Raw genomic sequence first — 57,671 nt, 5'->3', positions numbered from 1 at the left:
TTTGAATTTTTGGTGCTTCGCTTTTACTTTTAGTTATAAAGCTTTCTAAATCTTGTTTAGTAAATTTAAACTTAGCAATATTTTCATCAAAGGTTTTAGTTTTATCAAATCGTACATCTTTATTTTTATCTATTCCAAGTACCTCAATGAAACTATCTTTTATTTTACTTGAAGCAGCAGGATCGTTTAAGGTATACAGCAAAGCTTTCAATGAGTTTGTATCGGCTTTTAATGTATTATTACGACTAGTTGCAGCAATAATTACATATTCTTTAAGCTTTTCATTTAATTCTTTTTCGTTTAATGCTCCGGTTTTACAAAATGATAATAACATTTTTGCTTTATCATTATGATTTTCAATAATTCCTTCTTGCCATTTAGAAGTATTATTTTCTTTTGACGGAATAAACATTTCTAATAATTTAGTTCCAAATGTTTTATGTAGATTTTTATTATCATAAACTTCATAAACATTTAGTAGAAATTTTTGATGGTCAAATGTTTTATCTGCTTCTTTGCCAAGGTCATGATTATTCAAATGTTCTCTAGTTTGACAATATCCTTTAATATGCAAATAATCAGAATATTTTTGTGCATCTTTGAAATCCAAAGTATCTATTCCGGCAGTATCTAAAACAACAGTGTTTAAAGCATTTTCACGTAACTGCTCATTAGTTTCTCTTAGAGTTTCGGTATATTTAAATTTTCCTCCTACTTTTGCAAGAGTCTTAAATAATACATCAGCTAAAAACTTTACGATATCACTTGGGCTTTCAAATTTTTTTGCACTATATATAGCAATATTTGCATCAGCTTCCATACCCGTACCAAAAGCCATAGCTAGAGTTCTACCTTGCTTTTTAGCTAAGGTAATCTCTTCCATATTATCAGTTACTTCTTTTGTATCAAATTCCGGTTCATTGCCTTTAAAATATTTTGTCGGTATATTGTCTCTATATCCGCCGTCGACATATTTTTTACCGTCAATTTCTACCGGTTCAAAAACAAGCGGTATAGAAGCAGAAGCACGGCAAGCTAAAGCAATTTCAATATTTGGCGTATCAAAGCTATTGAAAATAGTTAGTTCGCTTGTCTCTTGCTGAGTTGCCGTAATTACTAAATCCTTATACTGCACTGGATCGTATTTTCGCAGTAACGCTATATCCTTAAAATATATTTTACCGTCTTTTTGGTTGTATCTTTCTCTTAATTCATCAAGAGCTTTATCATCTTTAACATTTACTATATCTGATCTCTGTAAAAAATTTCCTATATTTTCTTTAATAACAAGTTCTAATAAATCATATAAAGGTTTACCGTCTTTATTTAACTGTACTATACCTGCAGAAAATCCTTTTTTTCCAAGTAATGTTTGCAGATTTGTATTTTTAGAAATTTCTTCAAATCGCTCAGGCGGTGTTCCAAGAGCTACCACTGCTGCAGTTATAGCACCGGCGGAAGAACCTGCTACCGCCTTGACATTATCTAAAATACCGGCTTTTTTTGCTGCCTCATAAGCTCCGGAATATATTGCTCCCTTAGCTCCCCCTCCACTAAAAGCTATATATTCGATAGGAGTTTCTTGAGCCTTTTTAATATCCTCTAAATTCATAGTTTTATTTTATTAAGTTATCTTCTACAAACTTCCAGTTAATCATATGCTTAATGAATATGTCAACATAATCAGGTCGTTTGTTACGATAATCAATATAATAAGCATGTTCCCATACATCACATGCAAGAAGCGGCTTCATACCGTTTGCTATAGGTGTACCGGCATTAGCGGTTTTTATAATTTGTAACCTATTATCGTGATATACAAGCCATGCCCAGCCGCTACCGAACTGCCCTACTGCCTCTTGCTTAAACTGTTCACAAAACCCTTCAAAACTACCGAAATCTTTATTAATTTGTTCTAATATTTTACCGCTTGGCTTACCTCCGCCCTGCGGCTTTATTGAATGCCAAAAAAAGGTATGATTCCATATTTGGGCTGCGTTATTAAAAATAGCCGCATTTGAGTTTTGAGATGACCATTCTATTATTTCTTCTAAATCTTTTTTTTGTAATTCTTCTTTATCTTTGAGTAAATTGTTTAGATTTTGTACATAAGTATTATGATGTTTACCATGATGATAATCAAAAGTCTCGGGAGTAAAATGTGGTTTAAAACTCTCTTTGTCATAAGGTAAATCAGGTAAGATAAAAGGATATGAGGTTTGATTAGATTTGTTGCAATAGGTCATGTTATTTTCTCCTAGGTTTGTTTTGGTATTTATCGTCATTGCGAGCGAACGTTAGGGAGCGTGGCAATCTCAGGAATTCTCCCGAGATTGCTTCGTCAATTTACTATTGTAAATTTCCTCGCAATGACGTTTAACGCAGCAACTTATAAAAATCGGAAGCTAAATAAAGCGATCCGGTTATTATAATATTTGCTTTATTATCGCCGTTTATCTTCTTTATATTACTAATCGCTTCTTCGAGGGAGTCGCTTTCGCTAAAATCAATTCCACTCTTTCTGCCTTCCAAATTTATTGTTTCTGCACTATGGCTTAGTGGTTCGGATAAAACTTTAACACCGTAACCTTTAATTGTCAAACCCTTAAAGTAGGAGCAAAACTCCTCGATATTCCTATTTTTAGTCATACCGAGTATTAAATATATCGGTGATTTTAAATTATCACGAATCCAGTTTGCCAAAACTTGAGCTCCGCTATTATTATGAGCTGCGTCAACCCAAATTTGAACATTATCACCTATTAATTTAGAATATTTTTTCGGTTCTATTTTTTCGATTCTAGCCCGCCAAATAGTATTTTGCAGTCCTTTAGAGATAATTTCGTTGCTGATATTAAATTGTTTATTTATCAAACTTATTAAAGCAATAACGCTTGCAGCATTTATTAATTGATGATCACCGAGTAGCGAAGGAGTCGGAAACTCATAACTAAAATTTCGTGATGAATAAATAAATCCGTTGTCCGTCTTTTTAATACCAAAATCATATTCGTAGCAAAATGTGGGTACATCTAGCTCTTCGGCTTTTGCAAATAATGTTTCATAAACTTCTAAAGTCTGCATACTTATAATGCAAGGAACGCAAGGCTTCATAATACCGGCTTTCTCAGCTGCTATTAAGGGGAGTGTATTACCCAGCATATTCATATGATCATATGAAATAGGTGTAATTAAGGTAATTAGAGGCTGCTTGATTATATTTGTTGCGTCTAACCGACCGCCTAGTCCCGTCTCTAAAATTAATATATCGGCTTTTGTTTCTGCAAATGCTAGAAACGCAGCAGCTGTAGTACCTTCAAAAAAGCTAGGTTCGATATTAAATTTTTCGCTTGCTACTCTAACCTCCTCACAAACCTGCCATAATTCATTATCCAAGATTTTCTCACCTGCTACTACGATTCGTTCATTAAATTCTAATAAATGAGGAGATGTATAGCAATGTACCTTATAACCGGCAAGCGTAAAGATGCTTTTAAGTATAGCACTGCTTGAACCTTTACCGTTTGTACCTGCTATATGTATGACGGGAGGAAGCCTTAAATGAGGGTTACCTAAGGCTTTTAAAAGTCTTGCTATATTTTCAAGATCATATTTAATATTATTTTTCCAGGTCGGCACCGGAAAATGCGGCATTAGCATTGTTATTGATTTTTTTCATGAATATATAGAGTTATACAAAACTATAGACGCTTAGGATAGAAAAAGATTTTAAAGAAATATTTTTTAGCGATTAATCCAAATCTTGGCAATATTTTAAGGCTTTATTCAATTCTATTATTTCGTCAAAGGATAGTTTGCCAATTTTTGTATCGATTTTATCAATTGATATAGCATTAATTTTATCAACCATAATACAAGATTGTGATTTAAGACCATTTAACTCTGTAGGAGTCAATAGCAGACGATAAATTGCAGTATTTATTAAATAGGTTGTTATAGGACAAACTAATATGCTGGCAAGAGTTTTATTTAACGAGTTAGATTGAATAACAACAGCAGGACGAGGCTTGCCGTAATCTCCACTTAATACACAAACTACAATGTCACCTTTTTTAATTTCTATTTTGTCCATTTATTAAATCCAATCTGTGTAATCTTGATTTTTTTCCCATTCTTCTTCTAATTTTTTTTGTTCCCTAGATAACAAAGATTGCCGTTTAACATCTTCTGCTTTTAATTGTTTAATACGTTCCTGTCCCTCGACAAATAAACGTACAGCTTCATTAATTAAATCGTTTGGACGACAATGTAATTCTGCAGCTATCAATGTAATTTTTTCACTTAAATTGGTTTCTAAGTATATACTAGTTGGAGTGTTTTTTGTCATTTTATACCTGCACAACAATATTGATAATATAGATTATAACATATTATATTATAATCTACACTATACTTGTATTTCACTACAGTCAAATTTTGAAGTTCATCGAGTTTTTGGTTTTACTACATTGATAAGTCCGATTAATAAGCCCGATTTAATTATTCCGGGTATTATAAAAAATAGTACACCACTATAAAATGCTTCTTTTAATCCTAAAAATTTGGATAACCATAACCAGCCTAAACTCATAATAATTATATTACCGATCAAACATAAAGATATCTGATTTAACCATTTATTAGAAATAAAAATTTTATCTTTTAAGCTAGCCATAATATATACGGCAACTATGAAACCTGCTAAATATCCACCGGTAGTACCTAATAATATTGGTAAACCGCTAGAAAATTTACCAAATATCGGCACACCTGCAGCTCCTAGCGTTACAAAAGATAATACTGCTAAAGTACCGCTGACCCTATTATAAGTAAGCCCGATAAATAGTACTGCAACAGTTTGTAATGTTATGGGAACAGGCTTAAACGGTATTAATATTTGTGAACAAATAGTAAGTAATGCCACTCCTAAAACTATTTCTATTGCTTGCCTTTTGGTTAACGGTAGTGAGATTGAATTAAGTTGCATAAAATTACCTCATAATTTATTTTTAAGTAATTACACTAAATAGAATTATATAATGTTCTTGTCAATAATATAAAAATGAAAATAAAAATTTATAATGATTTAGGAGTTTCAAAAGAAAGTATTAAGCATTGCGTGCATAACTTAAAACTTTATGCTCCAAAGTATGAGGTAGATTATATTACTGCACAAGACATTATAGGCGGAAAGTGGGTTCAAAACACCTTATTACTTATTTTACTCGGTGGAAGAGATTTATACTATGTACAAAAATTGCAAGGCAAAGGAAATGATAATATAAAAAATTATTTAAAAAATGGCGGTAATTTTCTTGGAATATGTGCCGGTAGTTATTATAGCGGCAATTATTTAGAATTTGCTAAAGGAACAAATATAGAGGTTATAGGTGAAAGAGAATTAAAGATTTTCAATGGAACGGTTAGAGGACCATTGCTTGCTCCTTACTACTATAATTCAAATAAAGGAGCAAGAGCCGCTTACCTAAAAATAAATCCAACACTTAATTTAAATATTAAGGATTGTTATGCTTTTTATAATGGTGGTGGATATTTTGTTGATGCAGAAAATACTAAAGATACTGAAATAATAGCAAGTTATGAAGATAATAAACCTGCAATAATAAAATGTACTTGCGGTGACGGGATAGCTATTTTAAGTGGAGTTCATCTTGAATATGAGCCTGCACTCATAAAAAATCAATCTCTTAATAATATTCGTAAAATACTAAAAGCTCATGATACGGAAAGAATCAAATTATTAAATTATATATTAGACTTCTTCATAAACTCGCTTATAGAGAGGAATTTGTAGGAAACACGCAGCACAGCACCGCAGCGTACATAGAAGTACGTGAGGATGCGAGCAGCGGATTGACGCACAAATTACCTCTAGAAGTAGAGTTTATGAAGAAGTCTATTCAAAAATCTAAATCCGTATAATAGCTAGGAGGGGTAAAGCCAGGGATTCTATCTTGTAATAATAACCTAAAAGCCGGTCTTGATTTAATTAGTGAATACCAATGTTTGATAAGCGTCCATTTATCCCAATAAATCTCACCGAAATAATCGAGTACCGATAAGTGACAGCTTGCGGCAATATCGGCAATAGTTAGTGAATCCGATACAAGATAACTTCTTTTTTCCAGTAAAGAAGTTATATATTCCAAATGATAATTCAAATTATTTTTTGCAGCACGTAAAAATTCGGTTCTTGGGCTGCTCATTTTAGCAATTGATCTTATAACTTTTTCATCGATAATAATCTTAGTAACTTCACGATAAAATTTATCGTTAAACCAAAAGAATAATCGTCTAATTTCGCAACAAATATCAATATCTTCATCTAAAAAATTAAAATTCGGATATTTGCTATTAAGATATTCAACAAAAGGATAAATACCTACCACAAATAAGCCGTATGATTCTTCTAAAATAGGCAATGTTCCGGCAGGATTTATTTTTAAGAAATCTTTATTGAATTGCCAATAATCTTCTTTAATCGTAGTAAATTCTATATCTAATTCTTTTAAGAAGACACGGGCTTGTCTTGAAAGAGGACAAATAGGATAATGATATAACTTTTTCATTAAATTTGTGTCATAGTAAGTTCTAGGTCATCTAATGGTTTGACAGAGGTTGTTGCATAACACATTTATGTCATTCCCGCGTGGCATTGTTGCATGGATCGGTAAATGCTCTTTTGTCATTCCTAGCTAAAAACGGAAATCCAGAAAAAGGTATAAATACAGCAAATTTTTAAAATTAAAAGCTCGATTTATCTCGCTTTATGCTGGATTCCTACTTTCGCAGGAATGACATCGGTATCCACGCAGGCAATCCCACGCGGAAATGACATAGAATGCTTTTTGAGCCATACGGACCACAGCAGCCAAGCCACGGGATAACAATAAGGTCTATAAGCCGGATTCTGTATGAATATAAATTCATTGCAGTTATTTATCTAGGATAAACGTTACCGTTTACCTCAAGCGATCTACCCGCATTACAAGCCGGCTAGAGATAACCCGGGAACTTGATAAGTTCTGTAACGCCTATTTGATCTTGCTCTTGGTGGGGTTTACCATGCGTAATTTGTTACCAACTTACCGGTACGCTCTTACCGTACCTTTTCACCCTTACCGAATATACTAAGATAGAACTTCGTATTCATATTCGGCGGTATATTTTCTGTGGTACTTTCCCTAAAGTAATAATACTCTGCCGGATGTTAACCGGCACCATACCTCTATAGAGTCCGGACTTTCCTCGTGATTATATCATCACGCAACTGCACGACCGTTTAGAATTATGATCAATTTTCTTAAGTTAGTCAATAACATTTAGAAAAAGTTCAATTAACTTATTAAGTTCTGTGAAAGTTTCTAATTGATTTGCTATTTTGAGATATTTTTTAGCAAAAATTAATAAGATTTTTTTGAAAATTTGACTTTTGTACACAGAATATAATTAAATTAATAAGTATAATAACAAATTTATTAACAAATTTAAAATTTCAACTATTTTATTAAAGATATTTTTAATTTAACATTGCTACTATTTTTTTCATACTGTATAAATATGTATTTAATGCTTCTAAACACATAAATTGTTAGCAAATTTTGATATATGATATGAAAAAATTAATTTATTATTTTGGCAGTAATGGTAGTGACGGAAACGCTAGCATGAAGAATGTACTTGGTAATAAAGGTGCCGGTCTTGCTGAAATGTCTAATCTAAAACTACCTATTCCTGATGGTTTTACAATAACTACAGAGCTATGTAATTACTTTTACACCCACAATAATAACTTTCCTAAAAATTTTCAAAACGACTTAAAAAAAGCTATCACCGAACTTGAAATAATTACCGGTAAAATTTTTGGCAGCACAAGCAATCCCCTATTATTATCGGTGCGTTCGGGTTCTACGGTTTCAATGCCTGGAATGATGGATACTATCCTTAATCTTGGAATGAATAACGAAGTGTGCAATGCTCTTGCGGATTCCTGTGGTGATAAACGATTTGCTCTTGATAGTTACAAAAGATTTCTAGAAATGTATGGTTCAACGGTATTATCTATACCTAGTGATCTATTTGAACAAATTTACGAAAAGCACAAGATTCAAGCCGATATTCATAAAGATAGCGATATTACCGTAGAATTATTAGAAAAAATTATTGAGGATTTCAAACGGTTGCATATTAAGTATACTAAGCAACTAATTAATGATCCTTATGAACAGTTAGAATCGGCAATTAAAGCGGTGCTACATTCTTGGATGAGTAATAGAGCGGTTATATATAGAAAAATCAATAATATTTCGGAAGGTTTCGGTACGGCTATTAATATCCAAGCAATGGTTTTCGGTAATTTAGGTAAAACTTCAGCTACGGGAGTTGCTTTTACTAGATCACCTTCTACAGGAGAAAAAAAGCTCTTTGGAGAGTTTTTAATAAATGCTCAAGGTGAAGACATAGTATCGGGAACTAGGACACCTATGCCTATTATTGCAAATGATTCAAATTCTATGCAAGCAATGATGCCGAAAGTGTTTAAGGAATTATCACAAATTGCGAAAAAGCTTGAAGAACATTACTTAGATATGCAGGATATAGAATTTACTATAGAAAATAATAAGCTATATATCTTACAAACACGTACCGCAAAAAGAACAGCCATCGCTGCTATTAATATTGCCGTACAAATGGTAGAAGAAAAGCTTATTTCTAAAGAACAAGCCTTAATGCGAATCGATCCGGAATCATTAAATCAATTATTACATACAAGAATTGATTACAGTAAGGGGCTTACTTCTATTGCCGAAGGGTTACCTGCTTCTCCTGGGGCTGCAACAGGTATTGCGGTATTCTCACCTTATGATGCCGAAAAATTATCTCATCATCATAAAGTAATTTTAGTACGCCATGATACTAGTCCTGAGGATATTAACGGAATGCATGTTTCTTCAGGTATTTTAACTATTAGAGGGGGAATGACTTCACATGCCGCAGTTGTGGCAAGAGGTATGGGGAAGCCTTGTGTTTGCGGTACAAGTAATTTATCTATAGATGAGAAAAAGCAAATATTAACAGCAGGCGATATAGTTATTAAACAAGGTGATATTATAACGATTGACGGAGGTAGCGGCAAAATCTTCTTAGGTGAAATGCCGTTAATTCAACCTACTTTCAGTGAGGAATCAAAATTAATTTTAGATTGGGCAGACGAGATTAGTAGCTTAAAAGTTCGTGCAAATGCCGAAACAGTTAACGATGCTTTAGTATCTATAAAATTTGGGGCTCAAGGTATAGGTTTGTGTCGTAGCGAACATATGTTTTTTGATAAAAATAAAATTCCTTTAGTAAGGGAAATGATTATTGCTCCTGATATAGAACGTAGAAAGCTTGCTGTGCAGAAATTATTACCTCTGCAAACTGAGGATTTTAAAGCTTTATTTAGAGTAATGAAAGACAAACCGGTAAATATTAGATTACTTGATCCGCCGCTACATGAGTTTTTACCTACTACTGAAGAAGATAAAAAGAATTTGGCAAATAGCTTAAATCTACCGTTATCCATGATTAATCAACGTCTTCATGCTATGCACGAAGTAAATCCTATGCTTGGTCACCGTGGATGTAGACTTGGTATATGTTCACCGGAAATTTACCAAATGCAAATTGAAGCAATTTTTACGGCTATTTTTGAGCTACATAAAAAAGAATATATAGAATGTAATTTAGAACTAATGATTCCTTTAATTAGCAATGTAGGTGAAATAAAAAAGCTTAAAATGGATATTTATGAGGTAATAGAGGAATTAGAGCAACGTTATAGATATAAATTTTCTTTTACACTTGGTACTATGATAGAACTACCAAGGGCAGCACTCGGCAGTAAGAAAATAGCTAAGGAAGTTGACTATTTTAGTTTTGGGACTAATGATTTAACCCAAACTACATATGGAATTTCTAGAGATGATATTGCATCTTTCCTCCCATATTACTTAGAAGAAAAGATTTTTGAATCCGATCCGTTTACTACTCTCGATGAAGAAGGAGTGGGAGAATTAATTGAACTTGCTATAAAACGAGGAAAAAGTAGTAATCCTAATTTAAAGTTAGGTGCTTGTGGAGAACATGCAGGAAACCCTGCATCTATAGAATTTTTTCATAAAATGAATTTAAACTATATTTCTTGCTCTCCATACCGTATTCCTATAGCAAGAATTGCCGCAGCACAAGCTAAAATTAAACATGGGTGATAAAGGCGTTGCCTGCGTGGATCAATTTCACCTATGTCATCCCGTGGCTTGACCACGGGATCCAGTTAAAAATACTAAATTTATTAGTATTTTTTAGTGTTTTTATGGACCCCGTGGTCAAGCCACGGGGTGACATAGTGGGTTTTATAGCTCCTCGCAATGACCAAAAAATTATTTACAAATTAATATGATCATAATACCGATATTAAGCATTTTTGGTTTTTCGTCTTTTTTTGCCAAATATTTCAAAACAAAATTTACTTTCACTATTCCCATAACAATCAGCATATTAGTAACGATTTTATATTGTTTTGCTATGTTAAAGCTATTACCGGCTGCAACATATGTAAGTTATTTCATCGGTATATTTTTAGCTCTCAGGTCATTCACCTCTTTCATGTTATCTTCCCCCTTCATGTCATCCTCGCCTTTTATGTCATTCCCGCAAAAGCGGGAATCTAGAAAAAATATAATTGAAATCATCGTATTTACTTTATTGATTCTTTTATTTTTTCTTTATACAAGAGAGGCATCGCTGCATGCTTATGATGATTTCTCGCACTGGGGGATATTTACTAAAGAATTGTTATATTTCGGTGTTTTTGAGAATCAGTCTTCGTTAACTTCCATTATTACTACTCATGCCCATTATCCAAGAGGTGCTGCCGTTTATCACTATTTTATGCTTTCATTTTCAGGTTATTCGGACGGTAACGTATTATTTGCTCATTTCTTATTACATTTAGCATTTCTAGCTCCTTTAGCCGCAAATAAGAAATTGTGGCAAACCGGAATGTTGTTTTCACTTTTACTTTGCAGCGTAGTATTATATACGACCGGAATTCGCTCAATATATAATGATAGTACTATCGGCTTGATGTTCGGAGCTATTTTTACGATTTATATACTTGAGGAAGACAAGAAAAAAGCATTATTGCTTATTTTACCTATTACGATATTGCTTGCACTTTTTCGAGAAATTGGAACATGGTTTGCTAGTTTTGCTTCGATAATTCTTATAGCTCATTATACAATTTTCTATAAGAAACCTAAAAAATCAAGTGATTATATTGTATATCTGATACTACTTACCTTACCAATTTTGTGTAATTTTATTTGGATGAGTTATTTTAAAAATATTCATGATTTTTTTGACAGAGGCGAACATAGTTTTAGCAATTTAATATATATTGTTGAAAATTTTAATGAACAGCATAGAGCATTATTACTAAATTACGGTAAATTTCTCTTGTTATTCTTAGTAAAAGAAGGAAGTTTAGTTGTATATACTATTTGTATAGCTGCATGGTACGGAATTCGTAAATATAAACCAGATTTGCTGAAAGAATATAAATTTTTTCTGATAAGTATTTTTGCTTGTTTTATAATTTTTGCCTTGTGGCGGTTATATTTATATTTCTTTAACTTTAGTTATGAAGAGGCAATTAGAGGAGCATCGTTACTTAGATATCTAGGATGTTATGTTATAGCTATCGGAATGATTGCAGCTTCATATGTTAAAAATAGTATTTTCTTAAATAAGCAAAGTAATAAAGAATTATTTATATTCTTTTTGCTTCTTGCTGTTTCTACGTTTTCCGTAGTAAAAAATATATTAAGAATCAAACATTTAAGCTTAGAACAAAAGAATTTTATCCAGCAAACGACAGAGATTAAAAAGCTATTAGAGCAAGGCAATAAAATTGAATTTAATTTTAGCGGTAAGAAAGATAATTTACAATGTTATATATTAAATTATAATCTAGCACCGTATTTAGATAAAAAATATTTACAAGAATGTATAAAAACCCCTAAAGAAGCGATGATAGAAACAGAAGGAGAATCGGTATATGCTCCTTTTAAATAGAGCCGAATTGCGTGGATACCCGAACACCGTCATTGCGAGAAGAATTACAAAGTAATTCGACGAAGCAATCTCAGAAGCTTATCATTATTTCATGAGATTGCCGCGTCGTTGCTAACGCAACTCCTCGCAATGACGACTTTTCAATATAGATTTTAATAATAATGAATATAAAATATAATTTAGCTGCCGCTTACCGAATAATGGCATATTTATCGCTGGATGATCATACTTACACGCATCTATCCGCAAGACCTAAAAATGCCGATTTTTACTATATTTATCCTTTTGGACTAAGGTTTGAAGAAGTAACTACAGAGAATCTTTTAAAAGTTAGTTTAGATGGAAAAATTTTAGAAGGGGAAGAATATCAATATAATAAAACCGGTTACTTTATTCATGGTAGTATTTATAAAGCCCGCCCTGATATTTCTGCCGTTTTTCATTATCATACTCCCGCAAGTATAGCAATTTCTGCTTTAAAATGCGGGCTTTTACCTCTCAGTCAATGGGCATTACATTTTTACGACAGAATATCATATCACGATTATAATTCTCTAGTGCTAGATGCTGACAAGCAAAGTAGTAGGCTCGTTAATGACCTTAAGCAAAATTACGTGATGTTACTTCGTAATCACGGTGCTATTACCTGCGGCAAAACTATTCATGAAGCTATGTTTTATACTTACCATTTAGAACAAGCTTGTAAAACACAATGTTTGCTAAATTCTACAAAAGAACAAGAGCTTATAATTCCTTCCATAGAAATATGTACCCAGACAGTAAAAGACTTATTATCATTTGAAGAAGATTTAGGCAAACGTGATTGGGAAGCTTGGCTACGACTTGTAAAGATGTAATCACAACACTACTATCCCGGCAGCTTTACTTGCTTGTTTTAAAGATTTATCAAGGGTTGCTATTGGTAACCCACAGCGTAATGCTAACTCTAAATAGCTAGATGGTCATGCCTCCATATTGCAGTTACGCCTATTAAAAAGCTATACGTTCAATAAGAGTACCGTAATGTGCTATCACATCTTGTACCAAACGTATAAGCAACTACTTTTAACGAAATCTTATCCAAGGCATACCAAAGCCATCGTTGTCTGGATTTATTCTGTACATAAGACCATTGTTCATCTATCTCAGGAGCAATAATTACTTTTGTTGTACTGATAGAATGATTTATTGTTTTTAATACTAGATTTTTTAAAACACGGATAACTGTATTGATACCCACTTTTAATACTCTTACTGTATCTCTAACTCCAGAGCCGTTGATTGACATTTCTACTATTTGCTCCTTAACTCCAGGCTTAGATGCATTATTAATATACTCCAATTGAAAATATCGATTACACCGCTTGCATTGATATCTCTGTTGTTTTGAAATTGAATATCCTGACTTTATTACTTCTTCTGTGTTGTTACAATATCTACACTTAACATCTATTTTTGCCATAACTCCTTAACTATAATTCTCTCTTATTACTGTTTGAGGATTATAGACTATTTACTCTAAACTGCAATACGGAGGCACGACCAATTTTTGCAGCAGCTTTACCTCTTTTAGTAATTAAAATTTCTTCGCCTTTACTAGCACGGTCTAATAACTTAGAAAAATGTGTTTTAGCATCAAAGGCTGTAATTGCGTTTTTCATATAATTAACTAGTTAATTATAACATATTTTAAATTCAAATGTCAAAAACTTTAGGCTCTGCGTGCGGAAAATTAAATGGTCGTGCCTCCGTATTGCAGTTTAGAGTAAATAGTCTATAATCCTCAAACAGTAATAAGAGAGAATTATAGTTAAGGAGTTATGGCAAAAATAGATGTTAAGTGTAGATATTGTAACAACACAGAAGAAGTAATAAAGTCAGGATATTCAATTTCAAAACAACAGAGATATCAATGCAAGCGGTGTAATCGATATTTTCAATTGGAGTATATTAATAATGCATCTAAGCCTGGAGTTAAGGAGCAAATAGTAGAAATGTCAATCAACGGCTCTGGAGTTAGAGATACAGTAAGAGTATTAAAAGCGGGTATCAATACAGTTATCCGTGTTTTAAAAAAATCTAGTATTAAAAACAATAAATCATTCTATCAGTACAACAAAAGTAATTATTGCTCCTGAGATAGATGAACAATGGTCTTATGTACAGAATAAATCCAGACAACGATGGCTTTGGTATGCCTTGGATAAGATTTCGTTAAAAGTAGTTGCTTATACGTTTGGTACAAGATGTGATAGCACATTAGAATCATTACTGAAAAAACTAGAGAATTTCAAGGTGACTTTTTACTATACAGATGGATGGGGGAGTTATGCTAGGTTATTAGACCCTAAAAAAGCATATTATCAGTAAAAAATACACTCAACGGATAGAACGAAGTAACTTGAACCTTAGAACGAGATGCAAGAGGCTTGCACGTAAGACAATCTGCTTTTCCAAGTCATTGGATATTCATGATAAGGTTATTGGTACTCTTATTGAACGTATAGCTTTTTAATAGGCGTAACTGCAATAGCATGACCTGCGAGGAAAAACTGCAAGCTTTGACTAAGCAATCTCGTGCCAAAGTCCTGAGATTGCCGTGCTCCTTTTAGTCGCTCGCAATGACGTAGCCTTATTTAACAATACTGTTATTTAATTACGATAGCTGATAATATATTCTGATTATAAGGTTCTTGCAAATGATATGAGCGTCTTTTACTTGGGTATTTTAACGGATTTGTGTAAGTATCTTCACCGATATTTTTTATATCTTTAACACCGGCTTCTTTAAGTTTTAACTCTACAAAAGCCGGTAAATCAAACATATAATGATTTTCTTTTATCGAGTTTATAAAAAACTGTTTATTGTTAATATCTTTACTTAAGAAAGCTTTATAATATTCATCATCAACCTCATATGAACTTTGAGCTATAGCAGGACCTATAATTGCTATTAAATTCTTTGCTCCTTTTTCTATCATTTTAGTAACTATATTACTAATAATATTATTTATACTTCCTTTCCAACCTGCATGTCCGCTCCGATTATTTTACCATCGCCGCTTGCAAGTAATACCGGTACACAATCTGCCGATTGTACCGCTAATACTAAATTTTTTTAGTTGTAATGCTTCCATCTGCTTCAGGTACTGCTATTATGGACTCATCAGCATTAACAATTTGATTGCTATGTACTTGGTTTAAAATTAAAATATCTTGTGCTTTAAAATAAGTAGTAATAGATTTTTTGTTTTCAACTATTTCTGTTTCATTTATAGAGTTATTTTTTTATATATCTATGACTAGAGTTATTGAATGTTTTATCAAAAATTTTATAATAAACTGATTCGTTTATTAATCCTTCCATGAAAATACCCCATATTAATTATAATAGTTTTATTAATACTTTATCCAATCGTTTACAAAAAAATAAACAACTGGAAAAAATAATAGCACAATTTCACCAAGACTATAACCTAATTCCTATTATCGGCGTAGAAATAGAGTTTTATTTAAGTCACAATATTGATATAGCTAAATTTGAAATACTTTCAAGAAAATACTTAGCTAGATTTAAAATTTCTAAAATAAAAAAAGAAAAAGGCAATAATCAATTTGAAATAGATCTTCCTCCTTCTGTAAACCTAATACAATATATAAAAAATATATTAGAGGTTAAAACTATTTTAAAAAAATGGCACAGCAGTTAAACGGTTATATAGATTTTTCTCCTAAGCCGTTTTTGGATGATTATGGTAATAGTATGCATTTTCATATTAATTTTAATTCCGAGTTCAACGATTATTATATAATTTTAGCAGCACAAGGGTTATGTCACTATATGTTAGACACCCTGCTTGCTTTTATGCCGACTACTCTAGATTATTCACGGATAAATAAAAAATTTATGGCTCCTACGCATATATCATACGGTGGAAATAATAGAAGCGTAGCCGTACGAACTCCAAATTCTTTTCCAAAACGTTTAGAACATCGCTTATCTTCTCCCGAAACCGATCCATATATAGCAATTTTTACTATTTTAAAGTCAATATTGTTGGCTTTAAAATCTCCAAGTTCGCTCCAAAAAATAGAAAAGATTTACGGGAACGCTTTCGATCCACAATATAATTTAACTCCATTACCGACATCATCTCAGGAGAGCTTTATGTTATTTAAACCGGACTTTTTTAAATAAATTGTATTTTGTTCACAAAACCTAAAAACTAAAAAATAATTGTTTTTTTACAACTAAAATAAAGATTGATATAAAGTTTTAAATATAAAACTGCCGAAATTGTTTCAATTAATTATTTTATTTTTGTAAAACTAAATACTTATGAAGTGCTTTAAGCCGCACTTCACTCTATATTTTCATAATTTTTCATTAGATAATTAAATTCCGCACCATAGATAAATATCATATTTATAATATAGAAGAATATTAATGTAACTATTATACTACCAAGGGAACCATACATTAGATTTAGTTGATTATAATAGACTATATATGTTGAAAGCAAATAGCCGCTTATTACCCATAATATCACAGTTAATAAAGCCCCTGGAAATACATCAATAAAATTTAGTTTTACATTAGGTAATATATAATACAAAGATGAGGCACCTAAAAATAATAAAATTAAAATTAAAGAATATCTTATAAAATTTAAAATGATCTTATATTTTTCAATAGTCTCTAATATTATCGGAATTTTGTAAATAATATTGGAATTACCACTAAGAGAAACATAGTAAAGGTAATCAAGGCACTAATTATAAGAAACTGTATAATACTAAGTAATCTTCTTCTTATATAAGGGGGAGGAGATTTTATTTGATATACACGATTTAAAATAGTCCTTAAACATTCTACAAAAGAAGAAGCGGTCCAAATACTGCCTACTATGGCAAGATTCATTAAACTTTGAGGAGGAGCACTTAGTAATTCTCGTATTCTCTTTTCTATTGATTCCGTTGCTTGTTCCGGAAGACTCTCTAGAAAAATTTGTATAAAATTTTGACCAAGTTCTGAAGCTCCTAAAAAGCTTGTTAAAGCTAATAAGAATACTAGGAAAGGGAAAATAGATAAAAGTATCATGAATGACATATATCCCGAATGTTCAACGCCATCATCTTCTATTGTTCTAAATAAGGCTACGTAAAGACAATTAAAAATTTTTCTCATTATAAGCTTTAGTTGTTATTATTAATTTTATATTTAACCTTAAATAAGTTCGCTGTAAATAATTAATTTATAATTAAAATGAAACTATATTTTATCTTTGATTTGAAATATTGATATAGAAATGAAATTTTCCCTTGCATTAGTTTTATATTATTTCTATAATACACCAAAATTTTATTTTTTTATAAATTGTAATTTATACCTCAGTAAATAAGTTTTTAAAACATAAGATATTCATATTTTATCTTTAAAATAATTTTAAAGCTCTTATGATATTTTTATTTGATAAGAAATAATTTTGCACGATTCTTTAATAATTATTTACCAAATGATTACAAAAAACTTAAAAAATGTTATTTTATAGTTGCTTATAATATTAATTTATGGTATTATTTCTACTTACAATTGGATAAGTTTAATGATATAAAATTATTAATAACCACATGTTTTATAATAATATAGGATAATATCATTTTTGTTCAAAGAAAATTTTTAAATATAGACATAATTAGTAACCAAGGAGAAGATAATGGGTAGAAAAAACGATATTATACAAAAAATCGATAGTTTTATCGGTAAGAAAATTTATTCTTTAAGACTAGCTAAGGGGTTGTCTCGTCAACAACTTGCTGAAGTAATTGATGTTACTCATCAACAATTACAAAAATACGAAAAAGCGATTAATAGAATTTCTGTAGGAAGGCTAGTACTAATCGCAGAAGCTTTAGATAGGAATATTGATTATTTCTTTGAAGGTTTAGAAGAAGCTAATAAACCGCAGCCTGTACATACTCAACATCAACGTATGTGCATTGAAGTTTCAAGAAATTTTATGAAAATTAATAGCACGGAAGAACAACAAGCCGTTAATAATCTAGTAAAATGTTTAGCCGGAAAAGATAAGCTAAAAACTAACGCATAAAGGCACGCTGATCTCCTGATTATGTTTTGATATCATTTATTCATTCCCGGCGGAAGCGGGAATCCGGAAAAATAACTTTAATATAGATACAGAAGTTACATATTTGATAACATAAACATATAAAAACTTAGTTTTTATATGTTTTACTAGATTCCCGCTTTTAGCTAGGAATGACATTGCTTGCCTTTATAACATACAGCATACAAATCTTGATTAGCGTGGCGGAAAGGAAGACTCTCTTTTAATAGGTGTTGATTTATTTAAATTTTCCGACTGAATAATGCTATCTCTTGCATTCATTAATGCTCCCATAATTTTTATATTATCTTTGATATTAACTTTATCTCTTCCTACTACCATTTTAGCTTTTTCAATATCCGGCTCATCTTTACTTATAGGTTTTAATTTAGACTGTCCTGATACTACCCTTACATCTTCCGTTTTAACATTAGGGTTTTCAATTGCTTCTGCTCGTTTTTGTGCTTGTTCTTGTAATAACTTATCTATAGTTTGTAAACGTATCTCTTTAGATAAAGTTTTATCATCAATTAAATTAGCTTTAATAAAACTTTGCTGTTCTTCAGTAGAAGATTTAGTACCAAATTCCTTTACCAGCTCATCTACTTTTTTTGTTGATTCAGCTTTTTTTTCTTCAAGAGTTTTAAGATTGCCATCTGGAGAGAGCATAGCACGAAAATTATTGACTTTCTCAATTGCAAGCTTAGAGATATCATTTAATATACTGGAAGTTTTTTTCACAACTTCTTCTTCTGAGACTTCACGTTTTTCAGGATGAGCATCTAAAACAGGCGTAATAACATTTTTTAATGCATCCGCTACATCTTGAGCTTTGTTATATATATCATCACGAGGCTTAGGTTCTTCTAAATTCTGTCCTTTTAACCCTTCAGTTAAATTTTGAGTTTCTCTATCTAAAGCTGCCTCGCTCGCTGCATCTTTAAGAGGTTGTTTATCTTCCGGTATAGCAGTACTCTTATCAATCCCTCTAGAAACAGCTTTAGTCATTTCAGGATTTGCTTTGCTTTCATAAATACCCTCTACTAACCCTTTAGTCATTAACTTTTTATCTTCCAAATCTGTTATACTTTCGGCTACTCCTTTTTCTACGGATTCTATAGCAGAAATTTTTTCTGTAGGTGCCATAGTTTTATGACTAGCTATAGCTTCTCCCATACCTTTAACAATGTCTGCTTTATCTTGACCGTTCAAAGGACTCTCAGCAACTACCTTAGTAATACTTTCGAGCGTTTCACCTTTTATTTCTGCTTTAATCGGACTATCTAAAACCTTTGTAGTAACATTTTGTATTGCCTCAGTTTTAGCGATAGTATTAAATGCAGGGTTAGCTAAAATACCTTGTACCTCTGTTATTTGAGCATTTTTAGTTTGTTCTGCTGTAATCTTATCTAAATTCTGCTGCATCAATTGTTGTTGTTCCGGACTGAGAATTTGGGCTTCTACACCTTTCTTTAATACAGAACCTAATAATTTTTGTTTTTCCGCATTGCTTAATTCAGAGGCATTAACCTTATCACCTACTGCTATAAGCATTGTACCTTTATCTTCAGTAGAAAGGTTACTTTTTATTACAGCATCCGTAATACCGTCAATTGCCGTAGCTCTACTTGCATCATCTTTAAGACTTAAACCGACATCTACTGCCTTTTCTAACATCTGCTGTTTTTGCTTCGGTTCAAGATTCTCTGAATTTAAAGCTATAGCTACTGTAGCTTCAAGCATTTTTGATTTTTCTAGGTCTGGAGTATTCTGATCATTTTTTATGGTTTCTAATACCGCATTTACTCCAGCTACTTTTGTATCCGATGTGAGGTCGTTATTATTGACCGTATTTTCAGTTAAAGCAATGATATTAGCCTGCTTTTCAGCAATATCACTTTTCTCATTATTAAGAATTGCCGTGGCTGCTTCGTTAATTAAATCAATTTGTTTATTACCGTCTTTTTCTTTTGTTAAACCTGCATTTACATAATTTAATAAATCTTGCATACTGGTTGATAAAGCCGTAGCTGCATTAAGGAGGTTTGGATTCACTTGTTGCGGCTGTGGCATTTGTGAAGTCTCAGGTTGCAGTGGTTGGTTGGCAGGAGTAATTGGCGGTACTTGTGTAGTAGTAGGCGTTTCAATAGATGATTTTAATTCTTGATTCGGAGTTATTATTGGTTGCGGTGTTTCCTGAGATCGACCTTGTACCTTTGTTAAATCTTCAGCTATAGTTTGTGATAAATCAACGCTCTGCCCTTGGTTTAGTTCTACCTCTTTCATCATTTCTTTATATTTACCGCGTGTTACCGCAAGTGTATAAATTTCTCCGCCATGCTCAATATAAGCTACCGCATCCGGTCCGTCTCCGGCAAATTTTAAAGGTTTCGGTGAGCTTATTTCTTTAAGTTGAGGTTTACCGTTTGGTCCTTCTTCGTAGTGAGCAGTGAAATATACTGCTTTATCTTTAGAGGGCTTTGTGCCATCAGCTTTTAATGCTACCATCGATAAGTGCATTGACCCATCGGCTTTATCAAGTTTTATAGGAAAATCTATTTCTCTATATGAACTAATTTGAACCTGAGTACCGTCTTGTTTAGCTACAGTAAAAGGCTTAGTTTTAACAGTTGTTTCATTTAAGGTACAGAGTTCATCGCCTGCATCATTTCTAACTACCGTGGCTCTAAGATCGCTTGCACTTATTTGGTTTTCCCACTGTACCGGCTTAAATCCACCCTGATATCCATTAGCGGCACTATATGTTGAGAGAACATTTTTATAACCGGCTATTTCTGCTGCTTCTAGCTTCTTTTTCGTATCTGAATCTTCAAAAGCCTTATTAATTAATCCCTGATTATCTTGGTTACTCAAAAAAGCACGGAATTTTCTATCTTCTTCTTCTTTTGCTATTTGTTCAGCTAATTCCGGATTTGCATTGGCAAAATATTCTCTTAATATATCACGCTGCTTCTCTAGAATTTCTTTTCTGATAGCCTCGGTTATTGGGTCTGATGTCTGACCGTCAGAGGAAATACTGCCCGATAAGCTGCTGATTGAAGGAGTAGATTGAGTAGAAGATGCAGGAGTAAAGCTAAAACCATCATCAGCTGTATCTAGTGTAGGTTGAGAAAAAAGTTCTTGTTCTTGTTTCATTTGTTGCTGTTTTTCTTCTTCTGTAAATTCTCTATTTAAAGGATCAAATTCACTTATATCTGGGTTACCGTCTTTATTTGCAGTACTACTAATAGGTTGAGCAGGAACAGCTTGCTCTTGTTTTTTTTCTTCGGTGTCTGACTCATATCCACTTTCATATCCAGGATTATCACTATCTTTACTCATAAAACCTCTAATTTAACCAAAAATTAATTAGCACAAATTTTTCGCTGTCACCCCGTGGCTTGACCACGGGGTCCAGCTTAAAATACTAGAATTAATTAGTATTTTAAACTGTTTTCTGGATCCCCTGGTCAAGCCACGGGATGACACATTAATTCACAGTTTGTGTTATACTGTCAAAGATAGTATATAGAGATTTTAGTAATATCAAGAAAAAACTGATATTATTATTGAGAAAATTTAATAGAATTTTTATATTCTTTATTGAGTTCTTTAGTCGCCCAAAGCCAAGTTAAGCAAGTAATTATAAATATAATCATTAAACAGATGGAAATAGATTGATAACTAGCGGAAGGTAATATTATAAATACTAATGATTGTAAAAATGCACTGCCTGATTTACCGAGTTTTGTACCTATCACGTCGGCAGCAGCTTTACCTTTTATTTTTATTTCCGGATCTAAAGGAACATAAGCCATTTCTTTTGTTGAATCAAATAAGGTATATTTACTTGATTTACTAAGCACATTTTGAATAGCACCTATTGTTATAGCAATTAAAGCAGGATCGGTTAGAATAAAATTTGCTATTATTAAGCCGGCAAATCCTTCAAAGTTATTAACAGCAAAAAATAATATACCGGTAATAAACACTATTAAAGGTGTGATAACAGCCGCCGTAAACCAGCCAAGTCTTCTAACTATATTTGAACCAAGTGCGACAAATAAAATAGTAAATACTCCGGTGTAGCTCAAATAACTTCCTATAAAAGCTGCATATTCGGTTGGAGTTTTATAAATTTTAGTAGCTGCTGCTTTCCAAGGACCTTCTACTAAATTAATGGCAATGCCATAGCAGATAAGTAAAGTTGCAATTAATCTAATATGTCTTGACGATAGAATCATCTGAAAACTTTCGGCAATAGTCATAGATTTTTTCTTTGCTTTAAATTTGAGTAACGCCATATGCTCTTTATCTAGTACTTTATGATTAAGCAGCCAAAAAGTTTTAATAGCTATTATGCCTAAAATTAGTACTATAGTTAGAATAATTTGTATAGAAAGTGTATGAAAAGACGATTGCAATGCAAATTTATTAGTTACATAATCATTAATATTACTTAGATTTTCTAAAAACTGCCCTGCTAAATAAATACCTGTTTGACTAAGTAAACCGAATAACGGATAAAATCTTTTAGATTCTTCCACTGTAGTAATGTTATTAACAAACTGCCAAAAAAGTAATGCAAAAACTACGTTTGGCCATAATTCAGCAATTATATAAAATAGCGAAAAACTCCATTTTGATAAAAGCAATATAAACCATTTTAAATTAGGTAAATTTGCAGTTAAATTTTGAACGGTTACAGGGCTTAAATGCAGTATTTCATGATTTGGAAAAATAACATAAGCAAATAGTGCAAAGAATGCCAAAAAAATTGATATAATAAGATAAAATATATTCTCAGCTTTCATCCTATTAACAAGCTTTACATAGATAGCAGTCATTAAGAAAGCTGACGGCATCACTCCCCAAAACTTCAAAAATGAGATAGTCTCGGCACCTATCATAGTAGTAACAATACTATCTTTTAAAGCTCTGATTAGATTTTGGATAAATAAAATACAGAACATTAATAAGGTGATGAATAAAAATTTAGAAACTTCGTGGCGTTTTATAGGCCAGATATAATCGGTAAGTTTGGAAAAACGGCTATTGATTTTAGAGGGAGGATTTTCTATATTACTGGAGTTAATCGTCATTATTTGGTCTAACCTATATCTTGCTATTGGCTAGAATTATATATTAAAGATTTTCTAAACTTAAGTCAAGGATATACTCGTTTAATTTGAGGTATTAACTAAAAAGAGTTGATATCGTCATTGCGAGCGAACTTTAGTTCATGTGGCAATCCAGAAAAATTAATAAAAAATGCTAAAATTAGCATTTTTTTACTGGATTGCTTCGTCAATTACTTCGTAATTTCCTCGCAAGGCATTGTTGCGTGGACTGGTAAAATCCACGGTGTCACCCCGTGGCTTGACCACGGGGTCCATAAAAATAATAAACAAATACTAATAATTTTAGTATTTTAACTGGATCCCGTGGTCAAGCCACGGGGTAACAGAGGTGAAATTGATCCACGCGACAATGTCTTCTCGCAATGACGAAAAAGTTTCAACTTATCAACCCTTCATTTTATGGGAATATATTAATGAATAGTTATTGGTTAAATATTTATAAACCAAGAGGTATAAGTTCTGCTAAACTGGTTAGCATGGTAAAAAAAATACTCGGTAAAGAAGTTAAGATAGGACATGCCGGTACTTTAGATGTTGAAGCAGAAGGGATACTACCACTTGCCGTAGGTGAAGCTACAAAGCTAATACAACTGCTAATTGATGCTAGAAAAACCTATATTTTTACTGTAAAATTCGGAACGAAAACCGATAGCGGCGATTATGCCGGCACCGTAATAGCAACGAAAGATTATATCCCTTCTCAAGAAGAGGCTTATAACGTATGTTCTAAATTTATCGGTAACGTAACACAAATACCGCCGGCTTTTTCTGCTCTTAAAGTTAACGGTGTAAGAGCTTATAAATTGGCTAGAGAGGGGAAAGAAGTAGAATTAAAGCCAAGAAATATAACTATTTATAATTTAAAATGTTTAAATTTTGATGAGAAAAATGCTACCGCTACATACTATACGGAATGCTCAAAAGGTACTTATATAAGGACTTTAGCAGAAGATTTGGCATTGTCCTTGCAAAGTTTAGGATTTGTGATAGAATTACGCCGTACGCAGGTTGGAATATTTAAAGAAGAAAATGCTATCCGAATTAAGTCACCTGACGAAATTACCAAAAATTTCCTAGAGGAAAAAAGTATAAAGATAGAAGCAATACTGGACGACATCCTGGTTCTTGATGCAACTGACAGCCAAGCTCAAAAAATCAGATATGGGCAGAAATGCCAATTTGATTATGAAGAAGACTTTAGACGTCTTTCCAAATTACCTCTAGAAGTAGAGTTTGGGAAGATGTCTGTTAGTCTTTTATGGGTTCGCTATAAAGGCACTCTGCTTGCAATAGGTAGCTTAAACAAGAGTTGCTTTAATTCTTTACGAGTATTTAATTTATTATAACAATTTAAGGAGAAATTATCGATGTCGATTACTACAGAACGTAAACAACAATTAATTAAAGAATATGCTATAACGGAAAATGATACTGGTTCAAGTGCGGTGCAATGTGCTATCTTAACTGAAAGAATCAACAATTTAACCGAGCATTTTAAATCTAACCATAAAGATCATACTTCAAGACGTGGATTATTAATTTTAGTCGGACGCCGTCGTAGATTACTTAACTATATTAAAAAGAATAATATTAGCGAATATTTAGATTTAATAAGTAAGCTAGGAATTAGAAAGATTAAGTAGTGTACTTGTCATTGTGAGTACCTGAGTCGTCATTGCGAGCAGCCATAGGCTGCGTGGCAATCTCGTCGAATATCCTGAGATTGCCGCGTCGCTTCGCTCCTCGCAATGACGTTTGGTATCTACGCAGGTGTCACTTGCAATGACAGGATAGAATACAAAAAATATAAATTATGAAATGAGATAAATAGATGTTTAACGAAATAACTAAGAGTGTTACATGGAACGGGAAAGTTCTTGAGCTTAGTACAGGTAAGATAGCAAGGCAAGCTGACGGAGCAGTTACGGTAAAAATGGGTAATTCCGTTTTATTATGTACAGCAGTAGTAGCTAAAAAAGCAAAAGAAGGTATTGGCTTTTTTCCTTTAACTATTAATTATAGAGAAATGGCATATGCTGCCGGTAAAATCCCCGGAGGATTTTTTAAACGTGAGGGAAAAGCATCAGATAGAGAAGTTTTAGTATCTCGTTTAATAGATAGACCGATTAGACCGTTATTTCATCCGGCTTTTGTTAATGAAACTCATGTAACTTGTACTGTTCTTTCATATGATCCTGAAACTCCGGTAGATATACTTGCAATTATTGGTGCATCGGCTGCCCTTAGCCTATCCCCTGCTCCTTATCTAGAAATAGTTGCTGCAAGTAAAGTAGGTTTAATCAATGGTGAATTTGTTTTAAATCCGACACTTGAATTATTAAAAACAAGTCAGCTTGATTTAGTAGTTGCAGGAACATCAGATTCAGTAATGATGGTTGAATCGGAAGCTCATTTACTCGCTGAAGAACAAATGTTAGAAGCCGTAAAATTTGGATTTGAAAGCTTCCAGCCGGTAATAAAGATAATTAAAGAACTAGCAGAAGAAGCTAAAAAACCAAAGCTTGAAATGCAAGATTTATATCCTGCCTCATTAAAGAAAGAAATTGAGAAGTTATTTATAAAAGAAATCGAACAAGCTTTTGCGATTAAATCTAAACAGGAACGTAGTACTAATTTAGATTTAATACCTGAAAAAGTTCTTACACATTTTGTAAGCGATATAGAAAATAAAAAATATAGTAATTATCAAATCGAATCGGCTTTAAAATCTATTGAATCAGATATATTACGTAACGAGATTTTAGAAAAAAATAGACGTATAGATGGAAGAAGTACCACGGATATAAGACAAATTGCTTGTGAAATAGGTTTATTACCTTCCGCACACGGTTCAGCTTTATTTACTAGAGGCGAAACGCAAAGCTTAGTTAGCACTACATTCGGTACTAGTTTAGATGAGCAGATAGTTGACAGTTTAGAGGGTGAGTATAAAGAGCGTTTTATGCTTAATTATATCTTTCCGCCCTACTCTGTAAATGAAGCAATGCCGATGAAAGCACCTAGTCGTCGTGAAGTCGGACACGGTAAACTCGCATGGCGTGCTATTAATCCAATATTACCTAATAAAGTACAATTTCCTTATTCTATTAGAGTAGTTGCTGAAACTACGGAGTCTAACGGTTCTTCTTCAATGGCAACCGTTTGCGGTAGTTCTCTTGCTTTAATGTATGCCGGCGTACCGATAAAAGCACCGGTTGCGGGTATTGCTATGGGGCTTGTTAAGGAAGGCAAAAAATTTGCGGTATTATCCGACATTCTTGGAGATGAAGATTATTTCGGTGATATGGACTTTAAGGTTGCAGGAACTAGCGAAGGGATTACTGCATTACAAATGGATATCAAAATATCCGGAGTAGATTTTAAAATAATGAAAGTAGCTTTAGAACAAGCACGACTCGGTCGTTTGCATATACTTGAGCAAATGAATAAAGTTATTAATAAACCAAATAGCGAACTAAGTAAAAATGCTCCTTCTACTACTACTATAAAAATAGATAAGGATAAAATTAGAGATATTATAGGACCTGGCGGTAAAGTAATAAAGGAAATTTGTGAGACTAGCGGTGCTAAAATAGATATAAGCGATGACGGTACGGTTTCTGTTTATGCTTCAGATAGAGATAAGCTAAAAGTCGCTTTAGATAAAATTAAAGCTATTGCCGTTGAACCTGAAATCGGTGAAATATTTAACGGTACGGTAATGAAAGTGTTAGATTCCGGTGCTTTTATTAATTATTTAGGTAATAAAGACGGCTTTGTTCATATTAGTGAAATTTCAGAAGAAAGAATAGAAACGGTTAGCAGTGTTTTAAAACAAGGCGATATAGTAAAAGTTAAGCTGATAGGCTTTGATAATAAAGGCAAAGCAAAACTAACTATTAAAAATGCCGATAAGGATAAATCTTCAAATAATCCAAAGCCAAAAAATAATGCTAATAATGCTAAGGAAAATTCAGAACCTGAGCGACGTGATTCTAGTAAAAAACGAGCTTGGAATGAAGATTCTAACAATGATAAAGAAGAAACAATTACGGAACGTAAGTATTTTAATTGATATGAAGCTTAATCGTCATTGCGAGGAAATTACGAAGTAATTGACGAAGCAATCTCAGGAGTTTGTTATTATTTCTTGAGATTGCCGCACAGCCTACGGCTGTTCGCAATGACGTGGTGGTTACGGTATGACAATGAGTAAATAAATGAACCACACAAATAATTACCAAATCATCGCAAAGAGGGTTATTTCTAGTGAAGCAAGTGCTTTAGAAAAATTATCCGAAAATATCCCTGACGACTTTAACAAAATTATAGAATTTTTACTATCTTTCAAAGGACGGGTAATTTTAACCGGCATAGGCAAAAGCGGTTATATTGCAAGAAAAATAGCTGCTAGCTTTTCTTCAACCGGTATGCCTGCTTTTTATTTACATCCGGCAGAGGCAAGTCACGGCGATTTAGGTATGGTGACGAGAAATGATCTAGTAATTATGCTATCTAATTCCGGTGAAACTAAAGAGCTATTTAATATAATTGAATATTGCAAGAACTCTTCCATAAAAATTGCTGCAATGACAATGAATAAAAATTCCACTTTAGCTAAAAGAAGCGATTTTTTATTAATAGTACCTGAATATCCGGAAGCTTCTGTAATTGGAGCTCCTACTATATCATCTTTAATAATGTTATCACTAGGTGATGCTTTAATGACTGTTATACATGAAAAACGAGGCTTTACTAAAGATGATTTTAAAATTTATCATCCGGGAGGTACAATCGGTGCTAATTTAACAAAAATTAAAAACCTAATGCGTGAGGGGAATGAAATACCTTTAGTATATGAAGATACTTCCTTTGCCGAAACTATAATTATTATGAATAAAAAACGTTTAGGTTGTACACTTGTCACAGATAAAAACCAAAATTTGATAGGGATTATAACCGACGGGGATTTACGTCGTCATATTAACGATCAAATTCACTTAAAAACAGCATCAAGCATTATGACCAAAAACCCTATTCATATCTCATCGGAAATATTTGCAAAAGAGGCTTTAAATTTAATGAAAGCCAAGAATATCACTAATATACCTATTGTTGATGATAATGTTATTACGGGTATTATTCATATTCATGATTTACTACGCATCGGAGTTAGCTAAAATCTATGCCCTCTTCTTATAAACGGCGAAAAAAAATTTGGAAATCTGTATATCTTTTAATAATAGTTGGAATTTTGTATATAGGATATATATTAATTAAAAGCGGTTATATTAATGAAGAAAATGATATTAACGTTACAAAGAAAAGTTTAAAAGATACTAAAAATTTTGATTTAAAATATAATATTATATTGAAAGATTCAATTTTTGAAGGAGTAAATAAAAATTTAAATGCGTATAAAATTAAAACTGAGCGAGCTATAAAAGAGTCGGATAACAAATATAAACTAGATATAATAAATGCTATTTATAACGTAAATCAAGACCAAACTCTTATTATCAATGCGAAAGAAGGCTTTTTAGATGAAGAATCAAACATATTAGATTTAAAAAACGATGTAAAGATTTTTTGATGAGATCATATTTAACACTAATGATGCAAGGATTGATTTAGTAAATAAGAATATAACCGGCAACTCCTCTGCTAAATTACTTTATAAAAACTCTTCAATTACTTCAGATAGTTTTAATACGAAGGATGAAAATAATATTATAATTTTTAAAGGCAATGTCTCTACAATCATCGATTTATCGGATTATTAAACTTATAGTATTTCTTACTGTTAGTATATCTATATATGCTAATGATAAAAATCTTTCAAATTTACATATAACATCTGATACTTTAATTATTGATAGGACCAAACAAAAAGCAGAATATCTTGGAAATGTTGTTGTTTACTTCGATAATGCAATACTTAGAACAAAAGAATTATATATTTTTTATAAAACAATAGATGATAAACAAACTATTGATTATATAGTTATTCCCACCAAATTGACTGTAGAAAGAAAAATAAATAATGAATTATTACTTGCAGATAGTGCTAAATATTTTTTTGATGACAAACAACTTATTTTACTCGGTAATGTAATATTACAGCGTGATGATAATGTCTTAAAAACTAATAAACTAATCTATTATGTAGATATTGTTAAGAAATAGAGTTCTTTAGTACGTCATTGCGAGAAGAAACTGAAAGTTTCGACGAAGCAATCTCAGGATATTTGACGAGATTGCCACGCAGCCTATGGCTGCTCGCAATGACGTTGAGAATTAATCCACACAAAAAAACACAAATAAAAAAGATGGACAGCTTGCAAGTTAAAAATATATCAAAATCCTATAAAAAAAGGAATATATTAACTGATATATCTCTGAATATAAAACAAGGAGAGATAGTTGGTTTATTCGGTCCGAACGGAGCCGGTAAAACAACTTGTTTTAACATTATTATCGGTTTAATGAAACCGGACTCAGGACAATTACTTTTAAACGATATAAATATTACCAACCTACCTATTTATTTACGAGCAAGGCTTGGAATCGGCTATCTTCTTCAAGAACCTTCAATATTTCGCGGATTATCGGTTGAGGATAATATTAAGGCTGTAGTTGAGATCTCTGAAAATGATAAGGAAGTAATTGAACAAAAAACCCATAATTTACTAGAGAAATTTTCGATAGTTCATTTAAAAGATTTATCCGCTGCTAGCTTATCAGGCGGTGAAAGGCGTAGGCTTGAGATTGCACGTTCACTTGCAATAGAGCCTAAATTTATCATGCTTGATGAACCGCTTGCCGGTATTGACCCGCTTGCTATTTCTGATATTAAAAATCTAATTACTTATTTACGTGAATTTAATATAGGTATATTAATTACCGACCATAACGTGCGTGATACTCTAGATATAGTTGACCGTGCTTACGTTATTTTTGAGGGCAAAGTATTGCTAGAAGGAAAACCTAAGGAGATAGCAAATAGCAAGAAAGTTAAGGAAGTGTATTTGGGAGAGAGCTTTAGTTTCTAGACTATGTGTCATACCGTGGCTTGACCACGGGATCCAAACTTTATTGTCATTCCCGCACGGCATTGTTGCGTGGATGCCCGAGCCGTCATTGCGAGGAGCGAAGCTTTGCTGTAATCCAGAAAAATAATTAAAAAAATTCTGTAAATCAGAATTTTTAACTGGATTGCTTCGTCGAATTACTACGTAATTCTTCTCGCAATGACGAAAAAGCCGATCCATACAAATAATACTTAAATTAGTTTTTTATGCAAATTAACAAAGAAATTTTTAGAGCTTATGATATAAGAGGCAATAGCCTTAAGGATTTAACAGAAGAAGTAGCTTATAAAATCGGCTTTTGTTTCGCTGAGATGACTATAACAAAAGATAATAGCAAAATCTGTGTTGGTTTAGACGGTCGGCTCAGCTCCCCTACCCTTTGTAAAGCCTTAGAACTCGGATTAACTGAGGTAGGGGCTGAAATCATAAATATTGGTGTAGTTCCGACTCCCGTACTATATTTTGCTGATAAACACTTTATGCCTGCCGGTAGTATTATGGTTACGGGATCGCATAACCCTCGTGACGATAATGGCTTTAAAATGCTGCAACACGGTAAGTCTTTTTTCGGTGATCAGATACAGGATTTACTGGCGAGGATTAATGTCATACCGTGGCCCCTCCACGGTATCCATAGCGATATTAACTGGATCCCGCGGTCAAGCCGCGGGATGACAACAGCTCCTTACGACATCCAATCTAAATACCTAAAAAATATTTTAGACGGTATAAACATTAATCCTAAATTAAAAGTAGCTTGGGACTGCGGTAACGGAGCAACCGGCGATATTGTTGAAGAACTTAAAAAGTATCTCTCAAACAAGAATATAATCATAAATAGTAAGATTGACGGGAATTTTCCAAGCCATCACCCTGACCCTACTAACCCTGCTAATTTGCAGGAGCTAATAAAAGTGGTTAAAGAACAAAATTGTGATATTGGTATAGCTTTTGACGGTGACGGTGATAGAATCGGTATTGTAAGCGGGAACGGCAAGATATTATTCGGTGATCAAATTTTATGTATATTTGCTAAAGGTATTTTAAAGGAACATCCAAACGCAACCATAATAGTCGATGTAAAAGCCAGTCAGTTAATAGTTGATAGAATTAAGTCATTCGGCGGAAATCCTATAATATGGCGAACAGGTCATCCTTTTATTAAAAGCAAAATGCTCGAAACAAAGGCGGTGCTTGCCGGTGAAATGAGCGGGCATATATTCTTTGCCGATAAATATTTTGGTTTTGATGATGCAATTTATGCAGCCCTTAGATTTTTAGATTTACTTAGCAAATCGGATAAAACGCTAGGTGAGATAATAGAAGATTTACCGAAAAGCTTTAGTACACCGGAAATTAAAATTTCTGTTCCTTCACAACTAAAGCTAAAAATTATAGAAGAAATAAAGCAAAAATTACTTGATGATAAAATAGAGTTTAATGATATAGACGGTGTGCGGGTAAATACTGAGCATGGTTGGTGGTTATTACGTAGCTCTAATACCGAATCTATTATAGTTGCAAGAGCTGAATCAGCTAGTAAAGAAGGTTTAGCGAAAATAATAACTATAATTAATAAATATCTTGAAAAATATGGGTTATTAATTAAGAATTGCTAACTAAAGAGAGATGTGTCATACCGTGACCCCGCCGGCTTTGTTGCATGGACTGGCTTATCTGTCATTTCGAGAAGAATTACGCAGTAATTCGACGAAGCAATCCAGTTAAAAAATTCTGATTTACAGAATTTTTTTAATCTTTTTCTGGATTGCAGCAAAGCTTCGCTCCTCGCAATGACGATTTGGTATCTACGCAACAACGCTGGTCCCACCACGGTATCCAGAAAAATAACTAAAAATATCAATAATATTGATATTTTTAACTGAATTCCGTGAATAAATCACGGGATGACATCGAGCTTTTATTATTAGCTCTCTTTAGTTAGCAATGCTATTAATTGTTAAAAAATTAATTAATCTATTGATTTTTTTAAATATTATTTGATATATTTTTCTCACATTAAATTAATATAAGGAGAAATTGTATGCTCAAAAAAGCTCTTAACGTTGGGTTTCCTATTGACATTAAACAACTTCAAATAGATTTAGCAACTGAACAAATGGCAATAGCTGAATTACGTGCTATAGTTAGCAAATGTACGGTAGGAATAGATGAAAATGGGAATCATATTGTTAATGATCCCGATCAGTTTGAAAAAATTAAAAAGCTTACTTCTTTAGCTTTTAGTGTCGGTATATCAATACATAGTGAGCCAAATATTATTTTTGACTCCGGTTTTAACCCAGGTGTAATAACATTTAGTGGACCAGTGGATGAGGCTCAGGCTTTAGGTGATGCTAAGGCTGATGAAACTGAAAAAGTTTAATTCCTGCGAGGTTTTGTCGCATGGGGCGGTTTTTTTCGTCATTGCGAGAAGACGCCATAGGCGTCGACGAAGCAATCTCAGACAAAATTCCTGAGATTGCCACGCCAGCATAAATGCTGGCTCGCAATGACGATTTTGTGGGTAATGCTTTCTCGCTAATAGCGGAAAACCTAGCCATGCAATAACCCAATAATTATAAACTAACTATATATCAGTGACAAAGAAAGAAATAATTATATTATGCGGACCGACTGCTAGCGGAAAGTCTTATTTAGGGCATGAATTTGCTAAAGCTTGTAACGGCGAAATTATTAATATCGACTCAATGCAGGTTTATAAAGAAATCTCTATTATTACCGCCTCCCCTCCGAAAAGCTATACAGCTGAAGTTACTTACCATTTATATAATTTTCTATCAATTACGGAAGATTTCTCAGTAATAAAATATCTAAAACTTGCGACAAAAAAAATAAAAGAAATAACTGCGAGAGGCAAGCTACCTATATTAATAGGTGGAACCGGATTATATATTAACTCGTTAGTTTTTGGCTATAATAATATCCCTGATATATCAGAAGATTTACGAGAACAAGTAAGAAACTTACATGCTGAAATAGGTAATATAGAATTATGGAATAAATTAGAGGAGCTTGACCCACTTGCTACTTCTAAAATAAACCAAAATGATACTCAGCGTTTAATTAGAGCTTATGAAGTATTCTTGCAAACCGGTAAATCTATTTTTTCTTTTCAAACCTTGCCAAAAGAACAAATTTTATCTGATTTTAATTTCAAAATTATTTTCTTAAATCCTGAGCGAAAATTTTTATATAAAACTTGTGATGAGCGTTTAGATAAGATATTTAAAGAAGGAGCAATTGATGAAATAGCTTTAATAAAAAAGCAATTTACTCCTAAAGATTATGCGAATTTAAAAGCTGTAGGGATAAAAGAAATTTTGGCTTATTTAGACGGTAATCTTACTTTAGATGAGGCTTTAAATGCAGCTCAAATACGAACCCGCCATTATGCTAAAAGACAAGTTACTTGGTTTAAAAATCAGATACAAGATAAAACCACATTAGAATATTCTAACCAAGAAGAGTTTGCACAAATATTAAATGTCATTTCAGCGTGGCATTGACGTTGTTGCATGGATCGTTTTATGTCATTCCGTTGATCGCAGGAATCCGCTCAAATAAAGCTTTTTGAAGCTTTATTTGAAAAAAATTATCTAATAAAAAAATCTTTAAAACTAAAGATTTTTTAGCATGGATCCCTGCTTTCGCAGGGATGACATCGAGGGTTTTTCAAATTCAGTGAGTATAGCTTATCTATTTATTTCTTCTTTCTTTTTATTATTAGAAATAGGAGTAATAGAAAGTGTATTTGTTTTAGATCCTACAATATTAATCTTACTATTTAAATTTGAGACGATGTTTTGTGCTTCTTTTAAAACATTTAGTTTATTAATATTTTCAAACTCATTCTTAAAATTATCTTTTAACTGTTCATTGAAGATTTCTTTTGGTAAATAAATTCCACCGGTAATAGTGCCTGCCCAAGTATATTTAGATTTAGAATTTAAAGTAGAGGCAATATTACTTGCTAACTTTTCTAGATTTTTCGGCTCTAAAAAATTATTTATATTATCGGGATTCTCTTTAGAATATTCAGAAACGATAGGTTTTAGCATCTGATTAATCATATAAAAATCTTCACCTCTATTATCACCTTTATCAAAAAGCTTTTGTGATATTTTTTCGCTTAAAATATTTGCCAATAAATTACTCTTAATATCTTGTTTATTTGCAATATTTTCATATAAAGGGTTCAATATTTGTAATGGAGAATTTACATGATTTGTAATATGTTTATATTGATTTGTTTTAGGAGTAGCAAGGCTCTTAACCATATTCATAGGTAGTGAGTTTAGTTTTTCTATAATATAGTCTTTAACAACTTGATTTTCTTCGCATAATATATTTACCTGTTGAGCAAATTCTTTTTTACTAAGTAAATTTCTTTTTTCTTCGGCTTGTATTTGTAAAAATACTTTATCAATTGCCTTATCAATTAATTTTGCTTGTTGTTCTTTAATTAGTTTAGGTGCTAAAGGAGGGATAGCTTTATCGAGATTGTAAGTATCAGTAAGTAGCATTAAATTATCAGGTAATTTAGCCTCTGCTAAATTAGTATTTTTAAAATTACAATCTTTTAAAGAAGTTACTTTAGTTAAATCTGCATTTTTTAATGATACGCCTGAGAAGTCAATATTAGATAAATTACCTACTAATATAGCTCCCTCTAAGCTGAATTTTCCATTTTGTATTTTATTTAAATTATTTCTAAGAGTAATTTCATCTATAGTTTTATCTTTAAAATCTTGTGATGGACTAAATACGTCTTTTACTTTTTCAGTAGCATAGTTAAAACCTGCTTTTATAATATTCGGCAATTGACCTTCAAAATAATTTGTTTTTTGAGCTAGATTATATATAGCACTAGCAGCCCCACGGTAATTACTTTGTTCAACCTCTTCTATAACTTTAACTAATTCATCAGGATGGTTTAACATTGATGGAAGTACATTATATAATTCTTTCTTATCAAGGTTATTTATGCCCGGTATATCTTTTAAAGTTTTATCTAAAATACTTGCAAATATTTCTCTATTATCGTTTAAATATCTCTTAATCTCAGGATTATCTTTAGTTAAAGCTATTAACTCTTTTGCCATTCCCGTATAATCACCTTTAATAAAATCTCGAAAAACCTTTTTTAATGATTCAGGTTTATCAAGTAATATAGGCATTATGCTCGTTAGCTTTGTAATATCACTCGCTTCCAGACCGTAATTTATAAGTTGTTGTTTTATAGTTTGGCTATTTTTTTCATCTTGTTCTAAAACTCCTGTAATTAAATTATCAAATAGCCCTTCTTTACTTTGCTCTACTAATATATCTTTTAATTTAAATGAATGATCATTAAGGGCAGAGATTATATTACCGGTTAAACTCATATAATCGCCTTTATTTAAGTCTGCAATAATCTCATGAGCAATTTCCGGTTTTGACATAACTTCGCCTACTATACTAAGCATTTGTTTATCAAAATTATATTCTTTTGTTATGCTTTGTACGCTAGGAGTATTTTCAATAATACCTAAAGCAATATTTGGTAAGATTGTTTTATTATTAGCAAAAAAACTTTTTAATTTATCATCACCCACTACCATTTCTAAGGATTTTTCAAGAGATATCATTACACCTTGATTTGGAGCGTTAAGAGTATCAAAAATCTCTTTTGTCTCAGGAATTTTATTTAATAAAGTAGGAATAATATCTAAAATTTTAAGATCGATTTTGTAGCTTTCAAAATGTTCTTTTAAGAAAGGTTTAGCTTGTTCTTTTACTTCTGCTAAGAAACTTTCTATAATTAGTTGTTTTTCAGGAGATAACTTATTAAACCTTTTTAGAGTATTAGGATTGTTTATATTTTCAGCCAGTTCTTGCTTAAAATCAGGATGTTCATTAAATATTTTTAATAAATTTTTCTTTTCGGGTTTTTGTAATATATCATCAAAAGTTTTTATATAATCGCTTGGAAGTATTTCAGTTGCTCCGGTGCGTATATAATTCGTAATATCTTCGCTCTTTTCATTAAAGAATTTTTTGAAATTTTTATCGGTAACCAGCATATCTAAAGTTCTAGAAGTCACTTTATTCCAGTCCGGTAGCTCTTGCTTTACTTCAACTGCAATTTCTTGAAGTTTTTTAAGTACTTTTTCATTTTTAAAACATTCTTTTAGTATTTCGAGTCCCTTTTCATCTAAAGCACTCTTATCTTGAAATTCTCTAAAGCCCGCATTTGCTAAGATTTGACCTATTTTAGGCAAATCATCTGAATGTTTTTTTAAAAATTCCCATATTAGAGATTTTTCAAGAAGTGATTTTTGAAATTCCGGATCAAGATATATATTAGAGGATTTAGCAAGCTTAACAAGATTATAACTATTTACAGGATTAGTTAAAACAAACCTTGCTCCGAGTAACATCGTTCTTAAGCTTATACTCTTTGAAGACGATAAGTCCTTAATTGCACTCTTTAGTGCTTTATTAGCTTTAGAAGAAGATAAAACTTTTTCTACAACTTTTTGATAGTTTTTATTATTCGTAACAGCCATAAAATTACTCGAAATTTTTAAATATTCTAAATCTATTTTAAAAAATTTTTAAAAATAAAGATTAGGTATTTTTAATTTTTTTTATTCTTGTTGTTAATATGTATACTTCGACACAACATGTTCAGCATCCGAGGACTTACGAAGACATGGCTACCAATTTTTTAAGTTCTATCCGAGTATATTATTTAGCCTCCTTGGTATCCATCTCAGTGAATACTTCTTCCCATGAACCGGTAGTCGCTGCTTTTGAATATTCAGTCGCTCTATTTTCAAAAAAGTTTGTATGCTCGACTCCGTTTAGCATTTCATCAAGCCAAGGAAGCGGGTTATGATTTACCAAATATACATCTTTGAGTCCTAGCTGCATTAAACGACGATCGGCAATATAACGAATATATTGTCTTACTTCATATGCCGTTAACCCCTCAATACCGCCGACTTCAAAAGCAAGTTCAATAAAGGCATCTTCAAAATGCACAATAGTCGTACAAGCTTCATAAATACGTTTACGTAAAGTTTCCGTCCAAACTTCAGGATTCTCTCTTACAAAAGTCTTGAACAGAGTAATAATTGAATTAGTATGAAGTGTTTCATCACGCACTGACCAAGCAATAATCTGTCCCATACCTTTCATTTTATTAAAACGAGGGAAATTAAGCATAATCGCAAAAGAGGCAAATAGCTGTAATCCTTCAGTAAAAGCTCCAAATACTGCGAGTGTAGTTGCTATATCTTCTTTGGTATCCACTCCGAATTGCTGCATATAATCATACTTGTCTTTCATTTCCTTATATTTAAGAAATGCTGAATATTCTACTTCCGGCATACCTACCGTATCAAGTAAATGTGAATACGCTGCAATATGCACGGTTTCCATATTAGAAAACGCCGATAACATCATTAATACTTCAGTAGGTTTAAATACTCGTGAATAATGCTTCATATAGCAGTTATTCACTTCAATATCTGCTTGTGTAAAAAAACGAAATATTTGGGTTAATAGATGTTTTTCCCCTGGAGTTAAGTTATATTTCCAATCTTTAACATCGTCGGCAAGCGGTACTTCTTCCGGTAGCCAATGAATTTTTTGTTGAGTGTGCCAAGCTTCATATGCCCATGGATATGAAAACGGTTTATAAATTGGACTTGCATCAAGTAGTGACATAATTTTTCTTTTATTCTTTTATATTTATGGCTTTGGTTTTTCGTCATTGCGAGGAAATTATAAAATAATTAATGAAGCAATCTCAGGATATTTGACGAGATTGCCACGCTCCTTACAGTCGCTTAGCTTATGACGATTTAGTATCAATACAACAACACTTATACTTACTGACAAGCTAAGCATTCTTCGTAATTACCGGCTTCTGCTAACTTATCGTTTTGTTTCTCTAAATCTTTAAAATCTGCTTTTAGTACATCATGCGACACTTTATCGGCTCGCTGTATTGATGTTGATCTACAGTAATATAAACTTTTTACTCCTTTTTTCCAGGCTTTAAAATGAATATTATTTAAATATTTCTTACTAACATTCCCCGGTAAAAAGATGTTTAAAGATTGTGCTTGCGTAATGTAAGGAGTACGATCGCTTGCCAGTTCAATTAGCCAATTCTGATCAATTTCGTAAGCGGTTTTGAAAACCTGTTTTTCTTCTTCGGATAAAAATGTTAAATGTTGTACTGATCCTTCATGTGTTGCAATCGAAGACCAAACTTGGTCATTATTAAATCCTTTCTCTTCTAATAACTTTTCTAAATGTTTGTTACGCACGTTAAAAGAACCGGTTAAAGTCTTTTGTACAAAGCTATTAGCGGCAAACGGCTCTATTCCGGGTGAGGCATTACCTGCTATTACCGAAATTGAGGCGGTAGGTGCTATTGCGGTTTTATTGCTAAATCGTTCATTACTTCCTGCATCTAGAGCATCAGGACATGCTCCTTTTTCTTTACCGATTTCTATTGAGGCTTTATCAGCTTCAGCAGATATATATTCAAATATTTTTTTATTCCAAACTTTTGCCATAACCGATTCTATCGGTACTTTTTTCATTTGCAAAAATGAGTGGAATCCCATTACGCCAAGTCCAACGCTTCGTTCACGCATAGCCGAATATTTAGCTCTTGCCATAGTATCCGGTGCTTTATTAATAAAGTCTTCTAAAACATTATCAAGGAACAACATAATAGAATGGATAAATTCTTTATCATCTTTCCACTCTTCATAATACTCTAAATTTAAAGAAGAAAGGCAGCAAACGGCAGTTCTTGACTTTCCTAAATGGTCAATTCCCGTCGGCAATGTAATTTCGCTACAAAGATTGGACATTTTAACTTGAAGCCCTAATTTTTTATGATGCTCAGGGACAGATTTATTAACACTATCGATAAATAACAAGTAAGGCTCACCCGTTTCTATTCTAGTAGTTAATAATTTAACCCATAAATCTCTTGCTCTAACTTTATTTACAACTTTTTTGGTAGCAGGACTAACAAGGTCAAAATCCGTATTGTTTTCAACGGCTTTCATAAATTCATCGGTTATAGCTATACCGTGATGAATATTAAGAGCTTTTCGGTTAACATCCCCACCTGTCGGACGTCTTATATCAATAAATTCTTCAATTTCAGGGTGATTAATAGGCAAATATACAGCTGATGAACCTCGTCTAATAGAACCTTGCGAAATAGCAAGAGTCATAGAATCCATTACTTTAATAAACGGTATAATACCGGATGAATGACCTTTATCACGAATCCCTTCATTAATAGAACGAACATTACCCCAATAACTTCCAATTCCGCCGCCGCGTGCAGCAAGCCAAACATTTTCCGTCCATAAATTTACTATATCGTCTAAGCTGTCATCGGTCTCATTCAAGAAGCATGAAATAGGAAGCCCCCTATCCGTTCCACCGTTACTTAAGATTGGTGTTGCCGGCATAAACCACATTTTACTCATATATTCATATAACTTCTGAGCATGCTGTTTATTTTCGGCATAATAACTAGAAACTCTTACAAATAAATCTTGAAAATCCTCACCTTTCATAAGATATCGATCTCGCAGAATAGCTTTACCGAAAGGAGTAAGTAAATTGTTATGGTTATTGTTTATACTTATTTGAAATTTATTTTTTTTAAGCGTGTTCATTATAGGTACTAATGGGGTTGTAGGCGTTATTTATAATGCTTATTTTGAAAAAATGACACCATATTTAGTGTATAGAATCTTCACCTAAGTAGACACGAGAATAATAATTTATTCAATATAAATATTTAATTTTTTTTTAGATTTTTGACTTGACACAAATCACTCTTGATTACTATTTATACTTTCTTAAGGCACACGCAGGCTTATCATGCGGAAGTAAGGCAACGTTGCGTGGATACCGCTCCGTCATTGCGAGCAGGCGTTGTTGTGTGGAACAACTTCACCTCTGGCATTCCGTGGCTTGACCGGTGTTGTTGCATGGCCCGGTTTTTCTCCTGTCATCCCGCGACTTGAACGCGGGATCCAGGAAAAATAGACAAATAATGTACGCTACAAGTTGTTTTTTGGATACCGTGGTCAAGCCACGGTATGACAAATTGAGCATTTTTCGAGCCATGCAACAACGCTGGCTTGACCACGGGGTGACACATAGTGGGTTTTATCGGTCTACGCAGGAATAACGTTAAAGGCATTCTCCATCATTCGTATTAAGACCTATCGGTGAAACCTCATCCTTATATTTAACAATAAACGATGAAACAAATTTACGTGGTGTGTCAACTACTATCCAATCAACTTCTACAACATAATATCCTGGGTCTCTGTCCGGAAAAGCTACTTCAATCGTTTTAGAAGGAGCTAATGTATAATCCCAGTAAGGGAATTTATCAGAAAGTTTACTATAAATTTCTTCTAAATCGTCGTGTTTCAGTCTATTTTCAAAGGTAAACTCTGCCTTTGTCATTTGCACTATATAACCGCGAGTTTTATGTGATGCAGTATAATCCCATTCTATTGTAAGCTTTTTCTCACCTTCTAATGGTATAGCAAAGTTTATCCAATTAAATGTTGGATCTTTTAATTCCGGGTCGTGCCAGGATATTCAATTTCAAAACAACAGAGATATCAATGCAAGCGGTGTAATCGATATTTTCAATTGGAGTATATTAATAATGCATCTAAGCCTGGAGTTAAGGAGCAAATAGTAGAAATGTCAATCAACGGCTCTGGAGTTAGAGATACAGTAAGAGTATTAAAAGTGGGTATCAATACAGTTATCCGTGTTTTAAAAAATCTAGTATTAAAAACAATAAATCATTCTATCAGTACAACAGAAGTAATTATTGCTCCTGAGATAGATGAACAATGGTCTTATGTACAGAATAAATCCAGACAACGATGGCTTTGGTATGCCTTGGATAAGATTTCGTTAAAAGTAGTTGCTTATACGTTTGGTACAAGATGTGATAGCACATTAGAATCATTACTGAAAAAACTAGAGAATTTCAAGGTGACTTTTTACTATACAGATGGATGGGGGAGTTATGCTAGGTTATTAGACCCTAAAAAGCATATTATCAGTAAAAAATACACTCAACGGATAGAACGAAGTAACTTGAACCTTAGAACGAGATGCAAGAGGCTTGCACGTAAGACAATCTGCTTTTCCAAGTCATTGGATATTCATGATAAGGTTATTGGTACTCTTATTGAACGTATAGCTTTTTAATAGGCGTAACTGCAATATGGAGGCATGACCGTTTTACTCTACGCGGTAATTCTCTTAATATGATTCTATAGTCTTTTTCTCTAGTAGAAAAATTCTGTGTATTTTTTAAAGCTAACCGTATCAATTGTGTTTTACCGCCATGCAAGGTAAATGTTACCGGAGTTGCCACTAAATCCGTAGTTTCTTTATATTCTTCTGTACCGTTTTCATACACACGTTTTAAAAGAAGTAGCTGAAACTTTTTAGGTGTATAATCATTATTTTGTACCGTCATAGTTGCTATTTTATTATCTTTACTTATCTCTATATTGACAGGTACGATAGTAGCACTAGCAAAAACATTAAAAGTAAATAATATAAATAGAATAGGTAGAAATCTTAAAAAATATTTTTTCATAATATCAATATGCTACGGTTACTGTAATTGTATCGTTATAAGTATCAGAAGGAACATTTGCCCCTTGAGGTATTTTTCCGTATATTGTGAGCGTTTGAGGTAATCCCGTACCTGTTCCAGGTACCCAGTCGCTTGATTGATTTCCCCAATTTTGAGTTCTTGCTGCATTAGAATAAAGATTATAAGGTAAATAGCTAGTAGTGTTAACAAGACCTGTCATTTTGCGAGTACTTGTTGTAGCGGCAGGTGCAGTACCAGCGTTTAATGAAACAGTATAATTAGTACCTAAAGTACAAGTTATAGTAAGTGTGTTTGTTTGTAGAGAATCAGCAGTCGGAACATACGTACCAAAAGCTAAAGGAGTAGCAGTAACTATACAAGACGGTAAAACCGTTGCACTAACAAGGAAAAAAGCATTAGCAGACGAGGCGAAGCTATTTCCTGCACTTATAATTAAGATAATAAAACCGATAATATTTCGTAGAATTTTAAAGTTATTTTTCATAATTTTAATAAAAATAATTAATATTCATTATTAATTTTTGACAAATTTTAACGATTTTACAAGGCTAGTTTAAGAAATAGTTATATTTAAATATGAATTTATGATATTTTTCCCACAGAATATATTTACAAATAAATTAAAAATGTAATTGACTATTCTATTTGACTATTATAACATGATAATACTTTTTACTTTCTGGTATATAAAATGACTACTAAAATAGCAATAAGTCAATTTAAATCTCATTGTCTTGAGATAATAGAAAAATTACAAACCGATAAAGAATCCATTATAATTACTAAAAGAGATAGGGAAGTAGCACAAATATTGCCTATCAATACTAAAAAGACCTCAATATTCGGTATGCTAAAAAATAAAGCTGAGATAAAAGCAGATATATTAGATTCAATAGAAGAAAAATGGAATGCAGAACATTAATAGTGGCTTAGTACTAGATACCCATGTTTTATTGTGGTCAATATTACAACCTGAAGAATTATCAGAACAAATAAAACACAAAATCAATTTAGCTCAAGAAAATTCGCAATTATTTCTTAGTTCTATTTCATTATGGGAAATAGCTATGCTTAACTTTAAAAAGCGTATTAATGTTTACGAACCTATAAAAGATTTTCTGAATTCTATAACAAATATCGACGGATTATCTATTAAAGATATTTCTCCGGAGGTCGCTGCTGAGAGCGTTTCTCTTATGGATGATTTTCATGGTGATCCGGCTGACAGAATTATTGTAGCAACAGCAAAATGCCTTGGAGCTACCCTACTTACTAGAGATCAAAAAATTCTTAGTTGGGCTAAGTTAGGACATATTAAATCAATATCTATTTGATTATTTCCTCAATATCTAATAAAATCCTTTTTAAAATTCAGGATATTACATATGACACATACTACGGATGTTATAATAATAGGTGCAGGTCCCGTAGGACTATTTACGATTTTTCAGGCTGGAATGCTTGGGATGAAGTGCCACGTTATCGATGCTCAAGAAATCATAGGAGGTCAGTGTATTACTCTATACCCTGAAAAGCCTATTTACGATATACCGGCATATCCTAAAATTGCTGCAGAAGAGCTAATAAAACAGTTAGAGCTTCAAGCCGCTCCTTTTAAGCCTGTATATCACTTAAATCAGCAAGCTATAGAGCTGAATAAGCAAGGTGATTTTTTTGAAATTAGAACCTCTAACAATACTACTATTAAAAGCAAAGTTATTATTATTGCAGCAGGAGCAGGTTCATTCGGTCCAAATAAACCGCCCCTTGCAAATATTGAAGATTTTGAAGGCAAGTCGGTTTTTTATTTTATTAATGATAAAAGCAAATTTGCAGGTAAAAATATAGTTATAGCAGGCGGCGGGGATTCGGCTGTTGACTGGGCTATTTCTCTTTCGGAAATTGCAAATAAAATATATTTAGTACATAGGCGGGATAAATTTACAGCAGCCCCAGAAAGCGTAAGACAATTAAGGCATATTGCAGAAACCGGTAAAATCGAGTTAGTAACCGGTTATCAATTAAATGCTTTAGATGGTAATAATAGTGAACTTCAATCGGTTATAGTTAAAGATCTACAAAATAATACTCGCAAATTAGATGCCAATATATTACTACCATTTTTTGGTTTAAAACAAGATTTAGGTAGCTTAGCAAATTGGGGTTTAAATGTTAAGCTTCACCATATTGAGGTAGATAACTCCTATTATCAAACTAATATAGAAGGTATTTACGCCATTGGGGATATTGCTCATTATACAGGTAAGCTTAAGCTGATTCTTACGGGCTTTGCCGAAGCAGCAAGTAGCCTTCATCATGCTTATAGTAGAGTATTTGACGGCAAGGCTCTACATTTTGAGTATTCTACAACGAAGTATGGGGAAAAGAAGTAGGGGGACGTCACTAAATAAAGAGATCGTCATTGCGAGGAAATTACGGAGTAATTGTACGTCCGCAATCTCAGGATATTTGATGAGATTGCCACGTCGCTTCGCTCCTCGCAATGACGTTAAAACTGAATGGAGACAAAAATAATAGTGAATAATATAATTGATGGTAAAGCGTTAGCAAATGAAATACTAGCAGACTTAAAGCTAGAAATTCAAGAACTTAAAAGTCAAACCAACGCTTCACCAAAGCTTGCTATAGTACTAGTAGGCGATAATCCAGCAAGCATTATTTATGTAAAAAATAAAATAAAAAATGCATATAAAATAGGAATTGATACTTTATTAGTAAATCTATCTACTACTATTCATACTGATGATTTAATATCGAAAATCAATGTGTTAAACCTTGATAACGAGATTTCGGGAATTATAGTTCAACTACCTTTGCCAAACTCTATAGATAAAAATAAAATTTTATCGGCTGTATCGCCGTATAAAGATATTGATGGGTTTCATCCTTTAAATGTCGGTTACTTACATAGCGGGATTAGTAAAGGCTTTGTACCCTGCACTGCCCTTGGTTGTCTTGCAGTTATAAAAAAATATGAACCGAATTTAAGCGGTAAAAATGCCGTAATTGTTGGACGATCAAATATAGTAGGTAAACCTCTAAGTGCCTTACTATTGCAAGAAGATTGCAGTGTTACTATTTGTCATTCTAAATCACAAAATTTAAGTTCTATAACTTCTAAAGCGGATATTGTCGTTGCTGCAATAGGCTCACCTTTAAAATTAACTGCAGAATATTTTAACTCTAAATCTATAGTAATTGATGTAGGAATTAATAGAATTAGCGAAAATAAAATTATCGGTGACGTTGATTTTGAAAATGTTAAGTCTAAAGTTAGATATATTACCCCTGTTCCTGGCGGTATAGGACCAATGACCATTGCGTTTTTACTTAAAAATACAGTTAAGGCGTTTAAGAATTTCTTATATGCCGTCTGATCAATGAAAAGTAGAGAGACGAAGTTTAATTTGGAAAAGAGCAAGGCGTTTCATATTTTTTGACCGCAGCGTACAATTAGTACGTGAGGATCAAAAAATATGAAACAACGACGCCAATTTTTCAAATTAAACGAGTATCTTATAAACTTTTGCAAGTTCTACATAATTTCTTACATTATCTTGCATATATTCTAAATCTTGATCGGTTAAATATCTAACAAATTTTGCAGGCGATCCCATCCATAATTCTTTAGATTTAATTACCCTCTTTGGCGGGATTAGGCTTCCTGCCGCAATAAAAGCGTATTCTTCTATTACTGCATAATCCATTATCGTAGTACGCATACCAATAAATGCATTATTATGTATGGTACAGGCATGAATAAGAGAGAGATGACCGATAGTTATATTATCGCCTATTTCTACTGGTCCGTTAAATCTTGAAGTATGAATTACACTACCGTCTTGCACGTTAGTATTATTTCCTATTTTTATTGATTCAACGTCGCCTCTAAGAACCGTATTAAACCAAATACTTGAATTACTACCTATTTCAACATCTCCTATTAAAGAGCTGCTTTCGGCAATATATGCAGTTTTATCGATTCTTGGCGTAACTCCTTTATAGGGGATAATAATCATTAATTATAATCTACCCAAGAAATATTACCGTCTTTACGATAATAAACTATATTGATACGATCATTATTGATATTTTTAAATACTACCGCAGGTAAATCTTCTAAATCCATTTTCATTACCGCTTCTTTTACTGATAATTTTAATATTTCTACAGGCTTTTCAGCGATAATTGCCGGATTATCATTATCTTCGGAGTTAGAGGTGTCACTATCAGATTGCGGATTAATAATATATTTGGTACCTTCGTAAGCAATTTCTGATATTTTTACTTTACCCGCATGATGATTTTTGAATTTTGATTTATATTTTCTAAGCTGTTTTTCTAGTTTTGACATAGCTTTATCAAAAGCTACATATATATCGCTACAACTATCATTACTTTTGACTATACTATGTTTACCTGATCCATATTTTACTATAATATCACATTTAAAGTTAATTCCCTCTTTTGAAAAATGTATATCTATATTTATTATATCGGTAAAATATTTTTTAACGACTTGCGTAGCCCTCTCTTTGGAATATTCTTGTAAGCTATTACCGATCGAAATATGTTGAGCTGAAACTGAAATAATCATAAATAACCTTTATAATCTGAAATAATTAATTGTATAGGCGTTACTAAGTAACACCTATACAATTAATTTATATTTAGAGTAAATTCAAGTTTTATTACAAATTAATTTAATTTAAACTTTAGCCGTAGAGTTTAGGACGCTTATCTTTATTTTGTTGCGATTTAATTAGTTTTTTAGCAGTCTTTCTTACATAATTAGGCTCAATGCCCATTTCTAAGCAGGTAGCATTAAAATTTTCATTATTTTCAAAAAGCCACTTTTTAGCATTATATTCTGCTTTTGTTGCCTCTTTCTTGGTAGAAGTATTAGTTGCATCTATTATTGCCTGCATAATAATAGCACTTCTAAGAGCAATATCGGGTATAGGATTATAAAGTTTAATACGCTCAAAAGGAGTAGTTAATTTAATGACATATGGTTTAGTCATATAAAACCTCTAATAATTATTAATAAAATAAGATTTTGTTAATGTAAATATAACCTATAGGTTTTTCTTTTTTAACAAAGTCCTTAAAAAGTATAATAATTTTCAAGGCTTCAACTAATAGTGACTAATTTGGATTAATAATAATAAGCAGGAATGTTTAGAGGTTTAGGTGCTGTATATTTTTTGATAAAATAAGATATTTTACTCTTGCAGAAATAGAAGAATTGTTATATATATTGTTATCTCTTATGTATAAGGGGGTGTAGCTCAGTTGGTTAGAGCGTCTGCCTGTCACGCAGAAGGTCGCGGGTTCGAGTCCCGTCACTCTCGCCAAACCTTTTCAGGGTTTCAGCGTTTCTTTTCGTTTTCTAAAAAATCCATATGCTCCTTTTATTGGTCGTGCCTCCGTATTGCAGTTTAGAGTTAGTCTATAATCCTCAAACAGTAATAAGAGAGAATTATAGTTAAGGAGTTATGGCAAAAATAGATGTTAAGTGTAGATATTGTAACAACACAGAAGAAGTAATAAAGTCAGGATATTCAATTTCAAAACAACAGAGATATCAATGCAAGCGGTGTAATCGATATTTTCAATTGGAGTATATTAATAATGCATCTAAGCCTGGAGTTAAGGAGCAAATAGTAGAAATGTCAATCAACGGCTCTGGAGTTAGAGATACAGTAAGAGTATTAAAAGTGGGTATCAATACAGTTATCCGTGTTTTAAAAAATCTAGTATTAAAAACAATAAATCATTCTATCAGTACAACAGAAGTAATTATTGCTCCTGAGATAGATGAACAATGGTCTTATGTACAGAATAAATCCAGACAACGATGGCTTTGGTATGCCTTGGATAAGATTTCGTTAAAAGTAGTTGCTTATACGTTTGGTACAAGATGTGATAGCACATTAGAATCATTACTGAAAAAACTAGAGAATTTCAAGGTGACTTTTTACTATACAGATGGATGGGGGAGTTATGCTAGGTTATTAGACCCTAAAAAGCATATTATCAGTAAAAAATACACTCAACGGATAGAACGAAGTAACTTGAACCTTAGAACGAGATGCAAGAGGCGGTCGTGCCTCCGTATTGCAGTTTAGAGTAAATAGTCTATAATCCTCAAACAGTAATAAGAGAGAATTATAGTTAAGGAGTTATGGCAAAAATAGATGTTAAGTGTAGATATTGTAACAACACAGAAGAAGTAATAAAGTCAGGATATTCAATTTCAAAACAACAGAGATATCAATGCAAGCGGTGTAATCGATATTTTCAATTGGAGGGTCGTGCCTCCGTATTGCAGTTTAGAGTAAATAGTCTATAATCCTCAAACAGTAATAAGAGAGAATTATAGTTAAGGAGTTATGGCAAAAATAGATGTTAAGTGTAGATATTGTAACAACACAGAAGAAGTAATAAAGTCAGGATATTCAATTTCAAAACAACAGAGATATCAATGCAAGCGGTGTAATCGATATTTTCAATTGGAGTATATTAATAATGCATCTAAGCCTGGAGTTAAGGAGCAAATAGTAGAAATGTCAATCAACGGCTCTGGAGTTAGAGATACAGTAAGAGTATTAAAAGTGGGTATCAATACAGTTATCCGTGTTTTAAAAAAATCTAGTATTAAAAACAATAAATCATTCTATCAGTACAACAGAAGTAATTATTGCTCCTGAGATAGATGAACAATGGTCTTATGTACAGAATAAATCCAGACAACGATGGCTTTGGTATGCCTTGGATAAGATTTCGTTAAAAGTAGTTGCTTATACGTTTGGTACAAGATGTGATAGCACATTAGAATCATTACTGAAAAAACTAGAGAATTTCAAGGTGACTTTTTACTATACAGATGGATGGGGGAGTTATGCTAGGTTATTAGACCCTAAAAAGCATATTATCAGTAAAAAATACACTCAACGGATAGAACGAAGTAACTTGAACCTTAGAACGAGATGCAAGAGGCTTGCACGTAAGACAATCTGCTTTTCCAAGTCATTGGATATTCATGATAAGGTTATTGGTACTCTTATTGAACGTATAGCTTTTTAATAGGCGTAACTGCAATATGGAGGCATGACCCAATTGGAGTATATTAATAATGCATCTAAGCCTGGAGTTAAGGAGCAAATAGTAGAAATGTCAATCAACGGCTCTGGAGTTAGAGATACAGTAAGAGTATTAAAAGTGGGTATCAATACAGTTATCCGTGTTTTAAAAAAATCTAGTATTAAAAACAATAAATCATTCTATCAGTACAACAGCAGTAATTATTGCTCCTGAGATAGATGAACAATGGTCTTATGTACAGAATAAATCCAGACAACGATGGCTTTGGTATGCCTTGGATAAGATTTCGTTAAAAGTAGTTGCTTATACGTTTGGTACAAGATGTGATAGCACATTAGAATCATTACTGAAAAAACTAGAGAATTTCAAGGTGACTTTTTACTATACAGATGGATGGGGGAGTTATGCTAGGTTATTAGACCCTAAAAAGCATATTATCAGTAAAAAATACACTCAACGGATAGAACGAAGTAACTTGAACCTTAGAACGAGATGCAAGAGGCTTGCACGTAAGACAATCTGCTTTTCCAAGTCATTGGATATTCATGATAAGGTTATTGGTACTCTTATTGAACGTATAGCTTTTTAATAGGCGTAACTGCAATATGGAGGCATGACCCAAGAGGCTTGCACGTAAGACAATCTGCTTTTCCAAGTCATTGGATATTCATGATAAGGTTATTGGTACTCTTATTGAACGTATAGCTTTTTAATAGGCGTAACTGCAATATGGAGGCATGACCGCACCGTTTATATTACCCGTAACAATTATGTCGTCATCTAAATTAAGTACGGATGTATTACTTTGTAAATTAATATTAGCAGCTTTTAATATTGTAGAATTAAGTGTTGCCGACCCAAGTAAAACATTTACTGCGGCTAATGAGCCTATATTACCTATATCGCCTGTTATTATATTATCACTGGCCAAATCATGAGCTAGATTTAGTACCCCTTGACCGTCAACGCCGGTAGTATTATTTATATTACCCGTTAACGTTGTTACATTACCGTCAAAAAGAGTAAGTATAGAATTATTGTTAGTAAGATTTATATTTGCAGCATTAATTATGCTATTACCTGCTCCAGGCATATAAATCTGCGCTTCCCCATTGCCTACATTTATTTGAGAAAGAGAATTAGTTAAGCCTATATTATTTGATATAGTCCCTGTACCTGCAAAAGTTATTATACCGTTATTTCCGGCTACCGTATCATCTATCTGAGTTGTAATATTTAAACCGTTATTAATTTGTAAAGTAGAATTCTTACCGGCGAAATCTATATTACTAAATGTTTGATTACCGACTCCGGTAATAATTGACGTAACATTATTACTAATAAATTTAAGAGGACCAAAATTAGGAGCAAGCCCTACTGTTGCACTAAGAGGACCTATTGATACATTTTGACTTACCTCAACCCCACCAAAAGCAGGTAGTGCTATTAATGTATTTATCCCGCCAACAACAGCATTTGCTTTATCGGCCGATATTTTAATTCCAAGTCCTCCAACCGCTATTTGAATAATATCGCCGTTATTAAATACTCCTCCTACAAGACCGGCACCGGTACTCAAGCTTACGCTACCGAGATTAGGAATTGTTGCTCCTGCAGCATTAGAGCTAGTGAATAATGTTCCGCATAATGATGCCGTTGTTAGAAATTTTCTTAATATTTTTGATTTTTTCATTAATATTAACCCCAATACATTAATTATTTTTTAATTAATAATTTGTAGCAACTTTTTTACAACAATAGATTTTTGGGATTATTTATAGGAAAGTAATAAATTTTATGGATTGAACCACAATCAAAAGATTGCGGTGCTATTGCATGGTTCGGTTTTTCCGTAATTGCGAGAAGGCATTGCCCGTGTGGATACCAATGTCATTCCTGCGAAAGCAGGAACCCAGCATAAAGCGAGATAAATCGAGCTTTTAATTTCAAAAATTTGCTGTATTTATATTTTTTTCTGGCTTCCTGCTTTCGCAGGAATGACATCTAGGGTTCTTTAAAAATTATCCAGTACTATCATATGACCGATTTCTATTTATTTATCGGGGTTTCTACCAAAGCATTCTTAAGTACTTGGTCGATATTTGACACGGATATAATTTCTAGGCTTTCTTTTATATTCGGCGGTATATCTTTTAAGTCTTTAACATTCTCCTCAGGAATTAATACGGTTTTAATCCCTCCCCTACTCGCAGCAAGCAACTTCTCTTTAAGACCACCGATAGGTAAAACATTTCCTCTTAAAGTAATTTCACCGGTCATTGCTACAGTGCGGTGTACGGGTATTTTAGTCATTAACGAAACAATAGTAGTAAACAAAGCACAGCCGGCAGACGGTCCATCTTTTGGAATAGCTCCCGCCGGTACGTGAATGTGAATATCAAAATCTTTATAATTGTCGTATTTTAATCCAAAATTTGTTGCTCTGCTTCTAAAACAACTATAGGCAGCCATTGCCGATTCTTTCATAACATCACCGAGTTTTCCGGTGGTCTTTATTTCACCTTTCCCTGGAAATGCTAAAGCTTCTATAGTTAAAAGCTCTCCTCCTACTTCAGTATAAGCAAGTCCTGTAGTACTACCTATTTGGTCTTCTTTCTCGGCAAGCCCGAAATTATATTTTTTAGCTCCTAAAAATTCTTCAAGATTATTACTATCTATGGCAATATGCTTAACTGTTTTATCTGCTAAAATTTGCTTTAATGCTTTTCTAGTTAATGCCCCTATTTCACGCTCTAAAGCTCTTACACCTGATTCCTTGGTATAATATCTAATTAAATCCAAAATTGCCGTCTCAGATATAGTAATTTCGTCTTTCTTAATTTTATGTACTTTAAATTGTTTTGGAACTAAATAATTTTTGGCGATTTGGAGCTTTTCCTCTTCTACATAACCGGAAATATATATTTTTTCCATTCTATCACTTAAAGCTCTAGGTAAATCATGAGAGTTAGCAGTAGCAATAAATATTACATTTGATAGATCATATTCTACTTCTAGATAATGATCAACAAAGTGACTATTCTGCTCAGGGTCTAATACCTCAAGCAAAGCGGATGCCGGATCACCTCTAAAATCAGAACTCATTTTATCGATTTCATCAAGCAGCATTACAGGATTACTAATCTTAACTTTCTTAAGTTGACCTAAAATTTTACCGGGCATTGATCCAAGGTAAGTTTTTCTATGCCCTCTGATTTCTGCTTCATCTCTAACACCGCCGAGAGCAAATTTAGTGTATTTTCTGCCCATTCCTTCGGCAATAGATTTTACAAGTGAAGTTTTACCGACCCCTGGCGGACCGATTAAACATAATATAGGTCCTCTAATTTTACTTGAACGCTGTAATACCGCTAAATATTCTATAATTCGTTCTTTAACTTTTTCGAGTCCAAAATGGTCACGATTTAAAATTTTCTCCGCTTGGTTAATATCTATTTTGCTATTATCATACTTACCCCAAGGCAAACTTAGCAAAGTCTCAAGATAATTACGCGTCACTCCCGACTCTGCCGACATTTGATTCATACTACGGAGTTTTTTAAGCTCTGATTCTGCTTTCTCTTTAGCTTCTTTAGATAATTTTAAACTTTTAATTTTTTTCTCGATATCGGCAAGTTCCGATTTATCTTCATCAAGCTCCTTTTGAATAGCTTTCATTTGTTCGTGTAGATAATAATCACGCTGCGTTTTTTCGATTTGCTTTCTTACTCTTTGCTGTAATGCCTGCTCGGTTTCTGAATTTACTATATTGGAAGTAAGCGTACTAATAACCGTAGTGATACGCTTAAAAGGACTAGTTTCTTCTAATAAATGCTGCTTTGCCTCAAGTGAAGTTATCAGATGTGAAGCTAATATATTTATAATATTTATAAAATTAGTGCTATTACTTATTTCTTTATTTATAGTTTCAATAATTTCCGCATTAACTTTCTTATCATTAATCGCATATTTACTAAATAATTGTACTGCATTATCCACTAATGAACGCATGTTATTAACGTCAAATATTTCTTCATCCGGAATAATTTCATAATTTGCTTCAAAAGCATCGTTGCCTTTGATATTGCTTAGCTTTACTCTTGCTACTGCTTCTATTAAGATTTTTGCCGTATTATTAGGCAACTTCACTATTTGGATAATCTTGGCAAGTATAGCTGTGTTATAAAGTTCATGTTTACTAGGGTTTTCTTGATCAAATTTTTTCTGTAAAGTTACTAAAATATATTTACTATTATCTTCCTCAGAAACGGTAGTATGAGATAACGCTTGCAGCGATTTTTGTCTACCCACGAAAATAGGAGCAATTACTCCCGGGAATACTACCATATCTCTTAATGCCATAAGCGGCAGGGATTTTTTATTCATCAATTAAAACCTTTTAAAATTTCTAATTATTAACTATATAATATAGTATAAATGCGATTTCAAGCCATCTTTATTAATTATATTTATGAATTTATTACTACAATCTTCTCAAAATGTAGCTACTGCACATAATAGAATAAAACAATATCTACATTTAACTCCAATCGTTCACTCTGAAAGCTTAAATGAGATGCTCGGTCATGAGATTTTTTTTAAGGTTGAATCATTACAAAAAACCGGTGCATTCAAAGTTAGAGGAGTATTAAATCATTTATTAGAATTAAAAGAGCAAGGAAAATTACCTGATAAAATAGTCGGTTATAGTACGGGTAACCATGGGATTGGGCTTGCTTATGCAAGTAAATTATTCGGTATTAAAACAAGGATTTATTTACCGTTAAATACTTCAAAAGTAAAACAGCAAGCAGCTCTTTATTACGGCGGTGAAGTTATATATACAGATACTCGACACGAAGCGGAAGAAAGAGCAAAAGAAGATGAAAAGCAAGGATTTTACTATATACATCCTTCCGATAGTGATTCTACAATAGCAGGTGCCGGCACATTATGCTATGAAGCATTACAACAGCTAGGCTTTAGTCCTGATGCTATTTTTGCCTCTTGCGGCGGCGGCGGTTTAATTTCCGGCTCATATCTTGCCAAGGAATTAATATCACCGACAAGCTTGTTAATAGGTTCAGAACCGCTTAAGGCAAATGATGCTTATTTATCGGTTAAAAACGGCTCAATATATAGATTTGATAATGCACCGACTACCATCGCAGACGGTCTTAAAACCTTGAGTGTATCAGCTCGTACATTTGAATATCTGAAAAAACTTGATCATTTTTATTTAGCAGAAGAATATGAAATATATTATTGGACAGCGTGGCTTACTCATTTACTTAAAGTTATATGCGAGCCGTCAAGTAGTATAAATATGGTTTCAGTGGTAAATTGGTTAAAAACACAATCCAAACCTCAAAAATTACTAGTACTAATCTCAGGGGGTAATATTGACCCTATTCTTTATAACGAGCTATGGAAAGAGGAGTATTTAACCGTCCCACCAAGCATTACTAACTAAAGGTAAATATCGTCATTGCGAGAAGAAACTGTAAGTTTCGACGAAGCAATCTCAGGATATTTGACGAGATTGCCACGCAGCCTACGGCTGCTCGCAATGACGATTTGGTATCCACGCAACACAACTTCCTCACAATAACGTAGACTTTCCAAGTTATATTAAAATTTAACCCTTTCTTCTTACTACTTCTTGATTTTTAGTAGAAGTACCAGGAGTAGTTTGCGGAGGTTTTATATTAGAACTTCTTAGTTTTATTGAATCTTCAAATATGGTTTTATCAAATGCTATTTGATTGATTTTTCTGAGTTCCGCTAAATTAAAATTATTAACTTGTTGCTGTTGAACTATAATAGGGTCGTGCCTCCGTATTGCAGTTTAGAGTAAATAGTCTATAATACAGAAGAAGTAATAAAGTCAGGATATTCAATTTCAAAACAACAGAGATATCAATGCAAGCGGTGTAATCGATATTTTCAATTGGAGTATATTAATAATGCATCTAAGCCTGGAGTTAAGGAGCAAATAGTAGAAATGTCAATCAACGGCTCTGGAGTTAGAGATACAGTAAGAGTATTAAAAGTGGGTATCAATACAGTTATCCGTGTTTTAAAAAAATCTAGTATTAAAAACAATAAATCATTCTATCAGTACAACAGAAGTAATTATTGCTCCTGAGATAGATGAACAATGGTCTTATGTACAGAATAAATCCAGACAACGATGGCTTTGGTATGCCTTGGATAAGATTTCGTTAAAAGTAGTTGCTTATACGTTTGGTACAAGATGTGATAGCACATTAGAATCATTACTGAAAAAACTAGAGAATTTCAAGGTGACTTTTTACTATACAGATGGATGGGGGAGTTATGCTAGGTTATTAGACCCTAAAAAGCATATTATCAGTAAAAAGGTTATTGGTACTCTTATTGAACGTATAGCTTTTTAATAGGCGTAACTGCAATATGGAGGCATGACCCTTTTTCCTCTAGTTTTCTTATTATCCCTGCTGCACTATCAACTTGATATTCAAAAGCAGTTTTAAGTTTCTCTTGTGGTCTATCAGGTATTAGCTCCTCGGCCATATCATTTCCTCTATTAATTAAATTAGATAATAATTAGTTAAAGAATGCAAACCAATTTAAAATTTATGAATGAAAATTAATTAAAACTTATAAAAAGAATTGTATTTTTTCATAGAAGAGGTCCTAATCGTAATTTCATCAGGGATTTCGGTTATGAACCTTGAAGGGTAAGAGCGGACTATTTCATAAAATATTTTTCTGCTTTCTGCGTGGGTAATGTAGAGATCTTTTTTGGCTCTCGTAATACCGACATAAGCAATGCGGCGTTCTTCTTCTAAGCCTTTTTCGCCGTCTTCGTCTAGGGATCTTTGAGATGGAAATACCCCCTCTTCCCAGCCCGGTAAAAACACCACGTCAAACTCAAGCCCTTTAGCTGCGTGCAGGGTCATTATAGTAACAGAACCACCGTAATTAGTTTCAAGCACTTCATTTTCCATAACTAAACTTGAATGTTCGATAAAATCATGAACATCGTTAAATTCGGCAATAGCTCTAAGCATTTCGTTAATATTTTCGATTCTACCGAATGCTTCTTCGGTCTTTTCTTCTTGAAGCATTTCAAGATAACCGGAATCATCAAGTATTGCTTTAACTACGTTTATTGGAGCATCTATACTAAATCTTTCGTGCCAATTATCAATTTTAGTAACCAAATCTTTTAGAGTTTCATATGGTTTTGCTTTAATCTCGCCCATTTCCAACATTTCTTTAATGGCTGCGAAATTAGAAATATTTCGCTCAAGTGCATAGACTCTAATTTTATTTAAGCTAGCTGCACCTATTGCCCTTTTCGGCACATTTATAATACGCTCAAGTGCTAGATTGTCATTTTGATTTAAAGATATACGGATATAAGCAAGCACGTCTCTTATTTCCATACGTTCATAGAACCGCAAACCTCCTATAATTTTGTAAGGCATAGCACTATTTATAAACGCTTCCTCAAAACTTCTTGTTTGAAATCCAGCTCGTACTAATATTGCAATATTGCCGGCATTATATCGGTCTTCTCTCACTAATTTATCTATTTCGCCGGCTATATATCTTGCTTCTTCTTTATCACTCCAACAAGAGATAATTTTTATCTTTTCACCGCTTTCCCTATCCGTCCATAACGTTTTACCGTGACGGTTTTTATTATTATTAATAACATTAGAAGCAGCAGCAAGTATCGGCAAAGTTGATCTATAATTCTGCTCTAATTTAATAATCGTTGCACCTGCAAAATCTTTTTCAAAGCGTAATATATTACCGACTTCCGCTCCTCGCCAACCATAGATAGATTGATCATCATCCCCTACACAGCAAATATTTTTATATAAACTTGCGAGCATTCTTGCCCATAAATACTGGACAACGTTAGTGTCTTGATATTCATCGATTAAAATATATCGATATTTTTCCTGGTAATATCTTAGTATTTCAGGATTTTTAATAAAAAGCTCATTATTATAAAGTAGCAAATCTCCAAAATCTAAAACATTAGAAATAAGTAAATTTTTCTGATATTCTTCGTATACAAGTTTTGCCACCCTCTGCAACGGTAAATTAGTATCTGATGCTGATAGTTTACTTGGTAATAATCCTTGATCTTTCCATCTCGAAATTATGATATGTATTAATTTAGGAGCATATTTTTTAGTATCGATATCTTTTAGTTTTACTATATCTTTAACTAGTTTTAATTGATCATCATGACTAATAATAGTAAATCTATTATTTAAACCAAGATTTAAATGCTCAATTTGGTCACGTAATATCCTAGCTGCCATTGAGT

Annotated in this window: 49 protein-coding genes, 1 tRNA gene, 1 other RNA gene and 15 pseudogenes (2 of these 66 running past the window's edge); 35 read left to right on the top strand and 31 right to left on the bottom strand. The window is 32.7% G+C overall.

Annotated elements, in window-relative coordinates; genetic code table 11:
• The 6 genes from ACNFN7_RS06975 to ACNFN7_RS06950 all read right to left on the bottom strand — a co-directional run.
• Window positions 1-1,612: the 5' portion of a patatin-like phospholipase family protein gene (locus ACNFN7_RS06975; protein WP_485441379.1), read on the bottom strand. Its footprint begins 41 nt before the window's first position; 1,612 of the gene's 1,653 nt are visible here — the first part of the coding sequence; it begins with the start codon at window positions 1,610-1,612; its stop codon lies off the left edge, out of view.
• A gap of 4 nt (window positions 1,613-1,616) precedes the next feature.
• Window positions 1,617-2,246: a superoxide dismutase gene (locus ACNFN7_RS06970; RefSeq protein ID WP_485441378.1), complete on the bottom strand. Its 630-nt coding sequence runs from the start codon at window positions 2,244-2,246 to the stop codon at window positions 1,617-1,619.
• A gap of 130 nt (window positions 2,247-2,376) precedes the next feature.
• Window positions 2,377-3,660, bottom strand: coding sequence for a folylpolyglutamate synthase/dihydrofolate synthase family protein (locus tag ACNFN7_RS06965; RefSeq protein WP_485441377.1), 1,284 nt, complete (start codon window positions 3,658-3,660; stop codon window positions 2,377-2,379).
• A gap of 91 nt (window positions 3,661-3,751) precedes the next feature.
• Window positions 3,752-4,093, bottom strand: coding sequence for a type II toxin-antitoxin system PemK/MazF family toxin (locus ACNFN7_RS06960; RefSeq protein WP_041077975.1), 342 nt, complete (start codon window positions 4,091-4,093; stop codon window positions 3,752-3,754).
• Between the two features lie 3 nt (window positions 4,094-4,096).
• Window positions 4,097-4,348, bottom strand: coding sequence for a hypothetical protein (locus tag ACNFN7_RS06955; protein ID WP_041077973.1), 252 nt, complete (start codon window positions 4,346-4,348; stop codon window positions 4,097-4,099).
• Between the two features lie 96 nt (window positions 4,349-4,444).
• Window positions 4,445-4,987: a biotin transporter BioY gene (locus ACNFN7_RS06950; RefSeq protein WP_485441376.1), complete on the bottom strand. Its 543-nt coding sequence runs from the start codon at window positions 4,985-4,987 to the stop codon at window positions 4,445-4,447.
• 75 nt (window positions 4,988-5,062) lie between these two features.
• On the opposite strand from ACNFN7_RS06950, the gene ACNFN7_RS06945 reads away from it, so the two are divergent.
• Window positions 5,063-5,815 (top strand): BPL-N domain-containing protein, encoded by a 753-nt coding sequence (locus ACNFN7_RS06945; RefSeq protein WP_485441375.1) that lies wholly within the window; start codon window positions 5,063-5,065, stop codon window positions 5,813-5,815.
• Window positions 5,758-5,934 (top strand): annotated as a pseudogene (locus ACNFN7_RS06940) (palindromic element RPE1 domain-containing protein); the annotation flags it as partial. The gene ACNFN7_RS06945 and the pseudogene ACNFN7_RS06940, both read left to right, overlap by 58 nt.
• On the opposite strand, the gene ACNFN7_RS06935 reads toward ACNFN7_RS06940, so the two are convergent.
• Both ACNFN7_RS06935 and rnpB read right to left on the bottom strand, forming a co-directional pair.
• On the bottom strand, window positions 5,922-6,590 hold the full coding sequence (locus ACNFN7_RS06935) for a glutathione S-transferase family protein (RefSeq protein ID WP_011271066.1): 669 nt from the start codon (window positions 6,588-6,590) through the stop codon (window positions 5,922-5,924). The pseudogene ACNFN7_RS06940 and the gene ACNFN7_RS06935 sit on opposite strands and share 13 nt — an antisense overlap.
• Window positions 6,591-6,904: 314 nt before the next feature.
• Window positions 6,905-7,307, bottom strand: an RNA gene (gene rnpB / locus ACNFN7_RS06930) — RNase P RNA component class A.
• 327 nt (window positions 7,308-7,634) lie between these two features.
• Here rnpB and ppdK point away from each other — a divergent pair.
• Window positions 7,635-10,271, top strand: coding sequence for a pyruvate, phosphate dikinase (gene ppdK, locus ACNFN7_RS06925; protein WP_485441374.1), 2,637 nt, complete (start codon window positions 7,635-7,637; stop codon window positions 10,269-10,271).
• Between the two features lie 34 nt (window positions 10,272-10,305).
• On the opposite strand, the pseudogene ACNFN7_RS06920 reads toward ppdK, so the two are convergent.
• Both ACNFN7_RS06920 and ACNFN7_RS06915 read right to left on the bottom strand, forming a co-directional pair.
• Window positions 10,306-10,419, bottom strand: a pseudogene (locus ACNFN7_RS06920) (proline/betaine transporter); the annotation flags it as partial.
• Between the two features lie 23 nt (window positions 10,420-10,442).
• Complete coding sequence (locus ACNFN7_RS06915) at window positions 10,443-10,559, bottom strand: pyruvate phosphate dikinase (RefSeq protein ID WP_485441373.1); 117 nt, start codon at window positions 10,557-10,559, stop codon at window positions 10,443-10,445.
• 28 nt (window positions 10,560-10,587) lie between these two features.
• Between ACNFN7_RS06915 and ACNFN7_RS06910 the strand changes: the two genes are divergently transcribed.
• Complete coding sequence (locus ACNFN7_RS06910) at window positions 10,588-12,138, top strand: hypothetical protein (protein ID WP_485441372.1); 1,551 nt, start codon at window positions 10,588-10,590, stop codon at window positions 12,136-12,138.
• A gap of 161 nt (window positions 12,139-12,299) precedes the next feature.
• Entirely contained in the window at window positions 12,300-12,995 is a 696-nt protein-coding gene (locus ACNFN7_RS06905) for a class II aldolase/adducin family protein (RefSeq protein WP_485441371.1), read from the top strand.
• Here ACNFN7_RS06905 and ACNFN7_RS06900 read toward each other — a convergent pair.
• The 3 genes and pseudogenes from ACNFN7_RS06900 to ACNFN7_RS06890 all read right to left on the bottom strand — a co-directional run.
• Window positions 12,996-13,097: pseudogene (locus tag ACNFN7_RS06900) on the bottom strand (type II toxin-antitoxin system VapC family toxin); the annotation flags it as partial.
• Window positions 13,098-13,144: 47 nt separating this feature from the next.
• Complete coding sequence (locus tag ACNFN7_RS06895; RefSeq protein WP_485441370.1) at window positions 13,145-13,600, bottom strand: IS1 family transposase; 456 nt, start codon at window positions 13,598-13,600, stop codon at window positions 13,145-13,147.
• 82 nt (window positions 13,601-13,682) lie between these two features.
• Window positions 13,683-13,799, bottom strand: a pseudogene (locus ACNFN7_RS06890) (type II toxin-antitoxin system Phd/YefM family antitoxin); the annotation flags it as partial.
• 159 nt (window positions 13,800-13,958) lie between these two features.
• Here ACNFN7_RS06890 and ACNFN7_RS06885 point away from each other — a divergent pair.
• A pseudogene (locus tag ACNFN7_RS06885) lies at window positions 13,959-14,653 on the top strand (IS1 family transposase).
• 133 nt (window positions 14,654-14,786) lie between these two features.
• On the opposite strand, the pseudogene pgeF reads toward ACNFN7_RS06885, so the two are convergent.
• A pseudogene (gene pgeF, locus ACNFN7_RS06880) lies at window positions 14,787-15,505 on the bottom strand (peptidoglycan editing factor PgeF).
• Here pgeF and ACNFN7_RS06875 point away from each other — a divergent pair.
• Window positions 15,504-16,336: pseudogene (locus ACNFN7_RS06875) on the top strand (type I glutamate--ammonia ligase). The pseudogenes pgeF and ACNFN7_RS06875 sit on opposite strands and share 2 nt — an antisense overlap.
• Before the next feature lie 163 nt (window positions 16,337-16,499).
• Here ACNFN7_RS06875 and ACNFN7_RS06870 read toward each other — a convergent pair.
• A pseudogene (locus ACNFN7_RS06870) lies at window positions 16,500-17,326 on the bottom strand (YihY/virulence factor BrkB family protein).
• Between the two features lie 529 nt (window positions 17,327-17,855).
• On the opposite strand from ACNFN7_RS06870, the gene ACNFN7_RS06865 reads away from it, so the two are divergent.
• Window positions 17,856-18,248, top strand: coding sequence for a helix-turn-helix domain-containing protein (locus ACNFN7_RS06865; protein WP_485441369.1), 393 nt, complete (start codon window positions 17,856-17,858; stop codon window positions 18,246-18,248).
• Window positions 18,249-18,461: 213 nt separating this feature from the next.
• Here the strand turns inward: ACNFN7_RS06865 and ACNFN7_RS06860 are convergent, their stop codons facing one another.
• Together ACNFN7_RS06860 and tlc4 are read right to left on the bottom strand one after the other, a co-directional pair.
• On the bottom strand, window positions 18,462-21,608 hold the full coding sequence (locus ACNFN7_RS06860) for a Sca4 family spreading effector (protein ID WP_485441368.1): 3,147 nt from the start codon (window positions 21,606-21,608) through the stop codon (window positions 18,462-18,464).
• A 224-nt stretch (window positions 21,609-21,832) separates the two neighbouring features.
• Window positions 21,833-23,368, bottom strand: coding sequence for an NTP/NDP exchange transporter Tlc4 (gene tlc4 / locus ACNFN7_RS06855; protein ID WP_485441367.1), 1,536 nt, complete (start codon window positions 23,366-23,368; stop codon window positions 21,833-21,835).
• Between the two features lie 452 nt (window positions 23,369-23,820).
• On the opposite strand from tlc4, the gene truB reads away from it, so the two are divergent.
• The 11 genes and pseudogenes from truB (at window position 23,821) to miaA (ending at window position 34,028) form a co-directional block, all read left to right on the top strand.
• Window positions 23,821-24,753, top strand: coding sequence for a tRNA pseudouridine(55) synthase TruB (gene truB / locus ACNFN7_RS06850; protein WP_485441366.1), 933 nt, complete (start codon window positions 23,821-23,823; stop codon window positions 24,751-24,753).
• 21 nt (window positions 24,754-24,774) lie between these two features.
• Complete coding sequence (rpsO, locus tag ACNFN7_RS06845) at window positions 24,775-25,050, top strand: 30S ribosomal protein S15 (RefSeq protein WP_485441365.1); 276 nt, start codon at window positions 24,775-24,777, stop codon at window positions 25,048-25,050.
• A gap of 188 nt (window positions 25,051-25,238) precedes the next feature.
• Complete coding sequence (gene pnp, locus ACNFN7_RS06840; RefSeq protein ID WP_485441364.1) at window positions 25,239-27,482, top strand: polyribonucleotide nucleotidyltransferase; 2,244 nt, start codon at window positions 25,239-25,241, stop codon at window positions 27,480-27,482.
• Window positions 27,483-27,627: 145 nt separating this feature from the next.
• The gene (locus tag ACNFN7_RS06835) at window positions 27,628-28,587 is read left to right on the top strand and encodes a KpsF/GutQ family sugar-phosphate isomerase (protein WP_485441363.1); all 960 of its coding nucleotides are present in this window, start codon (window positions 27,628-27,630) and stop codon (window positions 28,585-28,587) included.
• Window positions 28,588-28,592: 5 nt separating this feature from the next.
• Window positions 28,593-29,190, top strand: a pseudogene (gene lptC / locus ACNFN7_RS06830) (LPS export ABC transporter periplasmic protein LptC).
• Window positions 29,156-29,593 (top strand): LptA/OstA family protein, encoded by a 438-nt coding sequence (locus ACNFN7_RS06825; RefSeq protein ID WP_485441362.1) that lies wholly within the window; start codon window positions 29,156-29,158, stop codon window positions 29,591-29,593. Before lptC ends, ACNFN7_RS06825 begins: the two are co-directional and overlap by 35 nt.
• A gap of 143 nt (window positions 29,594-29,736) precedes the next feature.
• Window positions 29,737-30,459, top strand: a complete 723-nt coding sequence (gene lptB / locus ACNFN7_RS06820) for an LPS export ABC transporter ATP-binding protein (protein ID WP_485441395.1) — start codon at window positions 29,737-29,739, stop codon at window positions 30,457-30,459.
• A gap of 245 nt (window positions 30,460-30,704) precedes the next feature.
• Window positions 30,705-31,100: pseudogene (locus ACNFN7_RS06815) on the top strand (phosphomannomutase/phosphoglucomutase); the annotation flags it as partial.
• A gap of 87 nt (window positions 31,101-31,187) precedes the next feature.
• A pseudogene (locus ACNFN7_RS06810) lies at window positions 31,188-32,117 on the top strand (phosphomannomutase/phosphoglucomutase); the annotation flags it as partial.
• Between the two features lie 425 nt (window positions 32,118-32,542).
• Window positions 32,543-32,884, top strand: a complete 342-nt coding sequence (locus tag ACNFN7_RS06805; protein WP_485441361.1) for a hypothetical protein — start codon at window positions 32,543-32,545, stop codon at window positions 32,882-32,884.
• Window positions 32,885-33,098: 214 nt separating this feature from the next.
• Window positions 33,099-34,028, top strand: a complete 930-nt coding sequence (gene miaA / locus ACNFN7_RS06800) for a tRNA (adenosine(37)-N6)-dimethylallyltransferase MiaA (protein WP_485441360.1) — start codon at window positions 33,099-33,101, stop codon at window positions 34,026-34,028.
• A gap of 186 nt (window positions 34,029-34,214) precedes the next feature.
• On the opposite strand, the gene ACNFN7_RS06795 is transcribed toward miaA, so the two are convergent.
• The 4 genes from ACNFN7_RS06795 to ACNFN7_RS06780 all read right to left on the bottom strand — a co-directional run bounded on the left by ACNFN7_RS06795 (window position 34,215) and on the right by ACNFN7_RS06780 (window position 41,079).
• On the bottom strand, window positions 34,215-37,070 hold the full coding sequence (locus tag ACNFN7_RS06795) for a pentapeptide repeat-containing protein (protein ID WP_485441359.1): 2,856 nt from the start codon (window positions 37,068-37,070) through the stop codon (window positions 34,215-34,217).
• A 181-nt stretch (window positions 37,071-37,251) separates the two neighbouring features.
• Window positions 37,252-38,235 carry a ribonucleotide-diphosphate reductase subunit beta gene (locus tag ACNFN7_RS06790; RefSeq protein WP_485441358.1) on the bottom strand — a complete coding sequence of 328 codons (984 nt, stop codon included), beginning with the start codon at window positions 38,233-38,235 and terminating at the stop codon, window positions 37,252-37,254.
• A 164-nt stretch (window positions 38,236-38,399) separates the two neighbouring features.
• Window positions 38,400-40,223 carry a ribonucleoside-diphosphate reductase subunit alpha gene (locus ACNFN7_RS06785; protein ID WP_485441357.1) on the bottom strand — a complete coding sequence of 608 codons (1,824 nt, stop codon included), beginning with the start codon at window positions 40,221-40,223 and terminating at the stop codon, window positions 38,400-38,402.
• A gap of 523 nt (window positions 40,224-40,746) precedes the next feature.
• Entirely contained in the window at window positions 40,747-41,079 is a 333-nt protein-coding gene (locus tag ACNFN7_RS06780) for a lytic polysaccharide monooxygenase (RefSeq protein ID WP_485441394.1), read from the bottom strand.
• A gap of 75 nt (window positions 41,080-41,154) precedes the next feature.
• Between ACNFN7_RS06780 and ACNFN7_RS06775 the strand changes: the two genes are divergently transcribed.
• Entirely contained in the window at window positions 41,155-41,793 is a 639-nt protein-coding gene (locus ACNFN7_RS06775; RefSeq protein WP_485441356.1) for an IS1 family transposase, read from the top strand.
• Here ACNFN7_RS06775 and ACNFN7_RS06770 read toward each other — a convergent pair.
• Together ACNFN7_RS06770 and ACNFN7_RS06765 are read right to left on the bottom strand one after the other, a co-directional pair.
• Window positions 41,771-42,067 (bottom strand): fimbria/pilus periplasmic chaperone, encoded by a 297-nt coding sequence (locus ACNFN7_RS06770; RefSeq protein WP_485441393.1) that lies wholly within the window; start codon window positions 42,065-42,067, stop codon window positions 41,771-41,773. The genes ACNFN7_RS06775 and ACNFN7_RS06770 overlap by 23 nt on opposite strands.
• Before the next feature lie 127 nt (window positions 42,068-42,194).
• Complete coding sequence (locus ACNFN7_RS06765; RefSeq protein ID WP_485441355.1) at window positions 42,195-42,695, bottom strand: Csu type fimbrial protein; 501 nt, start codon at window positions 42,693-42,695, stop codon at window positions 42,195-42,197.
• Window positions 42,696-42,902: 207 nt separating this feature from the next.
• On the opposite strand from ACNFN7_RS06765, the gene ACNFN7_RS06760 reads away from it, so the two are divergent.
• The 4 genes from ACNFN7_RS06760 (at window position 42,903) to folD (ending at window position 45,609) form a co-directional block, all read left to right on the top strand.
• Window positions 42,903-43,133, top strand: coding sequence for a type II toxin-antitoxin system Phd/YefM family antitoxin (locus tag ACNFN7_RS06760; RefSeq protein ID WP_011271032.1), 231 nt, complete (start codon window positions 42,903-42,905; stop codon window positions 43,131-43,133).
• Window positions 43,120-43,545 (top strand): type II toxin-antitoxin system VapC family toxin, encoded by a 426-nt coding sequence (locus ACNFN7_RS06755; protein WP_485441354.1) that lies wholly within the window; start codon window positions 43,120-43,122, stop codon window positions 43,543-43,545. Before ACNFN7_RS06760 ends, ACNFN7_RS06755 begins: the two co-directional genes overlap by 14 nt.
• A 51-nt stretch (window positions 43,546-43,596) precedes the next feature.
• The gene (locus ACNFN7_RS06750) at window positions 43,597-44,604 is read left to right on the top strand and encodes an NAD(P)/FAD-dependent oxidoreductase (protein ID WP_485441353.1); all 1,008 of its coding nucleotides are present in this window, start codon (window positions 43,597-43,599) and stop codon (window positions 44,602-44,604) included.
• A gap of 144 nt (window positions 44,605-44,748) precedes the next feature.
• Window positions 44,749-45,609, top strand: a complete 861-nt coding sequence (folD, locus tag ACNFN7_RS06745) for a bifunctional methylenetetrahydrofolate dehydrogenase/methenyltetrahydrofolate cyclohydrolase FolD (protein ID WP_485441352.1) — start codon at window positions 44,749-44,751, stop codon at window positions 45,607-45,609.
• A 126-nt stretch (window positions 45,610-45,735) separates the two neighbouring features.
• Here the strand turns inward: folD and ACNFN7_RS06740 are convergent, their stop codons facing one another.
• The 3 genes from ACNFN7_RS06740 to ACNFN7_RS06730 all read right to left on the bottom strand — a co-directional run bounded on the left by ACNFN7_RS06740 (window position 45,736) and on the right by ACNFN7_RS06730 (window position 47,256).
• Complete coding sequence (locus ACNFN7_RS06740; RefSeq protein WP_485441351.1) at window positions 45,736-46,251, bottom strand: gamma carbonic anhydrase family protein; 516 nt, start codon at window positions 46,249-46,251, stop codon at window positions 45,736-45,738.
• A complete protein-coding gene (gene hpf, locus ACNFN7_RS06735; protein WP_011271027.1) occupies window positions 46,251-46,829 on the bottom strand; it encodes a ribosome hibernation-promoting factor, HPF/YfiA family in 579 nt (192 codons plus the stop codon). Before hpf ends, ACNFN7_RS06740 begins: the two co-directional genes overlap by 1 nt.
• 118 nt (window positions 46,830-46,947) lie before the next feature.
• A complete protein-coding gene (locus ACNFN7_RS06730) occupies window positions 46,948-47,256 on the bottom strand; it encodes a hypothetical protein (RefSeq protein ID WP_011271026.1) in 309 nt (102 codons plus the stop codon).
• A gap of 256 nt (window positions 47,257-47,512) precedes the next feature.
• Between ACNFN7_RS06730 and ACNFN7_RS06725 the strand changes: the two genes are divergently transcribed.
• The 7 genes and pseudogenes from ACNFN7_RS06725 to ACNFN7_RS06695 form a co-directional block, all read left to right on the top strand.
• Window positions 47,513-47,589, top strand: a tRNA-Asp gene (locus tag ACNFN7_RS06725).
• 141 nt (window positions 47,590-47,730) lie between these two features.
• Window positions 47,731-48,363 carry an IS1 family transposase gene (locus tag ACNFN7_RS06720; protein ID WP_485441350.1) on the top strand — a complete coding sequence of 211 codons (633 nt, stop codon included), beginning with the start codon at window positions 47,731-47,733 and terminating at the stop codon, window positions 48,361-48,363.
• A 56-nt stretch (window positions 48,364-48,419) separates the two neighbouring features.
• Window positions 48,420-48,587 carry an IS1 family transposase gene (locus ACNFN7_RS06715; RefSeq protein WP_485440582.1) on the top strand — a complete coding sequence of 56 codons (168 nt, stop codon included), beginning with the start codon at window positions 48,420-48,422 and terminating at the stop codon, window positions 48,585-48,587.
• A gap of 40 nt (window positions 48,588-48,627) precedes the next feature.
• Window positions 48,628-49,321, top strand: a pseudogene (locus ACNFN7_RS06710) (IS1 family transposase).
• Window positions 49,322-49,345: 24 nt separating this feature from the next.
• A complete protein-coding gene (locus ACNFN7_RS06705; RefSeq protein WP_485441349.1) occupies window positions 49,346-49,552 on the top strand; it encodes an IS1-like element transposase in 207 nt (68 codons plus the stop codon).
• Window positions 49,509-49,928, top strand: a complete 420-nt coding sequence (locus ACNFN7_RS06700; protein ID WP_485441392.1) for an IS1 family transposase — start codon at window positions 49,509-49,511, stop codon at window positions 49,926-49,928. Before ACNFN7_RS06705 ends, ACNFN7_RS06700 begins: the two co-directional genes overlap by 44 nt.
• 43 nt (window positions 49,929-49,971) lie before the next feature.
• Window positions 49,972-50,052: pseudogene (locus ACNFN7_RS06695) on the top strand (IS1 family transposase); the annotation flags it as partial.
• Window positions 50,053-50,084: 32 nt separating this feature from the next.
• On the opposite strand, the pseudogene ACNFN7_RS06690 reads toward ACNFN7_RS06695, so the two are convergent.
• Both ACNFN7_RS06690 and lon read right to left on the bottom strand, forming a co-directional pair.
• Window positions 50,085-51,032: pseudogene (locus ACNFN7_RS06690) on the bottom strand (autotransporter outer membrane beta-barrel domain-containing protein); the annotation flags it as partial.
• A gap of 356 nt (window positions 51,033-51,388) precedes the next feature.
• Window positions 51,389-53,725, bottom strand: a complete 2,337-nt coding sequence (gene lon, locus ACNFN7_RS06685; RefSeq protein ID WP_485441348.1) for an endopeptidase La — start codon at window positions 53,723-53,725, stop codon at window positions 51,389-51,391.
• 85 nt (window positions 53,726-53,810) lie between these two features.
• On the opposite strand from lon, the gene ACNFN7_RS06680 reads away from it, so the two are divergent.
• A complete protein-coding gene (locus tag ACNFN7_RS06680) occupies window positions 53,811-54,812 on the top strand; it encodes a serine/threonine dehydratase (RefSeq protein WP_485441347.1) in 1,002 nt (333 codons plus the stop codon).
• A 15-nt stretch (window positions 54,813-54,827) separates the two neighbouring features.
• Window positions 54,828-54,950 (top strand): RND transporter, encoded by a 123-nt coding sequence (locus ACNFN7_RS06675; protein WP_156144414.1) that lies wholly within the window; start codon window positions 54,828-54,830, stop codon window positions 54,948-54,950.
• A 27-nt stretch (window positions 54,951-54,977) separates the two neighbouring features.
• Here the strand turns inward: ACNFN7_RS06675 and ACNFN7_RS06670 are convergent.
• Window positions 54,978-55,169: pseudogene (locus tag ACNFN7_RS06670) on the bottom strand (hypothetical protein); the annotation flags it as partial.
• Window positions 55,170-55,289: 120 nt separating this feature from the next.
• Between ACNFN7_RS06670 and ACNFN7_RS06665 the strand changes: the two are divergent.
• Window positions 55,290-55,487, top strand: a complete 198-nt coding sequence (locus ACNFN7_RS06665; protein ID WP_485441003.1) for an IS1-like element transposase — start codon at window positions 55,290-55,292, stop codon at window positions 55,485-55,487.
• Window positions 55,444-55,758, top strand: coding sequence for an IS1 family transposase (locus ACNFN7_RS06660; protein ID WP_485441391.1), 315 nt, complete (start codon window positions 55,444-55,446; stop codon window positions 55,756-55,758). The genes ACNFN7_RS06665 and ACNFN7_RS06660 overlap by 44 nt, the downstream gene beginning before the upstream one ends.
• Here the strand turns inward: ACNFN7_RS06660 and ACNFN7_RS06655 are convergent.
• Together ACNFN7_RS06655 and pcrA are read right to left on the bottom strand one after the other, a co-directional pair.
• Entirely contained in the window at window positions 55,736-55,894 is a 159-nt protein-coding gene (locus ACNFN7_RS06655; protein ID WP_485441346.1) for a hypothetical protein, read from the bottom strand. The two genes, ACNFN7_RS06660 and ACNFN7_RS06655, sit on opposite strands and share 23 nt — an antisense overlap.
• An 80-nt stretch (window positions 55,895-55,974) precedes the next feature.
• Window positions 55,975-57,671, bottom strand: partial view of a DNA helicase PcrA gene (gene pcrA / locus ACNFN7_RS06650; RefSeq protein ID WP_485441390.1) — the 3' portion only. 277 nt of this gene lie beyond the right edge of the window; 1,697 of the gene's 1,974 nt are visible here — the last part of the coding sequence; its start codon lies off the right edge, out of view; it ends in the stop codon at window positions 55,975-55,977.

It is taken from the genome of Rickettsia sp. MAE-05 (assembly GCF_057319745.1).
This window is presented reverse-complemented; position numbering and strand designations above follow the sequence as displayed.

Coding starts and splice junctions, on each gene's coding strand:
- ACNFN7_RS06785 (WP_485441357.1), bottom strand. CDS start 40,223: ATGAACACGCTTAAAAAAAATAAATTTCAAATAAGTATAAACAATAAC.
- ACNFN7_RS06865 (WP_485441369.1), top strand. CDS start 17,856: ATGGGTAGAAAAAACGATATTATACAAAAAATCGATAGTTTTATCGGT.
- ACNFN7_RS06905 (WP_485441371.1), top strand. CDS start 12,300: ATGAATATAAAATATAATTTAGCTGCCGCTTACCGAATAATGGCATAT.
- ACNFN7_RS06915 (WP_485441373.1), bottom strand. CDS start 10,559: ATGCTGATTGTTATGGGAATAGTGAAAGTAAATTTTGTTTTGAAATAT.
- ACNFN7_RS06895 (WP_485441370.1), bottom strand. CDS start 13,600: ATGGCAAAAATAGATGTTAAGTGTAGATATTGTAACAACACAGAAGAA.
- ACNFN7_RS06765 (WP_485441355.1), bottom strand. CDS start 42,695: ATGAAAAATAACTTTAAAATTCTACGAAATATTATCGGTTTTATTATC.
- ACNFN7_RS06740 (WP_485441351.1), bottom strand. CDS start 46,251: ATGATTATTATCCCCTATAAAGGAGTTACGCCAAGAATCGATAAAACT.
- ACNFN7_RS06750 (WP_485441353.1), top strand. CDS start 43,597: ATGACACATACTACGGATGTTATAATAATAGGTGCAGGTCCCGTAGGA.
- ACNFN7_RS06770 (WP_485441393.1), bottom strand. CDS start 42,067: ATGACGGTACAAAATAATGATTATACACCTAAAAAGTTTCAGCTACTT.
- ACNFN7_RS06720 (WP_485441350.1), top strand. CDS start 47,731: ATGGCAAAAATAGATGTTAAGTGTAGATATTGTAACAACACAGAAGAA.
- ACNFN7_RS06755 (WP_485441354.1), top strand. CDS start 43,120: ATGCAGAACATTAATAGTGGCTTAGTACTAGATACCCATGTTTTATTG.
- rpsO (WP_485441365.1), top strand. CDS start 24,775: ATGTCGATTACTACAGAACGTAAACAACAATTAATTAAAGAATATGCT.
- truB (WP_485441366.1), top strand. CDS start 23,821: ATGAATAGTTATTGGTTAAATATTTATAAACCAAGAGGTATAAGTTCT.
- ppdK (WP_485441374.1), top strand. CDS start 7,635: ATGAAAAAATTAATTTATTATTTTGGCAGTAATGGTAGTGACGGAAAC.
- ACNFN7_RS06705 (WP_485441349.1), top strand. CDS start 49,346: ATGACCCAATTGGAGTATATTAATAATGCATCTAAGCCTGGAGTTAAG.
- ACNFN7_RS06790 (WP_485441358.1), bottom strand. CDS start 38,235: ATGTCACTACTTGATGCAAGTCCAATTTATAAACCGTTTTCATATCCA.
- lon (WP_485441348.1), bottom strand. CDS start 53,725: ATGAATAAAAAATCCCTGCCGCTTATGGCATTAAGAGATATGGTAGTA.
- ACNFN7_RS06655 (WP_485441346.1), bottom strand. CDS start 55,894: ATGGCCGAGGAGCTAATACCTGATAGACCACAAGAGAAACTTAAAACT.
- pnp (WP_485441364.1), top strand. CDS start 25,239: ATGTTTAACGAAATAACTAAGAGTGTTACATGGAACGGGAAAGTTCTT.
- ACNFN7_RS06715 (WP_485440582.1), top strand. CDS start 48,420: ATGGCAAAAATAGATGTTAAGTGTAGATATTGTAACAACACAGAAGAA.
- ACNFN7_RS06805 (WP_485441361.1), top strand. CDS start 32,543: ATGCTCAAAAAAGCTCTTAACGTTGGGTTTCCTATTGACATTAAACAA.
- ACNFN7_RS06910 (WP_485441372.1), top strand. CDS start 10,588: ATGTTAAAGCTATTACCGGCTGCAACATATGTAAGTTATTTCATCGGT.
- ACNFN7_RS06950 (WP_485441376.1), bottom strand. CDS start 4,987: ATGCAACTTAATTCAATCTCACTACCGTTAACCAAAAGGCAAGCAATA.
- hpf (WP_011271027.1), bottom strand. CDS start 46,829: ATGATTATTTCAGTTTCAGCTCAACATATTTCGATCGGTAATAGCTTA.
- ACNFN7_RS06760 (WP_011271032.1), top strand. CDS start 42,903: ATGACTACTAAAATAGCAATAAGTCAATTTAAATCTCATTGTCTTGAG.
- ACNFN7_RS06730 (WP_011271026.1), bottom strand. CDS start 47,256: ATGACTAAACCATATGTCATTAAATTAACTACTCCTTTTGAGCGTATT.
- ACNFN7_RS06970 (WP_485441378.1), bottom strand. CDS start 2,246: ATGACCTATTGCAACAAATCTAATCAAACCTCATATCCTTTTATCTTA.
- ACNFN7_RS06945 (WP_485441375.1), top strand. CDS start 5,063: ATGAAAATAAAAATTTATAATGATTTAGGAGTTTCAAAAGAAAGTATT.
- ACNFN7_RS06680 (WP_485441347.1), top strand. CDS start 53,811: ATGAATTTATTACTACAATCTTCTCAAAATGTAGCTACTGCACATAAT.
- ACNFN7_RS06955 (WP_041077973.1), bottom strand. CDS start 4,348: ATGACAAAAAACACTCCAACTAGTATATACTTAGAAACCAATTTAAGT.
- ACNFN7_RS06935 (WP_011271066.1), bottom strand. CDS start 6,590: ATGAAAAAGTTATATCATTATCCTATTTGTCCTCTTTCAAGACAAGCC.
- ACNFN7_RS06965 (WP_485441377.1), bottom strand. CDS start 3,660: ATGCTAATGCCGCATTTTCCGGTGCCGACCTGGAAAAATAATATTAAA.
- ACNFN7_RS06860 (WP_485441368.1), bottom strand. CDS start 21,608: ATGAGTAAAGATAGTGATAATCCTGGATATGAAAGTGGATATGAGTCA.
- ACNFN7_RS06960 (WP_041077975.1), bottom strand. CDS start 4,093: ATGGACAAAATAGAAATTAAAAAAGGTGACATTGTAGTTTGTGTATTA.
- ACNFN7_RS06795 (WP_485441359.1), bottom strand. CDS start 37,070: ATGGCTGTTACGAATAATAAAAACTATCAAAAAGTTGTAGAAAAAGTT.
- lptB (WP_485441395.1), top strand. CDS start 29,737: ATGGACAGCTTGCAAGTTAAAAATATATCAAAATCCTATAAAAAAAGG.
- tlc4 (WP_485441367.1), bottom strand. CDS start 23,368: ATGACGATTAACTCCAGTAATATAGAAAATCCTCCCTCTAAAATCAAT.
- ACNFN7_RS06825 (WP_485441362.1), top strand. CDS start 29,156: ATGTCTCTACAATCATCGATTTATCGGATTATTAAACTTATAGTATTT.
- ACNFN7_RS06835 (WP_485441363.1), top strand. CDS start 27,628: ATGAACCACACAAATAATTACCAAATCATCGCAAAGAGGGTTATTTCT.